The 55,364-nt window shown below is 63.9% G+C and carries 58 protein-coding genes (1 of these 58 cut by a window edge); 30 read left to right on the forward strand and 28 right to left on the reverse strand.

What is annotated here, in order from left to right; genetic code table 11:
* From AB1A62_RS12025 to AB1A62_RS12035, 3 genes are all read right to left on the reverse strand, one after another.
* Positions 1–576 carry the 5' end (the start) of a TRAP transporter large permease gene (locus AB1A62_RS12025; protein ID WP_366661715.1) on the reverse strand. The gene continues 828 nt to the left of window position 1, outside the view, so 576 of the gene's 1,404 nt are visible here — the first part of the coding sequence; its start codon is at positions 574–576; the stop codon falls past the left edge of the window.
* A 5-nt stretch (positions 577–581) separates the two neighbouring features.
* On the reverse strand, positions 582–1,232 hold the full coding sequence (locus AB1A62_RS12030; protein WP_366661716.1) for a TRAP transporter small permease: 651 nt from the start codon (positions 1,230–1,232) through the stop codon (positions 582–584).
* A gap of 82 nt (positions 1,233–1,314) precedes the next feature.
* The gene (locus tag AB1A62_RS12035; protein ID WP_366661717.1) at positions 1,315–2,331 is read right to left on the reverse strand and encodes a C4-dicarboxylate TRAP transporter substrate-binding protein; all 1,017 of its coding nucleotides are present in this window, start codon (positions 2,329–2,331) and stop codon (positions 1,315–1,317) included.
* A 492-nt stretch (positions 2,332–2,823) separates the two neighbouring features.
* Here AB1A62_RS12035 and acs point away from each other — a divergent pair, with 492 nt between their 5' ends.
* The 8 genes from acs to AB1A62_RS12075 all read left to right on the forward strand — a co-directional run bounded on the left by acs (position 2,824) and on the right by AB1A62_RS12075 (position 12,257).
* Positions 2,824–4,785 (forward strand): acetate--CoA ligase, encoded by a 1,962-nt coding sequence (acs, locus tag AB1A62_RS12040; protein ID WP_366661718.1) that lies wholly within the window; start codon positions 2,824–2,826, stop codon positions 4,783–4,785.
* A 7-nt stretch (positions 4,786–4,792) separates the two neighbouring features.
* On the forward strand, positions 4,793–5,476 hold the full coding sequence (locus tag AB1A62_RS12045) for an adenylate kinase (RefSeq protein WP_366661719.1): 684 nt from the start codon (positions 4,793–4,795) through the stop codon (positions 5,474–5,476).
* Between the two features lie 189 nt (positions 5,477–5,665).
* Positions 5,666–5,950: a DUF4212 domain-containing protein gene (locus AB1A62_RS12050; RefSeq protein WP_366661720.1), complete on the forward strand. Its 285-nt coding sequence runs from the start codon at positions 5,666–5,668 to the stop codon at positions 5,948–5,950.
* A gap of 1 nt (position 5,951) precedes the next feature.
* A complete protein-coding gene (locus AB1A62_RS12055; protein WP_366661721.1) occupies positions 5,952–7,736 on the forward strand; it encodes a sodium:solute symporter family protein in 1,785 nt (594 codons plus the stop codon).
* 106 nt (positions 7,737–7,842) lie between these two features.
* Positions 7,843–9,666, forward strand: a complete 1,824-nt coding sequence (locus AB1A62_RS12060; RefSeq protein WP_366661722.1) for a DUF294 nucleotidyltransferase-like domain-containing protein — start codon at positions 7,843–7,845, stop codon at positions 9,664–9,666.
* A gap of 85 nt (positions 9,667–9,751) precedes the next feature.
* Positions 9,752–10,270, forward strand: a complete 519-nt coding sequence (locus tag AB1A62_RS12065) for a hypothetical protein (RefSeq protein ID WP_366661723.1) — start codon at positions 9,752–9,754, stop codon at positions 10,268–10,270.
* A 2-nt stretch (positions 10,271–10,272) separates the two neighbouring features.
* Positions 10,273–11,682 carry a 3'-5' exonuclease gene (locus tag AB1A62_RS12070; protein WP_366661724.1) on the forward strand — a complete coding sequence of 470 codons (1,410 nt, stop codon included), beginning with the start codon at positions 10,273–10,275 and terminating at the stop codon, positions 11,680–11,682.
* A 74-nt stretch (positions 11,683–11,756) separates the two neighbouring features.
* A complete protein-coding gene (locus AB1A62_RS12075; protein WP_366661725.1) occupies positions 11,757–12,257 on the forward strand; it encodes a flavin reductase family protein in 501 nt (166 codons plus the stop codon).
* Here AB1A62_RS12075 and AB1A62_RS12080 read toward each other — a convergent pair.
* The 8 genes from AB1A62_RS12080 to AB1A62_RS12115 form a co-directional block, all read right to left on the reverse strand.
* On the reverse strand, positions 12,217–13,095 hold the full coding sequence (locus tag AB1A62_RS12080; protein ID WP_366661784.1) for a 4Fe-4S binding protein: 879 nt from the start codon (positions 13,093–13,095) through the stop codon (positions 12,217–12,219). The genes AB1A62_RS12075 and AB1A62_RS12080 overlap by 41 nt on opposite strands.
* Positions 13,096–13,388: 293 nt before the next feature.
* On the reverse strand, positions 13,389–14,375 hold the full coding sequence (locus AB1A62_RS12085; protein WP_366661726.1) for an ABC transporter substrate-binding protein: 987 nt from the start codon (positions 14,373–14,375) through the stop codon (positions 13,389–13,391).
* 148 nt (positions 14,376–14,523) lie between these two features.
* Positions 14,524–15,369 carry an ABC transporter permease gene (locus tag AB1A62_RS12090; RefSeq protein ID WP_366661727.1) on the reverse strand — a complete coding sequence of 282 codons (846 nt, stop codon included), beginning with the start codon at positions 15,367–15,369 and terminating at the stop codon, positions 14,524–14,526.
* Positions 15,366–16,283, reverse strand: a complete 918-nt coding sequence (locus AB1A62_RS12095; RefSeq protein WP_366661728.1) for an ABC transporter permease — start codon at positions 16,281–16,283, stop codon at positions 15,366–15,368. The genes AB1A62_RS12090 and AB1A62_RS12095 overlap by 4 nt, the downstream gene beginning before the upstream one ends.
* Positions 16,280–16,537 (reverse strand): hypothetical protein, encoded by a 258-nt coding sequence (locus AB1A62_RS12100; RefSeq protein WP_366661729.1) that lies wholly within the window; start codon positions 16,535–16,537, stop codon positions 16,280–16,282. The genes AB1A62_RS12095 and AB1A62_RS12100 overlap by 4 nt, the downstream gene beginning before the upstream one ends.
* A gap of 92 nt (positions 16,538–16,629) precedes the next feature.
* A complete protein-coding gene (locus AB1A62_RS12105; protein ID WP_366661730.1) occupies positions 16,630–17,469 on the reverse strand; it encodes an ABC transporter ATP-binding protein in 840 nt (279 codons plus the stop codon).
* Positions 17,470–17,529: 60 nt separating this feature from the next.
* A complete protein-coding gene (gene hydA, locus AB1A62_RS12110; RefSeq protein ID WP_366661731.1) occupies positions 17,530–18,984 on the reverse strand; it encodes a dihydropyrimidinase in 1,455 nt (484 codons plus the stop codon).
* Between the two features lie 131 nt (positions 18,985–19,115).
* Positions 19,116–20,366 (reverse strand): Zn-dependent hydrolase, encoded by a 1,251-nt coding sequence (locus tag AB1A62_RS12115; protein WP_366661732.1) that lies wholly within the window; start codon positions 20,364–20,366, stop codon positions 19,116–19,118.
* Positions 20,367–20,631: 265 nt separating this feature from the next.
* Between AB1A62_RS12115 and AB1A62_RS12120 the strand changes: the two genes are divergently transcribed.
* Complete coding sequence (locus AB1A62_RS12120) at positions 20,632–21,246, forward strand: TetR family transcriptional regulator C-terminal domain-containing protein (RefSeq protein WP_366661733.1); 615 nt, start codon at positions 20,632–20,634, stop codon at positions 21,244–21,246.
* 146 nt (positions 21,247–21,392) lie between these two features.
* Here AB1A62_RS12120 and preA read toward each other — a convergent pair whose 3' ends face one another.
* From preA to AB1A62_RS12140, 4 genes are all read right to left on the reverse strand, one after another.
* Positions 21,393–22,697: an NAD-dependent dihydropyrimidine dehydrogenase subunit PreA gene (gene preA, locus AB1A62_RS12125; protein WP_366661734.1), complete on the reverse strand. Its 1,305-nt coding sequence runs from the start codon at positions 22,695–22,697 to the stop codon at positions 21,393–21,395.
* Positions 22,698–22,752: 55 nt separating this feature from the next.
* Positions 22,753–24,087, reverse strand: a complete 1,335-nt coding sequence (locus AB1A62_RS12130) for an NAD(P)-dependent oxidoreductase (protein ID WP_366661735.1) — start codon at positions 24,085–24,087, stop codon at positions 22,753–22,755.
* 290 nt (positions 24,088–24,377) lie between these two features.
* Positions 24,378–24,776, reverse strand: coding sequence for a RidA family protein (locus tag AB1A62_RS12135; RefSeq protein ID WP_366661736.1), 399 nt, complete (start codon positions 24,774–24,776; stop codon positions 24,378–24,380).
* Positions 24,777–24,929: 153 nt separating this feature from the next.
* A complete protein-coding gene (locus tag AB1A62_RS12140) occupies positions 24,930–25,193 on the reverse strand; it encodes a DUF2312 domain-containing protein (protein WP_008553759.1) in 264 nt (87 codons plus the stop codon).
* 206 nt (positions 25,194–25,399) lie between these two features.
* On the opposite strand from AB1A62_RS12140, the gene AB1A62_RS12145 reads away from it, so the two are divergent.
* The gene (locus tag AB1A62_RS12145; protein ID WP_366661737.1) at positions 25,400–25,618 is read left to right on the forward strand and encodes a hypothetical protein; all 219 of its coding nucleotides are present in this window, start codon (positions 25,400–25,402) and stop codon (positions 25,616–25,618) included.
* Between the two features lie 40 nt (positions 25,619–25,658).
* Here AB1A62_RS12145 and AB1A62_RS12150 read toward each other — a convergent pair whose 3' ends face one another.
* Positions 25,659–25,874, reverse strand: coding sequence for a hypothetical protein (locus AB1A62_RS12150; protein WP_174144504.1), 216 nt, complete (start codon positions 25,872–25,874; stop codon positions 25,659–25,661).
* Positions 25,875–26,162: 288 nt separating this feature from the next.
* On the opposite strand from AB1A62_RS12150, the gene AB1A62_RS12155 reads away from it, so the two are divergent.
* Genes AB1A62_RS12155 through AB1A62_RS12170 form a run of 4 tightly spaced genes read left to right on the forward strand, consistent with a single transcriptional unit; the run spans position 26,163 to position 28,349 of the window.
* Positions 26,163–27,026: an MBL fold metallo-hydrolase gene (locus AB1A62_RS12155; RefSeq protein WP_366661738.1), complete on the forward strand. Its 864-nt coding sequence runs from the start codon at positions 26,163–26,165 to the stop codon at positions 27,024–27,026.
* A 23-nt stretch (positions 27,027–27,049) separates the two neighbouring features.
* Entirely contained in the window at positions 27,050–27,478 is a 429-nt protein-coding gene (locus AB1A62_RS12160; RefSeq protein WP_366661739.1) for a YeeE/YedE family protein, read from the forward strand.
* A complete protein-coding gene (locus AB1A62_RS12165; RefSeq protein ID WP_366661740.1) occupies positions 27,478–27,912 on the forward strand; it encodes a DUF6691 family protein in 435 nt (144 codons plus the stop codon). Before AB1A62_RS12160 ends, AB1A62_RS12165 begins: the two co-directional genes overlap by 1 nt.
* 11 nt (positions 27,913–27,923) lie before the next feature.
* Positions 27,924–28,349, forward strand: coding sequence for a TIGR01244 family sulfur transferase (locus tag AB1A62_RS12170; RefSeq protein ID WP_366661741.1), 426 nt, complete (start codon positions 27,924–27,926; stop codon positions 28,347–28,349).
* 267 nt (positions 28,350–28,616) lie between these two features.
* On the opposite strand, the gene AB1A62_RS12175 is transcribed toward AB1A62_RS12170, so the two are convergent.
* The 5 genes from AB1A62_RS12175 to AB1A62_RS12195 all read right to left on the reverse strand — a co-directional run bounded on the left by AB1A62_RS12175 (position 28,617) and on the right by AB1A62_RS12195 (position 34,879).
* Positions 28,617–29,996: a FliM/FliN family flagellar motor switch protein gene (locus tag AB1A62_RS12175; RefSeq protein ID WP_366661742.1), complete on the reverse strand. Its 1,380-nt coding sequence runs from the start codon at positions 29,994–29,996 to the stop codon at positions 28,617–28,619.
* 84 nt (positions 29,997–30,080) lie between these two features.
* Complete coding sequence (locus AB1A62_RS12180; protein WP_366661743.1) at positions 30,081–32,759, reverse strand: ATP-binding protein; 2,679 nt, start codon at positions 32,757–32,759, stop codon at positions 30,081–30,083.
* Positions 32,759–33,100: a hypothetical protein gene (locus AB1A62_RS12185; protein WP_366661744.1), complete on the reverse strand. Its 342-nt coding sequence runs from the start codon at positions 33,098–33,100 to the stop codon at positions 32,759–32,761. Before AB1A62_RS12185 ends, AB1A62_RS12180 begins: the two co-directional genes overlap by 1 nt.
* Before the next feature lie 7 nt (positions 33,101–33,107).
* Positions 33,108–33,488, reverse strand: coding sequence for a response regulator (locus AB1A62_RS12190; RefSeq protein WP_174144490.1), 381 nt, complete (start codon positions 33,486–33,488; stop codon positions 33,108–33,110).
* 92 nt (positions 33,489–33,580) lie between these two features.
* Entirely contained in the window at positions 33,581–34,879 is a 1,299-nt protein-coding gene (locus AB1A62_RS12195; protein ID WP_366661745.1) for a short-chain fatty acyl-CoA regulator family protein, read from the reverse strand.
* Positions 34,880–35,110: 231 nt separating this feature from the next.
* Here AB1A62_RS12195 and AB1A62_RS12200 point away from each other — a divergent pair, with 231 nt between their 5' ends.
* From AB1A62_RS12200 to AB1A62_RS12235, 8 genes are all read left to right on the forward strand, one after another.
* The gene (locus tag AB1A62_RS12200; RefSeq protein ID WP_366661746.1) at positions 35,111–36,457 is read left to right on the forward strand and encodes an ABC transporter substrate-binding protein; all 1,347 of its coding nucleotides are present in this window, start codon (positions 35,111–35,113) and stop codon (positions 36,455–36,457) included.
* 130 nt (positions 36,458–36,587) lie between these two features.
* The gene (locus tag AB1A62_RS12205) at positions 36,588–37,610 is read left to right on the forward strand and encodes a branched-chain amino acid ABC transporter permease (protein WP_366661747.1); all 1,023 of its coding nucleotides are present in this window, start codon (positions 36,588–36,590) and stop codon (positions 37,608–37,610) included.
* 3 nt (positions 37,611–37,613) lie between these two features.
* Positions 37,614–38,819: a branched-chain amino acid ABC transporter permease gene (locus tag AB1A62_RS12210; protein ID WP_366661748.1), complete on the forward strand. Its 1,206-nt coding sequence runs from the start codon at positions 37,614–37,616 to the stop codon at positions 38,817–38,819.
* Positions 38,820–38,831: 12 nt separating this feature from the next.
* A complete protein-coding gene (locus AB1A62_RS12215) occupies positions 38,832–39,587 on the forward strand; it encodes an ABC transporter ATP-binding protein (protein ID WP_366661749.1) in 756 nt (251 codons plus the stop codon).
* A 12-nt stretch (positions 39,588–39,599) separates the two neighbouring features.
* Complete coding sequence (locus AB1A62_RS12220; protein ID WP_366661750.1) at positions 39,600–40,355, forward strand: ABC transporter ATP-binding protein; 756 nt, start codon at positions 39,600–39,602, stop codon at positions 40,353–40,355.
* 272 nt (positions 40,356–40,627) lie between these two features.
* The gene (locus AB1A62_RS12225) at positions 40,628–40,888 is read left to right on the forward strand and encodes a PepSY domain-containing protein (RefSeq protein WP_366661751.1); all 261 of its coding nucleotides are present in this window, start codon (positions 40,628–40,630) and stop codon (positions 40,886–40,888) included.
* A 65-nt stretch (positions 40,889–40,953) separates the two neighbouring features.
* Positions 40,954–41,496 carry a cytochrome b/b6 domain-containing protein gene (locus AB1A62_RS12230; RefSeq protein ID WP_366661752.1) on the forward strand — a complete coding sequence of 181 codons (543 nt, stop codon included), beginning with the start codon at positions 40,954–40,956 and terminating at the stop codon, positions 41,494–41,496.
* Entirely contained in the window at positions 41,493–42,038 is a 546-nt protein-coding gene (locus AB1A62_RS12235; RefSeq protein WP_366661753.1) for a helix-turn-helix transcriptional regulator, read from the forward strand. Before AB1A62_RS12230 ends, AB1A62_RS12235 begins: the two co-directional genes overlap by 4 nt.
* Before the next feature lie 8 nt (positions 42,039–42,046).
* Here AB1A62_RS12235 and AB1A62_RS12240 read toward each other — a convergent pair whose 3' ends face one another.
* A complete protein-coding gene (locus AB1A62_RS12240; protein ID WP_366661754.1) occupies positions 42,047–43,543 on the reverse strand; it encodes an AMP-binding protein in 1,497 nt (498 codons plus the stop codon).
* 87 nt (positions 43,544–43,630) lie between these two features.
* On the opposite strand from AB1A62_RS12240, the gene AB1A62_RS12245 reads away from it, so the two are divergent.
* The 4 genes from AB1A62_RS12245 to aat all read left to right on the forward strand — a co-directional run bounded on the left by AB1A62_RS12245 (position 43,631) and on the right by aat (position 46,898).
* The gene (locus AB1A62_RS12245; protein WP_366661755.1) at positions 43,631–44,167 is read left to right on the forward strand and encodes a PAS and helix-turn-helix domain-containing protein; all 537 of its coding nucleotides are present in this window, start codon (positions 43,631–43,633) and stop codon (positions 44,165–44,167) included.
* 157 nt (positions 44,168–44,324) lie between these two features.
* Positions 44,325–44,831, forward strand: a complete 507-nt coding sequence (accB, locus tag AB1A62_RS12250) for an acetyl-CoA carboxylase biotin carboxyl carrier protein (protein ID WP_366661756.1) — start codon at positions 44,325–44,327, stop codon at positions 44,829–44,831.
* 9 nt (positions 44,832–44,840) lie between these two features.
* Positions 44,841–46,190, forward strand: coding sequence for an acetyl-CoA carboxylase biotin carboxylase subunit (gene accC, locus AB1A62_RS12255; RefSeq protein ID WP_366661757.1), 1,350 nt, complete (start codon positions 44,841–44,843; stop codon positions 46,188–46,190).
* A 75-nt stretch (positions 46,191–46,265) separates the two neighbouring features.
* The gene (gene aat / locus AB1A62_RS12260; RefSeq protein ID WP_366661758.1) at positions 46,266–46,898 is read left to right on the forward strand and encodes a leucyl/phenylalanyl-tRNA--protein transferase; all 633 of its coding nucleotides are present in this window, start codon (positions 46,266–46,268) and stop codon (positions 46,896–46,898) included.
* Here the strand turns inward: aat and AB1A62_RS12265 are convergent.
* The 6 genes from AB1A62_RS12265 to AB1A62_RS12290 all read right to left on the reverse strand — a co-directional run bounded on the left by AB1A62_RS12265 (position 46,862) and on the right by AB1A62_RS12290 (position 50,705).
* The gene (locus AB1A62_RS12265; protein WP_366661759.1) at positions 46,862–47,224 is read right to left on the reverse strand and encodes a DUF2155 domain-containing protein; all 363 of its coding nucleotides are present in this window, start codon (positions 47,222–47,224) and stop codon (positions 46,862–46,864) included. The genes aat and AB1A62_RS12265 overlap by 37 nt on opposite strands.
* Entirely contained in the window at positions 47,221–47,676 is a 456-nt protein-coding gene (gene mlaD, locus AB1A62_RS12270; RefSeq protein WP_366661760.1) for an outer membrane lipid asymmetry maintenance protein MlaD, read from the reverse strand. Before mlaD ends, AB1A62_RS12265 begins: the two co-directional genes overlap by 4 nt.
* A 25-nt stretch (positions 47,677–47,701) precedes the next feature.
* Positions 47,702–48,088: an NADH:ubiquinone oxidoreductase subunit NDUFA12 gene (locus AB1A62_RS12275; protein ID WP_366661761.1), complete on the reverse strand. Its 387-nt coding sequence runs from the start codon at positions 48,086–48,088 to the stop codon at positions 47,702–47,704.
* 134 nt (positions 48,089–48,222) lie between these two features.
* Positions 48,223–48,588: a RidA family protein gene (locus tag AB1A62_RS12280; RefSeq protein WP_366661762.1), complete on the reverse strand. Its 366-nt coding sequence runs from the start codon at positions 48,586–48,588 to the stop codon at positions 48,223–48,225.
* Positions 48,589–48,653: 65 nt separating this feature from the next.
* A complete protein-coding gene (clpX, locus tag AB1A62_RS12285; protein ID WP_222476178.1) occupies positions 48,654–49,922 on the reverse strand; it encodes an ATP-dependent Clp protease ATP-binding subunit ClpX in 1,269 nt (422 codons plus the stop codon).
* Positions 49,923–50,072: 150 nt separating this feature from the next.
* Complete coding sequence (locus AB1A62_RS12290; protein ID WP_366661763.1) at positions 50,073–50,705, reverse strand: ATP-dependent Clp protease proteolytic subunit; 633 nt, start codon at positions 50,703–50,705, stop codon at positions 50,073–50,075.
* A gap of 252 nt (positions 50,706–50,957) precedes the next feature.
* Here AB1A62_RS12290 and AB1A62_RS12295 point away from each other — a divergent pair, with 252 nt between their 5' ends.
* The 4 genes from AB1A62_RS12295 to AB1A62_RS12310 all read left to right on the forward strand — a co-directional run bounded on the left by AB1A62_RS12295 (position 50,958) and on the right by AB1A62_RS12310 (position 55,223).
* Positions 50,958–51,965, forward strand: coding sequence for a GlxA family transcriptional regulator (locus AB1A62_RS12295; RefSeq protein WP_366661764.1), 1,008 nt, complete (start codon positions 50,958–50,960; stop codon positions 51,963–51,965).
* A 247-nt stretch (positions 51,966–52,212) separates the two neighbouring features.
* On the forward strand, positions 52,213–52,551 hold the full coding sequence (locus AB1A62_RS12300; RefSeq protein ID WP_366661765.1) for a metalloregulator ArsR/SmtB family transcription factor: 339 nt from the start codon (positions 52,213–52,215) through the stop codon (positions 52,549–52,551).
* 82 nt (positions 52,552–52,633) lie between these two features.
* Positions 52,634–54,667, forward strand: coding sequence for a PhoX family phosphatase (locus AB1A62_RS12305; RefSeq protein ID WP_366661766.1), 2,034 nt, complete (start codon positions 52,634–52,636; stop codon positions 54,665–54,667).
* Between the two features lie 85 nt (positions 54,668–54,752).
* Positions 54,753–55,223: a DUF302 domain-containing protein gene (locus AB1A62_RS12310; RefSeq protein WP_366661767.1), complete on the forward strand. Its 471-nt coding sequence runs from the start codon at positions 54,753–54,755 to the stop codon at positions 55,221–55,223.
* Positions 55,224–55,364 lie beyond the last annotated feature (141 nt).

The following is a 55,364-nucleotide window of genomic DNA, read 5'->3' on the forward strand; positions in this document are numbered from 1 at the left end:
CGCGAGCAGCAGCTTGCCCACATCCTGCTCAACGATGATCGCGTAAATGACCAGAATGGCGGAGGGCGGGATCAGCGAGGCCAGGGTGCCGCCGGCCGCGACCACCCCTGCGGCGAAGCGCTTGTCATAGCCGATCTCCAGCATCTCCGGGATGGCGATGCGGGCAAAGACAGCTGAGGTGGCCACGGAGGCGCCCGACACCGCGGCAAAACCCGCGGTGGCAAACACGGTGGAGACAGCCAGCCCGCCCGGCAGCCAGGCGATCCAGCGTTTGGCGGCCACAAAAAGCGCCCGTGTGAGCCCTGCATAATACGCGAGATATCCAATCAGGATGAAGGTGGGGATCAGGCTGAGCGCCTGGCTGGAGACCTTGGAATGCGGCACTTGGCCCGCGGTCTTGACCGCGATGGTCAGCGCCTTGCCGAACCGCCCCGGGTCATAGCCGAACTTGGCCCAGAAGATCCAGATGAGGCCCGCAAGACCCGCAAGCCCGGCCGCAAAGGCCACCCGCATCCCTAATACCACCATGGCCAGCAGGCCGCCCGTGACCCACAGGCCGATTTCAATCGGTTCCATCTGCCTTACCCCTGCCCGCTGCCATTTGTGTCATGGCCTTGCATCTGATCCGCTTCAGCCGCCGCCTGTTCTGCCGCGCTCTGGATCAGCGGCACCGCCACCGGCGCCTCCAGCCCCAGCACCAGCGCCCGCCCGTAGCCCCAGACCTGCAGCATCAGCCGCAGGGCCAGCACCGCAAAGGCAACCGGTGCCAGCAGCTTGGCGGGCCAGATCGGCAACCCGATGTCAATGGAGCTGTCGCGGCTCCACAGCGGCGCGGCAAAGTCGAAGGAGCGCAGGAAATGCGACCAGCTGCCCCAGACCAGCGCCAGGATCAGCAAGAGGATCAGCACTACCGAGACCAGCTCAAACAGCCACAGCGCCCGGCCCCTCAGCGCGCCGATGAAGATGTCCATGCGGATATGGCCGCCGCCGCGCTGCACATAGGCGATTCCCATGAAGGCGATCAGCGGCATGATCTGCTCGATCCAGTCGACATAGCCGGGCAGCGGCGCATTCATCGCATTGCGCCCGCCGACCGAGACCACCGCCAGGATCATCAGCGAGAACACCGCAATGCCGCTCAGCAGCGCCAGCAATTGCTCCGCCTTCAGCAATCCCCTGTCCAGCCTGCTGATCAGGCTGCCATCCTCCAGCACCGCCGCGCTGCCTGCCATGCCCTGCCCCCGTCATTTCCGTATCGCCAAAGACAGAAAGGGCCGGTGCAGTCCTGCCCGGCCCCTTCCAGTTCTACCAGCCTCAGCTGCCCGAGCGCACGTCGCTCAGGGTTTTCTGCACCAGGTCATAGAGCTCCTGCGCGGGCAATCCCTGGGCGCTCATGTCCTCGATCCACTTGGCGCGGATCGGGTCGGCGGCCACCTTGCGGAACTCGGCCAGCTGGTCGTCGGAGATCATCACCTTCTCGACGCCCTTCTCTTCCAGCACGCCGTCCCATTTGGTCAGCAGCGCGCCGTAGTTTTCCAGGTAATGGGCAATCGCCTCATCCACCGAGCTGTCCAGCGCCTCGCGCTCGGCATCGCTCAGGGCGTCATAGGCATCGGTGTTGACCACCACCGGGCAGTTCACGGTGCCGGGGTTCAGGTTGGCGGTCCACCAGTCGGCCTTGTTGATGGTGCCGAAGCTGAGATGCGCGTGCTGGGCAAAGGCAACAGTGTCGACAACGCCGGATTCCATCGCATTGTAGGCCTCGGTGGCGGTCACCGAGGTGGGCACCGCGCCCACGGCGGAGAACGCCTGGCCGATGCCGCCGGTGGCGCGCACCCGCATGTCCTTGAACTCGGCCAGCTCGTCGCGCGGCTCGCCGGTGCCGACGATATTGTACTGCGGCATCGGCGAAGTCATCAGCAGCTTGGCGTTCCAGCGCGCCAGATCCGCCTGCACCGCCGGATGGGCATAGACCGCATGGGACACTGCCACCTCCTCTTCCAGCGTGTTCACGCCCAGGAACGGCAGCTCCAGCACAGTAATGGTCGGGTTCTTGTCGCGGTGGTAGCCGGCGCAGAACTGCGCCATCTCAAAGGCGCCGATGGAGATGCCGTCGAGGTTTTCCTTGTTCTTCGACAGCCCGCCATAGCTGATGTTCAGGGTGAACTCGCCGCCGGTTTTCTCGGAAACCAGCTCCGCCAGTTTCTCCACATGTTCGGTAAAGGCCCGGCGCTTGCCCCACAGGGACACGTTCCACTCGGTGGCCGCGGCCTCCCCGGCGATGGCAAAACCCGCAGCAGCCGCCACGGCGGCAGTCAGAAATCTGTTCATGATGTAACTCTCCCGAATTGCGCCCTTGTGACTGCCGGCAAACGAAAAACCGGCCTGGACGCTTGTCAGTCAGGCTAGCGGCAGGGATGCGCCCTGCCAAGCCCCCCGGCTGCAAAGATGACGCAGCGACTCGCGCAGGGCGGCTGGTGCCTTCTCCGCCCCTGGGCACAATATGCCGCAGGCGGCTGGCCGCCCCGCCCTGCGGCAGGACGCCGCCCCCGGGCCAATATCAGGCCGGCAGGCGGCAATTGCGCCGCACTGGAATTTACAGAAAAGCCCTTGAAAACAAGTGCCGGTATGCGTCCGCATGCAAATTTATTTTCAAACCGCGCCGGAGTCTCGAAATTCGTTTACAGATAAATCCTTTGATACCGGCATTTTATTCACAAATTTTCAGACTGCGGTATTATCTGGTCTCAGGAGGAAACGGTTTGACAGCCACGGCACAGCGTTGTCGTTTGTCTTGCCAATGAAATTCTGGGAGGAAACCGAATGAACGCGCTGCACGCAGACGCTGTCTATCCGCCGTCCGACGAAACCGTTGCCCGGGCGCATGTGAATGCCGCCAAGTATCAGGAGATGTACGAGGCCTCGCTGTCCGATCCCGAAGGCTTCTGGGGCGAACAGGGCAAGCGCATCGACTGGATCAAGCCCTTCACCCAGGTGAAGGACGTGAACTACAACTTCGGCAATGTCTCGATCAACTGGTACGCCGACGGCACCCTGAACGTTTCCGCCAACTGCATCGACCGCCACCTGGACACCCGCGGCGACCAGACCGCAATCATCTGGGAGCCGGATGACCCGAACGAAGACGCGCAGCACATCACCTACAAGGAGTTGCACCGCCGCACCTGCCGGATGGCCAACATCCTGGAGTCGATGGGCGTTCGCAAGGGCGACCGGGTTGTCATCTATCTGCCGATGATCCCCGAAGCGGCCTATGCCATGCTGGCCTGCGCCCGCATCGGCGCCATTCACTCGATCGTGTTTGCCGGTTTCTCCCCCGACGCGCTGGCCGCCCGCATCAACGGCTGCGACGCCAAGGTCATCATCACCGCGGACGAGGCGCCGCGCGGCGGCCGCAAGACCCCGCTGAAGTCGAACGCCGACGCTGCCCTGCTGCACACCAAGGACACGGTGAAATGCCTGGTGGTCAAGCGCACCGGCGGCCAGACCACCTGGGTGGACGGGCGCGACTATGACTACAACGAGATGGCGCTGGAGGCGGACGACTACTGCAAGCCGACCGAGATGAACGCCGAGGATCCGCTGTTCATCCTCTACACCTCCGGCTCCACCGGTCAGCCCAAGGGCGTGGTTCACACTTCCGGCGGCTACCTGACCTATGCCGCGATGACCCATGAGGTCACCTTTGATTACCACGACGGCGACATCTACTGGTGCACCGCGGACGTGGGCTGGGTGACCGGCCACAGCTATATCGTCTATGGCCCGCTGGCCAATGGCGCCACCACCCTGATGTTCGAGGGCGTGCCGACCTACCCCGATGCCTCCCGTTTCTGGCAGGTCTGCGAAAAGCACAAGGTGAACCAGTTCTACACCGCCCCCACCGCGCTGCGCGCGCTGATGGGCCAGGGCGACAAATGGGTCGAGAGCTGCGACCTGAGCGCTCTCAAGGTGCTGGGCACCGTGGGTGAACCGATCAACCCGGAAGCCTGGGAGTGGTATCACAACGTGATCGGCAAAGGCACCGTGCCGATCGTCGACACCTGGTGGCAGACCGAGACCGGCGGCCACCTGATGACCCCGCTGCCGGGCGCGCACACGCTCAAACCCGGCGCCGCGATGAAGCCCTTCTTCGGCATCCAGCCGGTGGTTCTGGACCCGCAGTCCGGTGTCGAGATCGACGGCAACGGCGTCGAGGGCGTGCTGTGCATCAAGGACAGCTGGCCGGGCCAGATGCGCACCGTCTGGGGCGACCATGAGCGGTTCGAGAAGACCTATTTCTCCGACTACAAGGGCTACTACTTCACCGGCGACGGCTGCCGCCGCGACGAGGACGGCGACTACTGGATCACCGGCCGCGTCGACGACGTGATCAACGTCTCCGGCCACCGCATGGGCACCGCCGAGGTCGAAAGCGCGCTGGTGGCCCACGCTGCCGTGGCAGAGGCCGCCGTGGTCGGCTACCCGCATGAGATCAAGGGCCAGGGCATCTACTGCTATGTGACCCTTATGAACGACAGGGAGCCGTCGGATGATCTGCTGAAGGAGCTGCGCACCTGGGTCCGCACCGAGATCGGCCCGATTGCCTCCCCCGACGTGATCCAATGGGCGCCTGGCCTGCCGAAGACCCGCTCCGGCAAGATCATGCGCCGCATCCTGCGCAAGATCGCAGAGAACGACTTCGGCTCCCTGGGCGACACCTCGACACTCGCCGATCCGTCGGTGGTCGAGGACCTGATCGAAAACCGTGCCAACAAGGGGTGAATGAACAATGACGACGGACGTAATGACCCGCCCTGCCGTTCTGATCCTGCTTGGCCCGCCCGGCGCCGGCAAGGGCACTCAGGCACGGATGCTGGAAGAGAAATTCGGTTATGTGCAGCTCTCGACCGGCGACCTGCTGCGGGAGGCGGTTGCCGCCGGCACCCCCGCCGGTCTGGCCGCCAAGGCGGTGATGGAGGCAGGCCAGCTGGTCAGCGACGAGATCGTGATCAACATCCTGCGCGACCGTCTGGCAGAGCCGGACTGCGCCAAGGGCGTGATCCTCGACGGCTTTCCCCGCACCGCGGTGCAGGCCGAGGCGCTGGACGGTCTGCTGGCGGAAACAAACCAGAAGATCAACGCCGCGATCAGCCTCGAGGTGGACGACGCCGCGATGGTCGAGAGGATTTCCGGCCGCTACACCTGCGCAGGCTGCGGCGAGGGCTACCACGACAGCTTCAAGCAGCCCGCCGAGGCCGGCAAATGCGACAAATGCGGCGGCACCGAGATGAAGCGCCGCGCCGATGACAATGCGGAAACCGTTGCCAGCCGGCTGGAGGCCTATCACGCGCAGACCGCGCCGCTGATTGCCTACTACGGCGGCAAGGACGTTCTGAAGACCACAGATGCCATGGGCGGTATCGACGACATCGCCCAGGACATGGCGGCCATCGTGACCGAGGCCACCAGCTAACCAACAAGAAACGGGGCCTGCGCTGAACCCGCAGGACCCCGTCCCCCGGACATTGGAATACCCGAAGGCACCGCCTTGGCGGACCAGCGGAGTCATGCCTGCACGCCCGTGAACCCGGCGGCAGGCAAACAGAGGAGGTCTGCCCTGCGCTCCCGCACGGCAGGCATGGAGGAAGAAGGAGGAGCCGCCATGGCGGATCAAACCACAAACGCCGCAAAGGCCGCCGAAGCCGACAAGGGCTATTGGGCGGCCAACGTGCGCATCATTATCGTCAGCCTGATTATCTGGGCTGTTGTTTCATTCGGCTTCGGCATTCTGCTGCGCCCGATGCTCTCGGGCATTCAGGTCGGCGGCAGCGATCTGGGCTTCTGGTTTGCCCAGCAAGGCTCGATCCTGGTGTTCCTGGGGCTGATCTTTTTCTACGCGTTCCGGATGAACAAGCTGGACCGCGAATACGGCGTGGAGGAAGAATAAGATGGACCAGTTTACCATCAACCTGCTGTTTGTGGGCGCGTCCTTTGCGCTCTACATCGGCATCGCGATCTGGGCCCGCGCGGGTTCCACATCTGAATTCTATGCCGCGGGCCGGGGCGTTCACCCTGTCACCAACGGCATGGCCACCGCGGCCGACTGGATGTCGGCGGCCTCCTTCATCTCGATGGCGGGCCTCATTGCCTTCACCGGCTATGACAACTCCACTTTCCTGATGGGCTGGACCGGCGGCTACGTTCTGCTGGCACTGCTGCTGGCCCCCTACCTGCGCAAGTTCGGCAAGTACACCGTGTCCGAGTTCATCGGCGACCGGTTCTATTCCCCGACCGCGCGCGTGGTGGCTGTGATCTGCCTGATCGTCGCCTCGACCACCTATGTGATCGGCCAGATGACCGGCGTCGGCGTTGCCTTCGGCCGCTTCCTGGAGGTCTCCAACACTGCGGGCCTGCTGATCGGCGCCTGTGTGGTCTTCGCCTACGCCGTGTTCGGCGGCATGAAGGGCGTGACCTACACCCAGGTGGCCCAGTACTGCGTGCTGATCACCGCCTACACCATCCCGGCGATCTTCATCTCGCTGCAGCTGACCGGCAACCCGATCCCGGCCCTGGGCCTGTTCGGCGACCACGCCGCCTCCGGCGAGCCGCTGCTGGCCAAGCTGGACGCCATCGTGACCGAGCTGGGCTTTAAGGAGTACACTCTGCACCACGCCGACACCTTCAACATGGTGCTGTTCACCCTGTCGCTGATGATCGGCACCGCGGGCCTGCCCCACGTGATCATGCGCTTCTTCACCGTGCCGCGCGTGGCTGACGCCCGCTGGTCGGCCGGCTGGACCCTGGTGTTCATCGCGCTGCTGTACCTGACCGCTCCGGCTGTTGGCGCCATGGCCCGCCTGAACATCACCGAAATGATGTGGCCGAACGGCGGCATCGAAGGCGGTGCCGTGACCGTGCAGCAGATCGAAAACGATCCGAAGTACGACTGGATGGCCACTTGGCAGAAAACCGGCCTGCTGGCTTGGGAAGACAAGAACGGCGACGGTGCAATCCAGTACTACAACGACCAGTCCGAAGAGCTGCAGGCAACCGCTGCGGCAAACGGCTGGGCCGGCAATGAGCTGACCAAGTTCAACCGCGACATCCTGGTTCTGGCCAACCCGGAAATCGCCAACCTGCCCAGCTGGGTGATCGGTCTGGTGGCGGCTGGCGGCCTGGCGGCTGCATTGTCGACCGCTGCGGGCCTCTTGCTGGCGATCTCGTCCGCCGTGTCGCACGACCTGATCAAGGGCTCGATCAACCCGAACATCTCGGAAAAAGGCGAGCTGCTGTCTGCCCGTATCGCCATGGCCGTGGCCATCGGTGTGGCAACCTACCTGGGGCTGAACCCGCCGGGCTTTGCCGCGCAGACCGTGGCGCTGGCCTTCGGCCTGGCCGCTGCCTCGATCTTCCCGGCGCTGATGATGGGCATCTTCACCAAGGTGAACAACAAGGGCGCCGTGGCCGGCATGCTGGCAGGCCTGATCGTGACCCTGGTCTACATCTTCCTGCACAAGGGCTGGCTGTTCATCCCGGGCACCAACTCCTTCACCGATGCGGACCCGCTCTTGGGCACCATCAAATCCACCTCCTTCGGTGCGATTGGCGCAATGGTGAACTTCGCGGTGGCCTACTTCGTGTCGAAGTCGAGCGAGGCCATCCCGGCCGAGATCGAAGAGCTGGTGGAAAGCGTCCGCATCCCGCGCGGCGCAGGTGCCGCACAGGACCACTGACCTCCCCTGGGCGGGCTGCTCCCAGCGGCCCGCCTCTTCCCTCATGGTCCCGTCCGGTGTTTCACTGGCGGGGCCATTTTTTTCCTGATCCCATGCAGGTACAACCATGCCCCTATCTGACGCCGCCCTGCTCCGCTTCCTGTCCTCGGTTCACCCCTATGACAGCCTCGACCCGGCGCGGCTGCAGGATCTGGCGCCGAAGTTCCGCCAGATCCAGGCCGCCGCCGGCGACCCCGTCTATGCGCTGAACGAGGAGCTGCAGGGCCTCTACCTGGTCCACACCGGCGAGGTGGAAGTGACCGATGAGAACGGCATCCCCGTCTCCATCCTCGGCCCCCGCAATTCCTTTGGCGAGCGCGGGCTGACCCGCGGCGGCCGGGCGGTGACCTCCGCCCGGGCAACGGCAGAGACGCTCCTGCTGCTGCTGCCCAAGGCAGACTTCCACGCCCTGATGGCGAGCCAGCCGAAGGTGGCTAGGTTCTTCGACCGCCGCCGCCCCGGCAGCCGGAACTCCGGCAGCCTTGCGACCACCCGCGTGGCGACCATCATGGCCCGCGATCCGGTCACCTGCTCCAGCGGCCTCACCTGCCAAGGCGCGGCGCAGCTGATGCGGGACCGCCGGATTTCATCCATCTGCGTGACCGACGGGGACACTCTGCACGGCATTCTCACCACCCGCGACCTCACTGGCAAAATCCTCGCCGCGGGCAAACCCATCTCGACCCCGGTCAGCACGGTGATGACCCCGGATCCGCTGACCCTGGCCCCCTCCGCCATCGGCTCTGACGTTCTGCACATGATGATGGAGCACGGCATCGGCCACATCCCGGTGGTCGAGGCAGGCAAGCTCGCGGGCATCGTGACCCAGACCGACCTCACCCGGTTCCAGGCCGTCAGCTCGGGCGAGATGGTCTCTGCCATCGCCCGCGCCGGATCAGCCGAGGAGATGGCCAAGGTAACCGCCGAAATCCCCCGTCTGCTGGTGCAGCTGGTGGCAGGCGGCAACCGGCACGAGGTGGTCACCCGCCTGATCACCGACATCGCCGACACCGCAACCCGGCGCCTGCTGGCGCTGGCCGAGGAACACCTCGGCGCGCCGCCCGTTCCCTACTTGTGGCTCGCCTGCGGCTCGCAAGGGCGGCGCGAGCAGACCGGCGTCTCCGATCAGGACAACTGCCTGATCCTGTCCGATGATCTGGCCCCCGGAGATGAGCCCTATTTCGAGCAGCTCGCCAGGTTTGTCTGCGACGGGCTCAATACCTGCGGCTATGTCTATTGCCCCGGCGACATGATGGCCTCCAACCCGCGCTGGCGGCAGCCACTGCACGTCTGGCACGACTATTTCCGCGGCTGGATCGCCAAGCCCAGCCCCGAGGCGCAGATGCTGGCCTCGGTGATGTTCGACCTGCGCCCGATCGGCGGCGACGCCGTGCTGTTTGCGGACCTGCAGCAGGAAACCCTGAAGGCCGCCAGCGCCAACTCGATCTTCACAGCGCACATGACCGCCAACTCCCTGAAGCACGCGCCGCCGCTGGGCCTCTTGCGCGGGCTGGCCACCATCCGCTCGGGAGAACACCGCAACACGCTGGACATGAAGCACAACGGCGTTGTGCCAGTGGTGGACCTGGGCCGCATCTACGCATTGCAGGGCCAGTTGGCGGAGGTCAACACCCGCGCCCGGCTGGAGGCGGCGGAGGCGGCAGGCGTGCTCAGCCCCTCCGGCGCGCGCGACCTCATGGACGCCTACGACCTGATCGCCCAAACCCGGCTGGAGCATCAGGCGGCACAGATCCGCAGCGCCCAGGCGCCGGACAACTATCTGGCGCCCTCGGATCTGTCGGATTTTGAGAGAAGCCATCTGCGCGACGCCTTTGTTGTGGTAAAAACAATGCAATCGGCGGTTGGCCACGGTAAGGGAATGCTGAGCTGACGGCTGCGCCTGCGGAGAATGCGGGAGCCTGCGGCGCGAGTATTTTGAGAAAGATGAAAAGGCCGGAGGCCTGCGGGGAGAGCATATGTTTCTGGAACTGATTGCGGTGATTTTTGCGGGCATCGCCGCGGCCGGCGTGGTGATGCTGCTGAACCGGACGCTGAAGGGGCGGCTGCCGCGCTGGATGGCGCCGGTGGCGGCGGGCCTGGCGATGATCGGCGTCACCATCGCCTCGGAGTACGGCTGGTACAGCCGCACCAAAGCCGCCCTGCCCGAAGGCCTGATGGTGGCGGAAACCGTCGAAAACCGCAGCCTCTACCGCCCCTGGACCCAGGTTGTTCCTTACGTGGACCGTTTCGCCGCGGTTGATACCGCCACAATGAAAAGCCACCCGGCGCACCCGCAGGTTTTCCTGGCTGATCTCTACTTCTTCGGCCGCTGGGCGCCGGTCAGCAAACAGGCCGCGGTGCTGGACTGCGGCAAGTGGCAGCGGGCGCTGGCCGGAGGCACAGCCGCGTTTTCCGGCGACGGGCTGCCCAAGGGGCTGGACTGGGTGGCAGCGGCGGCCGATGATGCCATTCTGACCACTGCCTGCGGAGGATAGCCATGCACACACGCTTGTCACTGCGGCTGCGGATCTTCCTGTTCTTCTGCCTGCTGGCGCTTGGCGGCACCGCGGTCACTGCCGGCGCGCTCTGGGCCGGCTACAACCGCGCGGGCCAGCCCGAGCTGATGGATGCCTTCATCTTCTCCGGCCTGCTCAGCGCCTTCGCCATTCTTGGCCTCTGCGCCGCGGTCTGGCTGCTGTTCGACGAAAACGTCGCCAAGCCGATCGAGCGGCTGGCCGCCGGCATGCGCGCCCGCACGCATGCCGGTGTCAGCAAGGAGCTGGACACCCACGGCGCCCGCTACCTGGGCGATCTGGCCGCAGCCGCGGAAGGGCTGGCCGGAAAGCTGGGCGCCTCGGCGCTGGACGCGGCAGAGGCGATCGCCCGCGAGACGGAGCAGCTTGAGGCGGAGAAAACCCGGCTGGCGGCGCTGCTGACCGACATTCCGGTTGCCACCGTGATGGCCAGCCCCGCGCATCAGATCGTGCTTTATGACGGCCAGGCCGCCGCGGTGCTGGCGGAAGAAGCGCCGCCGCGGCTGAATGCGCCGCTGTCGGATTACCTGGACCTGACCGGGCTGGAGGCGGCCTACGGCCGTCTGGTGCGCAGCGGCAAGGAGGTTGAGGCGGAAGTCAAAAGCGCCAGCGGCAGCCAGGTGTTCGAACTGCGCCTGAAACCCCTTGGCGGCGCGCCGGGCTATATCATCTTGTTCGAGGGCGCCCATGCCGACCTCGCCCCGGAGGAAGACCGCCCGCTGGTCTATGACTTTGCGCTGCTGGAAACCGAACACGCAGAGCTGAACGGCCGCAAGCTCTCCAGCCTCAGCTATGTGGTGTTCGACACCGAGACCACCGGCCTGCTGCCGCACAAGGACGAGATCGTGCAGATTGGCGCCCTGCGGGTGGTGCGCGGGCGGATCATCGAAAGCGAAGCCTTTGAAACCCTGGTGAACCCGGGCCGCCCCATTCCGGCCGCCTCGACCAAGGTGCACGGCATCACCGATACCATGGTGCGGGGGCGTCCCGGCATTGCCAACGCCGCCCGCGACTTCCACCGCTTTGCCTCCGACGCAGTGATCGTGGCCCATAACGCCCCCTTCGACATGGCGTTTCTGCACCGCCACGCCAAACGCACCGGCGTCACCTGGGACCAGCCGGTGCTGGACACGGTGCTGCTGAGCGCGGTGCTGTTCGGCGCTTCCCAGAGCCACACGCTGGATGCGCTTTGCGACCGGCTGGATGTCACCATCCCGCCTGCCCTGCGCCACACCGCCATGGGGGATGCCCGCGCCACCGCGGAGGTGTTCTGCAGGATGCTGCCGATGCTGGAGGCCCGCGGGCTCACGACTTTCGGCGCGGTGCTGGAACAGACCCGCAAGCATGGCCGCCTCATTGAGGACATGAACTAGGGGCAGAACCGAGGCTAGACAATCGGGGCCATGCGTGGCAGGTCACGGCCCGGAACGAACAAAAGGCGCGCGAAATGGCCGACACCAGCTTTATTCCCGGGCCGGACACCGCCCGGGCCTACCGCGATGCGCTCGGCTGCTTTGGCACCGGGGTGACCGTTGTCACCACCCGGACAGAACGCGGCCCGCTGGCCATTACCGTCAACAGTTTCACCTCGGTCTCGCTGGACCCGCCCTTGATGCTGTGGTGCCCGGCCAAAGCCTCGCTGCGCCACGACGCCTTTGTCGCGGCCGACAATTTCGCGATTCATGTGATGGCAGAGGACCAGCTGGGCCTTTCCAAGCATTTTGCCGCCTTCGGCGAGGATTTCAGCGCCGCGGCCTGGCAGCCCAACGAACTGGGCGCGCCGGCGCTGGAGGGGGTGATTGCCCGTTTCGACTGCCGCCGCTATGCCGCCCATCCTGCGGGCGACCACACCATCGTCATCGGAGAGGTGGCGCGTGTCACCACCCGACCGGGCAAGGGGCTGATCTTCAAGCGCGGCCAGTATGGCGGCTTTCTGGAACAGGGCTGACCGCCGCCTCCGCAAAGGGCAAGCCGTCTTCGGGGGCAGGATGCGGCCCGGCCGGCGCCTCGTCCCCGGCAATCCCGACGGCGGACGGGCCGGCCATGTGCCCGTCTTCCCCGGACAGCTGATGCGGCAGCACCGCATAGGCGGTCAGATCCATGCCGGGCGTCATGCTCAGCGCCCGCTGCGGGCAAACCGAAACGCACAGCCCGCACTGCGTGCATAGCGACTCCACAAAGGTCAGCGCGCCGCCGTTCTCAGTCAGGCTCAGCGCGTCCGAGGGACAGACCCAGACACAGCTGCTGCAGTTGTTGCACAGGGCCTCATCCAGGCTGACAGCCCCGTAAGGCGCCTGTTCCGGCAGGGCGGCATGGCCGGTGCTGGCAGGCAGCAGCGCCGCCGCACTGGCCCGCGCGGTGTCCCGCCGGCTGCCCACCGCCAGCACCTCCGGCGCAACCGCGGGAAACGGCAGCAGCCGCGCCGCCAGACGCCGGTCCACCCCGGCGGCACCGTTGAACAGCAGGATCCGGCCCAAGCCCCCCAAGGCCCGCACCAGGTCCACTTCCAGCCGCTGCGCCTCCTGCCCCTGCGGCGCGGTGCAGGCCTGCAGGTAGACAACGTCGAAACCGCAGGCCAGCGCATGCAGCAGGTCGGCATGGGTGATCTTGTCCAGGCGGCAGACCGCTGCCGGAACCACATCGCTGTGCGCAGTGCAGGACTCTGCCAGCCCCGGCGGCTCGAGCTCATACAGCACCAGGATCTGCGCCCGGCCCGTTTCCAGCTTGCGCCCGTGCGCGGCCTGGCACAGCGCCATCAGCGGCAGGGCACTGCTCCTGCTGGCCACATCCAGCAAGGCGGACCGCCCCTTGACCGCATACCTGGACCGGCATTCGGCGGCCTCCGGCTGAGCGCAAAGGCACAGATGCTGCGGTGCGCAGCCAACAGGCCCTTGCCGTTCAGAGATATGTCCACACACCTCTCCCATAAAGGAAGGTTAACACAAAACTATACAACCTTAGGGAGTTTTTCTCCGCACAGCCTTTTTGTTGCAATTTTAACAGAACCGCAGGCATGCCACGCAAAACCCCGCCGGACCGGATCCGGCGGGGCTGCAAGCCTTTCGGCAGGCGCGTTGCCTTACTTCAGCGCCGCATCGGTGATGGCATGGGTCCAGGCGCCTTCCGGCTGCTTGGTGATCACCGGGTCAGAGCCGCCGCCCATCAGGGTCGACACGGTGCGCTGGTAATCCGCTTCGTCCAGCGCGCCGTTGCTGCCTGCGGTCAGCTTGGCAATCTCGCCCATCATCCGCTTCTGGTGGGTCTCGGTCTGTGCGCCGGAGGCATCGTTGTCCAGCACGATCTCTGCCGCCTCATCCGGGTTCTCCTCGGCGTATTTCCAGCCTTTCATCGACGCCCGAACAAAGCGCTGCATCTTGTCCGCGAAAGCCTCGTCGCCCAAGTTTTCCTCAAGCACGTACAGGCCGTCCTCCAGCGTCGCCACGCCCTGGTCCTCATACTTGAAGGTAACCAGCTCATCCGGGCTGACACCGGCGTCGATAACCTGCCAGTATTCATTGTAGGTCATGGTCGAAATGCAGTCCGCCTGGCGCTGCAGCAGCGGATCGACATTGAAGCCCTGCTTCAGCACCTCGACACCGTTTTCGTCCTTGCCATCGGTGTCGATGCCCAGCTGGCTCATCCAGCTCATGAAGGGGAACTCATTGCCGAAGAACCAGACTCCCAGGGTGCGGTTTTTCAGGTCTTCCGGGCTTTCGATGCCGGCATCCTTCCAGCAGGTCAGCATCATGCCGGAGGATTTGAACGGCTGGGCGATATTGACCAGTGGCAGGCCCTTTTCGCGCGCTGCCAGCGCCGCGGGCATCCATTCCACCGTCACGTCAGCGCCGCCGCCGGCAATCACCTGGGTCGGCGCAATGTCGGGGCCGCCCGGCAGGATGGTGACGTTCAGGTCCTCTTCCTCGTAGAACCCCTTGTCCAGCGCCACGTAGTAGCCTGCGAACTGCGCCTGGGTCACCCATTTCAGCTGCAGCGTCACGTCATCCGCCGCCTGCGCCGCCCCCGAGGTGCCCAGTGCCAGCGCTGCCGCCGTCATCAGATGTTTCATGTCTCGTTCTCCCTATTGATTATGGTGTGAAGCTTGCCCGGGTTTGACCATTCGTTCAAAGTTTTTTCTTTATAAGGCCGGCCTTTGTCGACACCCCGCGCAAGATTTCCGCAAAAACCGCCCCGCAATCAGCGGGACGGTTCAACTTTCAGCCCCGCTGTGACGGGTGCCAGAAGGTAAAGCTCTTCTCGATCAGCGCCACCAGCCCGTAAAAGGCCGATCCCGCCAGCGCCGCCACCACGATTTCCGCCCAGACCATATCCAGCGCCAGCTGGCCGACACTGGTGGAAATGCGGAAGCCCATGCCAACGGTGGGCGAGCCGAAAAACTCCGCGACGATTGCGCCAATGAGCGCCAGGGTGGTGGAGATCTTGAGACCGTTGAACACAAACGGCAGCGCCGCCGGCAGCCGCAGCTTGAAGAAGCTCTGCCAGTAGGTCGCCGCATAGGTCTGCATAAGATCCCGCTGCATGGCCGAGGTCTCGCGCAGGCCTGCCACAGTGTTCACCAGCATCGGGAAGAACACCATGACCACAACCACCGCGGCCTTCGAGTGCCAGTCGAACCCGAACCACATCACCAGGATCGGCGCGGTGCCGACAATCGGCAGCGCCGCGACGAAGTTCCCGACCGGCAGCAGCCCGCGGCGCAGGAAATCGCTGCGGTCCACCAGGATCGCGGTTAGGAACGCCGCGCCGCAGCCGATCACATAGCCGCCAAGCGCGCCTTTCAGGATGGTCTGGGCAAAATCCTCCCACAGGATCGGCAGGCTGGAGGCAAAGCGCGCCGCAATCACCGACGGCGCCGGCAGGATCACCAGCGAGACGGCCAGCCCCCTGACCAGCAGCTCCCAGACCACCAGCACGGTAATGCCGAAGATGGCCGGCACCAGCAGCTGCACCGCGCGGGTTTTCGAGGCCGGGCTGTTTGCCAGCCGGCTGTTCAGCCACCAGCCCAAACACCAGACAAGGATTGCAAGGATCACCAGTATCATGCCCGCACCCCCATCCGGTTCAGCACCAGTTTCTCAACCAGCCCCAACAGCGCCACCAGCGCCGCCGCCAGAATCGCCGCGGCAAACAGCGCCGACCAGATCTGCACGGTCTGCCCGTAATAGCTGCCCGCCAGCAGCCGCGCGCCAAGGCCCGCAACCGCCCCGGTCGGCAGTTCACCCACGATGGCGCCGACCAGCGAGGCGGCAATGCCGATCTTCAGCGACGCAAACAGGTAGGGCATCGAGGACGGCAGCCGCAGCTTCCAGAAACCCTGGTTCGTATTGGCATTATAGGTCTTCAAAAGATCCAGCTGCATCGCATCCGGCGCACGCAGTCCTTTCACCATGCCGACAACCACCGGGAAGAAGCTGAGGTAGGCCGAGATCACCGCCTTGGGGATGATCCCCTGCACCCCGATGGAATAGAGCACCACGATGATCATCGGCGCCAGCGCGATAATCGGGATGGTCTGGCTGACAATCGCCCAGGGCATCACCGACATGTCCATCACCCGGCTATGCACAATCCCCACCGCCAGCAGAATGCCCAGCCCGGTGCCGATGGCAAAGCCCAGCAAAGTGGCGCTCAGCGTCACCTGCCCGTGATAGATCAGGCTGCGCTTGGAGGTGATCTTCTTCTCCACCGTGGTCTCCCACAGCTCCACCGCCACCTGATGCGGCGCGGGCAGACGCGGGCGATCCTGCACCCAGGTGTCGCCGATGGCAAATGTGTTCTGCGCCACCAGACTGAACTCGCTCATGTCCCGGCGTGCCTTGGGTGTGGCCGGGGTAACTTCGGCCCCCGCCCGTTCGGCCGCGTCCAGGACACCCTTGATGTTCATCGGCACGCAGGCTGCGTACCAAAGGGCAATGATGGCGGCGAGGACGGTGAGGACGGCAAGGAGGCTTTTCATGGCTGCGCCTCCTTTCTCAATTCCTTCAGTGTCTTAAAGAACTTATGTGCGAAAATAGCTGTCAGTAACCCGAATACGACCGAACGGACGACTTCGCCGCTCGTGTAATTCGACACTGTCACTAACCCGCCCATAGCCATACCTAGAAACCGGAAACCCAAGATCCAGATCTTTCTTTGACGCGCCCGCTTGGTTTCCTCTCCCGCCCAAGCCTCAGGTTCACCCCCCGTCGCATTTTGATTTTTCTCATCCATCTGCAACTGCCCCCCCTATCCGGCAGCTGCCCGATGCACAGGGGGTGCACAGGCAGTGCACGGATGCCGCCCCCTGGTTTTGCAAGCCGAGATCAGTCATCGCCATGCCCCGCCCTGAGGCCTTCGCGCACCCGGTGGGCGATCTCGATGAACTCCGGACTGTCGCGGATATCCAGCGGCCGCTCCTTGGGGAGCGTGCTGTCGATCACATCATGGATCCGGCCCGGCCGCGGCGACATCACCACGATCTTGGTCGACAGATACACCGCCTCGGGGATCGAGTGGGTGACAAAGCCGATGGTCTTGTTGGTCCGCGCCCACAGCTTCAAGAGCTGCTCATTCAGATGGTCGCGCACGATCTCATCCAGCGCCCCGAAAGGCTCGTCCATCAGCAGAATGTCGGCATCAAACGCCAGCGCCCGCGCGATACTGGCCCGCTGCTGCATACCTCCCGACAGCTGCCAGGGGAACTTGCCGCCAAAGCCCGACAATTCAACAAGTTCCAGGACTTGATTGACGCGCTTTTCCTGCTCCGCCTTGGAGTATCCCATGATCTCCAGCGGCAGCTTGATGTTCTTGGAGATGGTGCGCCAGGGGTACAGCCCCGCCGCCTGGAACACATAGCCGTAGGCGCGGTTGCGCCGCGCCTCATCCGGGGTCATGCCGTTGACGCTCAGGCTGCCGCCGGTTGGTGTTTCCAGCGCCGCGATACAGCGCAGAAAGGTGGTCTTGCCGCAGCCCGACGGGCCGATGAAGGAGACAAAATCGCCCTTGTTGATCTCCAGGCTCACATCCTTCAGCGCGTGCACCGGGCCATCGTTGGTCTGGAAGGTCAGGTCCAGGTTCCTGGCCTCGATCACGCAATCTGCGGGGGCTGGTGCGGAAGCGGCGGCCTCGGGTCGGATTGCCTGGGTGGTCGGTTCCATATTCATATCTTCGCCTTGATTTCACACAGGAAAACGGGCCGCCGTTACCGGCAGCCCGCTCCTGATTTACACGCCTGTTGCCGGGATGCCGGTGCGTTCCACCGGGCGCGGCGCGGTCAGCTCTTTCCAGGTCGACAGCGCCTTGTTCACCGTGGTGTTGGGCTCCCGCGACACGAACTTTCCGTGGCCCTCCTGGCAGCGGATCTCGCCGTCATGCACCGCCACATGGCCGCGGGTCAGGGTAAAGCGCGGCAGGCCCTTCACCTCATGGCCCTCGAACACGTTGTAGTCGATCGAGGACTGCTGGCTGGCGGCGGAAATCGTCTTGCGCTTTTCCGGATCCCAGACCACCAGGTCGGCATCGGCGCCGACCAGAACCGCACCCTTTTTCGGGTAGCAATTCAGGATCTTGGCGATATTTGTTGAGGTCACCGCCACAAACTCGTTCGGGGTCAGGCGGCCGGTTTCCACGCCGTGGGTCCACAGCATCGGCATCCGGTCCTCCAGGCCGCCGGTGCCGTTCGGGATCTTGGTGAAATCCCCGACGCCAGTGCGCTTCTGCTCCGTGGTAAAGGCGCAGTGGTCGGTCGCCACGACAGACAAGGAGCCTGACTGCAAACCGGCCCAAAGGCTATCCTGATGCTGCTTGTTGCGGAACGGCGGCGACATCACCCGCCGGGCGGCGTGGTCCCAGTCCTTGTTGAAATACTCGCTCTCATCCAGGGTCAGATGCTGGATCAGCGGCTCGCCCCAGACCCGCTTGCCCTGCATCCGGGCGCGGCGGATGGCCTCGTGGCTGTCCTCGCAGGAGGTATGCACGACATAAAGCGGCACGCCAGCCATATCGGCGATCATGATCGCGCGGTTGGTCGCCTCGCCCTCCACCTGCGGCGGGCGGGAATAGGCATGCGCCTCCGGTCCGGTGTTGCCCTCCGCCATCAGCTTGGCCTGCAGCTCCGCCACCACATCGCCGTTTTCGGCATGCACAAGCGCGATGCCGCCCAGTTCCGAAAGGCGCTTGAACGACGCATAAAGCTCATCGTCATTCACCATCAGCGCGCCCTTGTAGGCCATGAAGTGCTTGAAGGTGTTGATGCCGCGCTCCTGGATCACGGTCTTGATGTCGTCAAAAACCTGCTCGCCCCACCAGGTCACCGCCATGTGGAAGGAATAATCGCAGTTGGCGCGGGTCGACTTGTTGTCCCAGCGCTTCAGCGCGTCCAGCAGGCTTTCGCCCGGGTTCGGCAGCGCGAAATCCACCACCATGGTGGTGCCGCCGGCCAGCCCGGCGCGGGTGCCGCTCTCAAAATCATCGGAACTGTAGGTGCCCATGAAGGGCATCTCCAGATGGGTGTGCGGGTCGATCCCGCCCGGCATCACATAGCAGCCGGTGGCGTCCAGCTCCTCGTCGCCTTTCAGGTTCGGGCCGATTTGGGTGATGACCCCGTTTTCAATCAGCACATCGGCCTTGTAGGTCAGATCGGCGGTCACGATGGTGCCGCCTCGGATGACTTTACTCATGGTTATAACTCCCTGAATCGGGGCGCATTTTGGCGCCTCCACTTATCTCTTCCGCTGTCTGGCGCAGCTTGTTTCATCTTTCCCGAAGCACTCCGGGGGAGCGGCCCAAGGGGCCGCGGGGGCAGCGCCCCCTATTCAACGATCTCCGCTGTTTCGACCACCGCGTGGAACAGCACATTGGCACCTGCCTCGGCCCATTCCTTGCTGATCTCCTCAGCCTCGTTGTGGCTGAGGCCGTCAACGCAGGGGCACATCACCATCGCAGTCGGCGCCACCCGGTTGATCCAGCAGGCGTCATGGCCGGCGCCGGAGATGATATCGAGATGCGAGTAGCCGAGACGGTCCGCCGCATTGCGCACCGCGCTGACGCAGCCCTCGTCAAAGGCCACCGGGTCAAAGCCGCCCACCTTCTCGAATTCGATCCCGACCCCCATCGCCTCTGCAATCCGGGTGCCCTTCTCGCGCAGCCGGTTCTCCATGTCGGTGATCACGTCCAGATCCGGGCTGCGGAAATCGACGGTAAATACGACTTTGCCCGGGATCACGTTGCGCGAATTCGGATAGACGTCGATATGGCCCGCGGCACCGACAGCGTGGGGCGCGTGGCTCCAGGCGATTGCGTCCACCTCCTCCAGGATCCGCGCCATGGCGAGCCCTGCATTGCGCCGCATCGGCATCGGGGTGGAACCGGTATGGGCGTCCTTGCCTGTGATGGTCACCTGCGTCCAGCTGAGACCCTGGCCGTGGGTCACCACACCGATGTCCTTGCCCTCAGCCTCCAGGATCGGTCCCTGCTCGATGTGCAGCTCAAAGAAGGCATGCATCTTGCGGGCACCGGTTTCCTCCTCGCCGCGCCAGCCGATGCGCTTCAGCTCATCGCCGAATTTCTTGCCCTCTGCATCTTCCCGGTCGTAGGCCCAGTCCTGGGTATGCACGCCGGCGAACACGCCCGACGACAGCATGGCCGGCGCATAGCGGGTGCCTTCCTCGTTGGTGAAGTTGGTGGCCACAATCGGATGCTTGGTCTTTATGTTCATGTCGTTGAGCGAGCGGATCAGCTCCAGCCCAGCCAGCACGCCCAGCACACCGTCATATTTGCCGCCCGTCGGCTGGGTATCGAGGTGAGAGCCGACATAGACCGGCAGCGCGTCCGGGTCGGTGCCTGCACGCATCGCAAACATGTTGCCCATCTGGTCCAGCCCCATGGTGCAGCCTGCCTCCTCGCACCACTTTTGAAACAGCGCACGGCCCTCGCCGTCCTCGTCGGTGAGCGTCTGGCGGTTGTTGCCGCCCGCCACGCCGGGGCCGATCTTGGCCATCTCCATCAGGCTGTCCCACAGCCTGTCACCATCGATTTTCAGATTCTGTCCAAGCGACGTCATCAACAGCTTCCTTCCCTGTGCGCCCGTCTTTGCAGGCTGTCCGGCTTGGCGCCGTGTTAGGTGGCTTTGAGTGCCGGTCTCATCAAAGCTGTGGTCTTTGCGCGCCCGCCTTTGATTTGACCAACTGGTCAAACTCACGCTATCACGGGTTCACCACCAGTCAAGAAATTGCCGCGTGGCTCTTGAAAAAATCGGCTGTTTTGCCGGAAATAGGTGAAATTCCGCGCTTCCGCTGGCGGGTGCGGCAGAAACAGACAGGACGGACATGCCCGCAGACCGCGCGCCCACCCGCATTCAGAAGAAGAATCGCGCCGCCATTCTGGAGGCCGCGCTGGACGTGTTCTCCAGCCATGGCTTCCGCGGCTCCACCGTGGACCAGATCGCCAAGGCGGCCGGGCTCAGCAAGCCGAACCTGCTCTACTACTTCCCGTCCAAGGAAGCGATCTTCAACGAGCTGATGGCCGGGCTGCTGGATACCTGGCTGGACCCGCTGCGGGCTTTGAACCCGGAGGGTGAGCCGCTGGAAGAAATCCTCGCCTATGTGCAGCGCAAGCTGCAGATGAGCCGGGATTTCCCGCGCGAAAGCCGGCTGTATGCCAATGAAATCGTTCAAGGCGCACCGCGGCTGCATGATGTGATCGCTTCGGATCTGTACGTGCTGGTCGAGGAAAAGGCGCAGCTCTTGCAAGGCTGGATGGATGCAGGCCGGATCAACCGCGCCCATCCCAAGCACCTGCTGTTTTCGATCTGGTCGCTGACCCAGCACTACGCCGATTTCGACGCCCAGGTGCGCACGCTGATGGGCGACGAAGACCCGTTCGATGCCGCACCGCTATACCTGGAAACCCTTTACCGGCGGATGCTTACACCAAAAACCTGACGCAGTCTTCCGGTGCGCTCACACTGCGGCACGGACTGCGCCGCCCTGCCTATTTCCAATACCAAGCCGGATGAAAAAAGCCCCGGCCAGACAGCCGGGGCGTAAAGTCAACGGGGAGACAGCGCGCCCGCCCGGGCGCGTTTCAGTTACTCCGCGGCTGTTGCCGACGGATTGTTCGGATGCGTGGTCCAGTTGGCGTATTCGCCCGAGACCACCTCGCCGGTGCGCTCGTCGATCTGGCCAGCCGGCACCTCTTCCATGGTGATGCAGCCCTCCACCGGGCAGACGTTCACACAAAGGTTGCAGGCGACGCATTCGTCGTCCTTGACGGTGAACACCCGGTCCTCGCTCATCGCGATTGCCTGGTGCGAGGTGTCCTCGCAGGCCGCATAGCAGCGGCCGCACTTGATGCAGTCGTCCTGGCTGATCTTCGCCTTAGTGACAAAGTTCAGGTCCAGATACTGCCAGTCGGTCACATTCGGCACCGCCATGCCGATGAAGTCCTGGGTGGAGGTGTAGCCCTTCTCGTCCATCCAGTTGGACAAGCCCGAGATCATCTCCTTCACCACGTTGAAGCCATAGGTCATGGCTGCGGTGCAAACCTGCACGTTGCCCGCGCCCAACGCCATGAACTCCGCCGCGTCGCGCCAGGTGGTGACACCGCCGATGGCAGAGATCGGCAGGCCGCGGGTTTGCGGGTCACGGGCGATTTCCGCCACCATGTTCAGCGCAATCGGCTTCACCGCCGGTCCGCAATAGCCGCCGTGGGTGCCCTTGCCGCCGATGGTCGGCTCCGGCGCCATGCTGTCGAGGTCCACCGAAGTGATCGAGTTGATGGTGTTGATCAGGCTGACCGCATCAGCATTGCCCGCATTTGCCGCGCGGGCCGGGTTGCGGATATCGGTGATATTCGGGGTCAGCTTCACGATAACCGGCTTGGAGTAGTATTTCTTGCACCACTCGGTGACCATCTGGATGTATTCCGGCACCTGCCCCACCGCGGAGCCCATGCCGCGCTCGGCCATGCCGTGCGGGCAGCCGAAGTTCAGCTCGATCCCGTCGGCGCCGGTGGCCTCGACCTGCGGCAGGATATCCTTCCAGGCCTGCTCCTCGCAGGGCACCATGATCGACACGATCACGGCACGGTCCGGGTAGTCCTTCTTGACCCGGGTGATTTCCTCCAGGTTGGTCTGCAGGGGGCGGTCGGTGATCAGCTCGATGTTGTTGAGGCCCAGCAGGCGGCGGTCGGCGCCCCAGATCGCGCCGTAGCGCGGGCCGTTCACGTTCACCACAGGCGGGCCTTCGGCGCCCAGGGTCTTCCAGACCACGCCGCCCCAGCCGGCCTCGAATGCGCGGCGGACATTGTATTCCTTGTCGGTCGGCGGCGCAGAGGCCAGCCAGAACGGGTTGGGGGATTTGATACCCAGAAATTCTGTTGTCAGATCAGCCATTTGATCTCTCCTCTTAAGGCTAGCTTGGGAGCAGTGGAACCGCACCCGAACTGGCTCAGCCCATCAGGCTGGAGTGAATGTCCATTGCAGCGTCGCGGCCCTCGGCCACGGCGGTCACGGTGAGGTCCTCGCCGCCCGAGGCGCAGTCGCCCCCGGCCCAGACCCCGGCCAGGGAGGTGCGTCCGCTGGCGTCCACCTTGATCTTGCGGCCCTCCAGCACCAGCGCATCGGGCTGGCCTTCCAGCGTCTGGCCGATCGCCTTGAACACCTGATCGGCCGCCAACCGCACGGTCTCGCCCGTGCCGGAAACCTTGCCATCGGCGACCTCAGTATACTCCAATTCGATCTCGGCTGCCGACCCATTGCCAAGCACCGCCTTGGGCATGACGTTGAACATCAGTTTGACGCCCTTGGAGGCCGCCAGATCCTGTTCAAAGCGGCTTGCACCCATCTCCTCGCGGCTGCGGCGGTAGGCGATGGTGACATTTTCGGCGCCCAAAAGCTTGGATTGCACCGCGGCATCCACCGCGGTCATGCCGCCGCCGATCACTACCACATTGCGGCCCACCGGCAGCGCGGTCAAATCCTCGGCCTGCCGCAGTTCCGCGATGAACTCCACCGCATCCCGCACACCGTCCTTGTCCTCGCCCGGCGCCCGCAGGGCGTTGACCCCGGCAAGGCCGATGGACAGGAACACCGCGTCATAAGCAGACGTCAGCCCGTCCAGCGACAGCTCCTCGCCCAGCTTCTTGCCGTAATCCATGGTGATGCCGCCGATTTGCAGCAGCCAGTCAACCTCGCGCGCGGCGAAGTCATTGGTGGTCTTGTAGGCGGCAATGCCGAATTCGTTGAGCCCGCCGGCCTTGGACTTGGCGTCATAGACGACCACGTCATGGCCCAGCATCGCCAGCCGGTGCGCAGCAGCCAGGCCCGCGGGGCCGGCGCCAACAACAGCAATCTTCTTGCCGGTGGAAGCGGCTCGGGTGAAGGGATGCACGCCCTTCTCCATCAGCGTGTCGGTGGCATAGCGCTGCAGGCGGCCGATCTCGACCGGCTTGCCTTCGGCGGTTTCGCGCACGCAGACCTCTTCGCACAGCGTTTCCGTCGGGCAGACCCGGGCGCACATGCCGCCCAGGATGTTCTGCTCCAGAATGGTCCTGGCCGCGCTTTCGGGGTGGCCCGCCTGAATCTCCCGGATGAACTGGGGGATGTCGATGCTGGTCGGACAGGCGGTCATGCAGGGCGCGTCATAGCAGAAATAGCAGCGGTCCGCCGCCACGGCCGCCTCGTGCGCGTCATAAGCTGGGTGCAGGTCCGAGAAATTCTCCGCAATGCCGGCAGCGTCAAGACGCGCTGCCTGAATGCCGGATGCCTGATGGCTGGTCGCCATTGGGTGTCTCCCTGATTTTCTGTTGTTCTGATATCAGAGTGCCACAGTCTCGTTTTTTATCAACTGGTAAAATTTTTCCGCAGGGCAAAAAAAATGCCGCTCCCTGAAGGAGCGGCTTGCAAAGGCCTGAAATCAGGCACTTATGCCGGTACGCCTTTCGGCCAATTCCGGCCTTATGCGCAAAAAACAGGGGCTCACCAGCAGCCGGACACCGCTCAGGGCGCGTTTTCCGCCTTCTTGCCGGGCAATCCGGCGCCTTTAAATGAGGTCCCAGCAGTCTTTCTGCAGGGTCAGGACGGCAGAACTGCGGTGGCCTCGATTTCCAATTTGGCCTCATCCTCGACCAGGGCGGACACCACCACCATGGTCATCGCCGGGAAGTGATAGCCCATTACCGCGCGGTAGGCCCTGCCGACCTCCGCCTGATGGGCCAGGTATTCCGCCTTGTCCGTCACATACCAAGTGAGCCGGGTGATATCCTGAGCAGAGCCGCCTGCCGTCTTGACGACCTCCAGAATGTTTCGCAGCGCCTGGCTCATCTGGCCGATGAAGTCCTGCGCCTCGAACACCTGGTCCGCGGTCCAGCCGATCTGGCCGCCAACGAACAGCTGCCTGCCTTCCGCCACCATGCCGTTGGCATAGCCTTTTGCGGGCTTCCACCCTTCGGGATGCACGCTGATGGCCGGCATGGCGGAACTCCTTTGCTGATTACTGCCTAGGCTGACATTAGCGCCGCCGCAGCATTTATTTCAAGCTTAAAATTTCTCGCAGCAGATCCTCAAAAACAAAACCGCGCAGGTGCGGGACCTGCGCGGCTGTTCAGTTCTACTGGAAAACGCGGCTTACATGCCGAGCGCTTCCTTGTACATTTCCAGCACCGCCTCTTCTTCGGCGATGTCGTTTTCGTCACGCTTGCGCAGGGCGATGATCTTGCGCATCACCTTGGTGTCATAGCCGCGGCCCTTGGCTTCGGCCATCACCTCTTTCTGCTGTTCGGCGATGGTTTTCTTTTCTTCGTCCAGCCGCTCGAACCGTTCGATGAACTGGCGCAGTTCGCCAGCGGTCACGCGGTAGTTTTCGCTTTTTTCGTCTTCTGTGATGTCCATCTGCGGCTCCGTCGAACATGCTGTCAGTTGCTGTCGGAGCAAGGGGATAGCGCCCCGTCCGCTGCGCCGCAAGAAGGGAAAGCCGCAGAGGCGATCAAAGCGGCAAAATCCGGCGCCGCTCTGGCGCAAGCGGAGCCCGCGCGCTTGCACGCACAGACCGGATCGGCTAGGCGCATCGCAGCACGAAACCCCGCAGGAGCCTACCTATGTTCGATCTCATCGTCTGGACCGGAGCCGCCGTGTCCGTAGCCGGCCTGCTGGGACTGGTCTGGTGCATCATCAAGGTCGCCCGCGCCCGCCGCCAGCAACTGGACGACGAGGCGCTGCGCGCCGTCGTGCAATCGGTGCTGCCCTACAATCTGGGCGCCCTGCTGCTGTCGGTTCTGGGGCTGATGCTGGTGATGGTGGGCATCTTCCTGGGCTGACGCCCGGGCCGCCCCATAGCGGCCCTGCTCCTGCCCCCGGTCAGACCGGCACGTTGTCGAACATCTCCTCAACCGCTTCTTCGCACAGCGCAGCCTCCAGGCGGCGCAGCCGGCCGGGAACCTCGGCACCGGTTTTGCGCATGTAGTCCAGCAGGCGGATGAACTCCGGCCGCATGGCCAGCCGTTCAGCGCCGCTTTCCTTGCGGATCCGGGTTTCCAGGCTTTCCACGGTGCTGAGCAGATCTTCTCGAGTCATATGCAGTCCTCCCTGTCACGATCAGGTTATGACGGTATTTCACAACAGCTGCATGAATACCTGCGCAGTTTGGGCATGCCGCTGCTTTTTTACGCAGAATTATCGGCCGGCTGATGGTTTTCAGGCAACTTGGCAGCCTGCGAAGGCTACCGCAGTGCAGCATCCCGATACCTTGACTTAAATCAGTTGCAGGTGATGATTCATCTGCCCTTCAGCCCCGCCTTCCGGCGGGCTTGAAACATATTCTCAAATCGTTATATGAATTGCGAACCCAAGGGAGAGCACCTTATGACCCCCGCCGTCAAAGCCTTTTTCGACGAAGCCACCAACACTGTCTCCTACGTGGTGCGCGAACCGGAAGGTTCCGCCTGCGCCATCATTGATTCGGTTTTGGACTACGACCAGGCAGCGGGGCGCACCTGCACCGCATCCGCGGATGCGATCATCGCCTGGATCCGGGACGAAGGCTTGCGCGCTGAATGGATCCTGGAGAGCCATGTGCACGCCGACCACCTGTCCGCAGCGCCGTATCTGCAGGACCAGCTGGGCGGCAAGATCGGCATCGGCGACCAGATCACTGTGGTTCAGGACACCTTCGGCAAGGTGTTCAACGAAGGCACCGAATTCCAGCGCGATGGCAGCCAGTTCGACCGGCTGTTCCGCGAGGGCGACAGCTTCATGATCGGCCAGATGCGCGGCGAGGTGCTGCACACGCCCGGCCACACGCCGGCCTGCCTCACCTATGTGATCGGCGATGCAGCCTTTGTCGGCGACACGCTGTTCATGCCTGACTTCGGCACTGCCCGCTGCGATTTTCCCGGCGGTTCCTCTGCCGATCTCTACAACTCGATCCAGAAGATCCTGTCCCTGCCGGATGATACCCGCATCTTTGTCGGCCACGATTACAAGGCGCCGGGGCGTGATGATTTTGCGTGGGAAACCACCGTGGGCGAACAGAAGGCGCTGAACGTGCATGTCGGCTCCGGCCGCAGCATCGAGGAGTTCGTCAAAATGCGCGACGCCCGCGACGCGACGCTGGGCATGCCCCGGCTGATCCTGCCCTCGCTGCAGGTCAACATGCGCGCGGGCCAGATGCCGGAACCGGACGAACAGGGCGATGTGTTCCTGAAGATCCCGGTCAACAAGCTCTGACCGCAAAGTAACGGAGACCACACATGGAAGCAGATTGGATCTGGGGATTGGGCGGCGGTTTGCTGATCGGGCTGGGCGGCGCGGTCTACCTGCTGGGCAACGGCCGCATCATGGGGGCCAGCGGCATACTCGGCGGGCTGCTGGATGGCAGCGGCCGCAATACCGCGGCAGAACGGACTGCTTTCATTGCCGGGGTGATCGGCATGCCGCTGCTGATCGGGCTGCTGACAGGCGGCACGCCCGACACCCATGTCACCAGCAATGCAGCGGTACTGGTGCTGGCCGGCCTGCTGGTGGGTTTCGGCACCCGGGTTGCCAATGGCTGCACGTCCGGCCACGGGGTCTGCGGCATTTCCCGCCTGTCCCTGCGCGGGATTGCGGCAACAGCGGTCTTCATGCTGGCCGGTTTTCTGACACTGGCGGTTCTGCGCCAGCTTCTGGGGGTAATCTGATGCTGCGGATTATGCTGGCATTGCTTGCAGGCAGCCTGTTCGGGACCGGGCTGATGCTGTCGGGAATGACCGACACCGCCAAGGTGCAGGGGTTCTTGGATATCTTTGGCAACTGGGATCCCACCCTGGCCTTCGTGATGGGCAGCGCGCTGCTGCCGATGGCGCTGGCCTGGCGGCTGGCAGAAGGCCGCAAACCCGCGGCGGGCGGCAGCTTCCCTGCTCCGCCTTCTGCCGAGCTGGACAGGCGGCTTGTCCTTGGGTCGGTGCTGTTCGGCGCCGGCTGGGGGCTGGCGGGCCTCTGCCCCGGCCCGGCGATGGCTTCGCTCAGCTACAATAGCTGGCAAGGCGCCCTGTTCATGGCGGCAATGGCCTGCGGCATGATGGCCGCACCAAGGCTCAGCCGGCATCTGGACCGGGCCGCTGCAAACGCGTAAAGACTCGGGCCATGGATGCACGCGTAATCACCCCCCGCTATTCGGTCTCGCCGCAGATCTCGGCTGAGGACCTGCCCGCCATTGCCGATGCCGGCTACAAGACGGTGATCTGCAACCGCCCGGACGAGGAAGTGCCACCCAGCCACCAGGCTGAGGCGATCCGCGCCGCCGCCGAGGCCGCGGGCCTGCGGTTCGAGGTGCTGCCGCTGACCCATCAGACGATGACACCGGAAAACGTGGCCCTGCAGCGCGAACTGTATGAAGGCTGCGAAGGCCCGGTGCTGGCCTATTGCGCCTCCGGCACCCGCTGTTCGGTGGTCTGGGCGCTGAGCCAGGCCTGCGATATGGCTGCCGACGACATTCTGCAAAAAACCCAGGCTGCGGGCTATCAGCTGGATGGGCTGCGCCCGGCGCTTGAGTCGCTGGCGAGCAGCTGATCACAGCACGCCCTGTGTTGCGCCAGCAGGTTTTTTTGGCCCGTGCCCGCCGGGCAACCCACCAGGAAAAATGTTAAGATACGATAACTTATGCTGCGCCTTTAAGGTGAACCCTGAGGAGGCGCAGAAGTTTTCCGCCAGTGTTCAGGCGCTGCCGTCTGCACCGCGGGCAAGGCAAGGCTGGAAGCCGTCCGGCATCGTTTGCGCCTGACCCGTTGCCGCCGCGGCCCTGGTTTCCAGCCACGGCCGGCCTCATCCTTTGGGATCTCAGCTTTCGGGCAGCGCGCTGTCCAACCCGGCCAGCTGGGAAATTTCATCCGCATCCCCGGCGGCAAAATCGCCAAGGTCACCGGCCGGGAAATCCGGCAGGTCGGGAAGATCCGGCAAATCGGGCAAGCCGCCGTCCAGCCCGTCCATGCTCAGCGCGCCGTCGCCTTCGAGCACAGGCATGCCCACGGCGTCCATTCCGCCGTCGGGAGCACCGTCCAAACTGCCGCCCGGGTCACTGCCGAAGCCTGCGTCAAAGCCGTCTCCGCCAAGCGCGGGCAAACCGTCGCCGCCGCCCGCGTCCAAAACAGCGGCATCCAGGTCCGGCCCTGCGTCCAGCGCGGGCAGACCCATATTATCCATCGGGTCCTGCAGCCCCTGGGCAGCAATTCCCATATCCAGATCGATCGCCGGCGTTGCGTCCGGCAGCGGCGGCATGCCGCCGCTTTCGGAAAACGCTGCGGCCTCCGTACCGCCGTCTGCAGGCCGGCCGTTTCTGGGCGGGTGCAGGCGCACGGCCCGCGAGCCGTTCATCTGGCCAAGACGCCCCTGCGCCACCGGCGTGCCGCCGATGGTCAGCAGGTCCGTTTCATAAAGAAACGCCGAATCCAGCGGTATCGTGTCGCCGATCTGCAGACTGGCGAATCTCTGCACCGGCACCCGCATCCTGCACAGGACCGCCGTCAGCTCTGCCCGGATCGAATCGAGGTTGGCCCCAAGAGACGGGCCATTGGCGCTGCCGCTGCCGTCCTGCAATTCCGCTGCCGTGGGTTCCGGCAGGATCAGCTTCATCACGCCCTGCATGGCGCCACTGGCAAGGTCCAGGGTCAGCTCAATCACCCGGTAGTCATCAGCCTCCATCCCCAGCACCAGGCTGCGCACGTTTTCGACCTGGGCGCCAAAGCGGTAACCGGAAAAAAGGGATTGGTCCGCCTGGCCGTCCAGCATCGCCACAACCTTGGCAAAGCTGCGCTCCAGGAAGTCTGCGGTCATTGCGGCATCGGTGGGCGTGTAGTGGCGCTCGGACGGCGCCTTGCCGATCACCGCCCCGATGGTCTGCTGCTGAATCAGCGCCGTCACCGTGGCGGCGTCCATGCTGGCCGCCCCCAGCCGCCCCTGCGGGCAGTCCAGCACCACCAGCAGATCCTTGTCTGACAGCTGGTCTGCCAGGTCTTCGGACATCCGGTTGGACTGGCGCGCCGCCAGCACCGCCATCGGCAGATTGCACAGGTCCGCGGCCGCGCGCGCGACTGACCGGCGCAACGCCTTCAGGGTCAGGGAACTGGTGAGTCCCCCGGCGCCTTCCTTGGTCGCCGCCAGCTTACGTGCAAGCACATTTTGCCTGCCGCTGCCTGCCTCTGCTGCTTCTGTCTCAGACATAGGCTGTTTAACCTGCCCCTTGCGCGTCCCGTTTCCCCGGTTTTAACCGAAAGGGGGTTAACAACTTCTGTATTCCAAGGCCGTTTACGCCGCCTTTTCGCCCGCGGCAGGCAGGGAAACCCGGAAGGCGCCGCCGCCGCGTCCCGGCAGATAGGACACATCGCCGCCCAGCCGCTGCATGACCTCGCGGCAGATCGCCAAACCAAGACCGGCGCCACCTGCCCGTTCCGGGCTGACCCGCGCAAATTTCTCGAAAATCATCTGCTGGGAATCTGCCGGCACACCGCTGCCATTGTCGGTGAAATCAATGTGCAGCCGCCCGCCGGACGCCGAAGCGGATACCGTCAGTTCCGGTTGCTCTGCATCGCAGTATTTCTGGGCGTTGGCGATCAGGTTGATAAAGACCTGTGCCAGCCGGTCCAGATCAGAGGAAATGCGGAAACCTTCCGCCTCCGGGCTGCGCCGGACCGTCAGCGGCTGCTCCGATCCTGCCAGCGCGGCTGCGACGGCATGATCCAGCACCTCGGACAGGGTGCCCGCTGTGATGTTGAGGCTGACCTGGCCGCTTTCCAGCACGCTGAGGTCCAGCAAATCATTCAGCAGCCGGGTCAGCCGCAGGGTTTCGTCGTGAATGATGCCGGCATAGCGGCGCTGCTCTTGCGTGTCGAGCTGCCCGGCATCGCGCAGGATCTCGGAAAACGCCCGGATCGACGTCATCGGGGTCCGCAACTCATGGCTGACCTGGCTCAGGAAAGCATCCTTCTGCTCGGAAAGTTGAGTGAGTTTCTCATTTGTTTCCCGCAGCTTGCGCGCCGTTGCTGACAACTCCGCCGATTGCGCCTCAAGGCGGCTGGAATATTCCAGCATCTGCGCCGTTTCGTCCGCCACTGCCAGTAGATCGGCTACCGAAACTGAAGATCCGCCAGCGATCTGACCGATCATCGCATGCGCCGCCGCCGCCCCGATGGAGGCGCTGAGCTCCCGTTCCAGCCGCTCCAGAAAGACGGGCGTCGGTTCCGGCAGCGGGCCGCGGCCGCCCTGGCGCATCCGCTCGCGCTGGAAGAACGCCTGCGCCTCTGTGGCGCCCAGGATCCGCTGCGACATGATCATCAGATCCTCGCATTGCGCCACCGATCCGGTCCAGCCGCGCGGCCCCGCCGAATGGTCGAACACATTGACGAATTGGGCGCCTTGCAGCCGCTCCAGCGGGCTGGGGAAGCTCATCAGCGAGACCAGGCAGAACACCAGCGCATTGAGGCTCATCGACCACATCACCGCATGGACCGTGGGGTCCAGGCCTTCGATCCCGAACAGCGCCTCAGGCCGCAGCCAGCTGAGCCCGAACAACCCATAGCGCAGGATGTGCTCCGGCAGCAGCCCGCCGCCCAGGGCCGGCAGCAGCATGGTGTAAAGCCAGATCCCGAAGCCGACAGTTAGCCCCGCCAAGGCGCCGCTGCGGGTGGCGCCGCGCCAGAACAGGCCGCCCACCAGCGCAGGCAGCAGCTGCGCCACCCCGGCAAAGGAAATAAGGCCGATGGCCGCCAGCGCCGCGGCGCCCCCGGAGAGGTGGTAATAGAAATACCCCAGCGCCATAATCGCCGCGATTGACACCCGCCGCGACAGCAGCACCACGTCGCGCACGTCGCCCGAAACCGAGGCCTGCCGGTTTTGCAGCCGCAGCCAGACCGGCATCACGATGTGGTTCGACACCATCGTCGACAGTGCCATCGCCGCCACGATCACCATCGAGGTGGCCGAGGAAAACCCGCCCAGGAAGGACAGCATCGCCAGCCCCTGCTGTCCTTGCTGCAGCGGAACCGTCAGCACGAACATGTCGGGGTTGGAGCCGGCCGGCAGCAGATCCAGGCCGACCACCGCAATCGGCACCACGAACATGGAAATCAGCAGCAGGTACAGCGGAAACGCCCAGGAGGCGATGCGCAGGTGGCGCTCATCCTCGTTCTCCACCACCATCACCTGGAACATCCGCGGCAGGCAGATGAATGCCGCGGCGGCCAGGAAGGTGATCGTGGCCCAGCGGCTGCCATCGACATTCCACTGCCCGATCTGGGAGGCGTCGATGCGCGCCAGCGTTTCGCCGACGCCGCCGGCAATGCCCCAGACAACAAAGATCCCGACCGCCAGCAGCGCGGCCAGTTTGACAATCGCCTCCAGCGCAACCGCGGTTACCACCCCATGGTGGCGCTCATTGGCGTTGAGGTTGCGGGTGCCGAACAGGATGGCAAACACCGCCAGCCCCGCAGCAACCCAGAAAACGATGGAGGTTTCGTTGTATCCCCGCAGCGGATCGGCCTCTGCAAAGATCGCAAAGGACAGGGTAACAGATTGCAATTGCAGGGAAATATACGGGGTAACGCCAATCACCGCCAGAATGGTCACCCCGGCGGCCAGCAGGTTCGACTTGCCATAGCGCGAGGACAGGAGGTCAGCGATGGAGGTGATCCGCTGGCTGCGCCCGATCCGGACCAGCTTGCGCAGCCCCCACCACCAGCAGATCATCACCAGCGACGGGCCGAGGTAAATGGTCACGAACTCCAGCCCCGACCGCGCCGCATAGCCGACGGCGCCGTAAAAGGTCCAGGCGGTGCAATAGATCGACAGCGACAGCGTGTAGATCAGCGGCGAGCGCATCCAGGCGGCACTGCGGCCGCGGCTTGCCATGCGGTCGGCCCAGAAGGCGATGAAGAACAGAAAGGCCACATAGGCCAGGCAGACAAAGGCAAGGACGTTGAGAGAGGCCATCAGCTGTCCTCCGTTCCGTCCGGGTCCTGGCTTGGGCTGCCGGCCCCGTCCGGCCCGCCACCGGTCCAGTGGTCGGCCCACCGCTGCACCGCCAGGCTGAACACGAAACAGGCGGCGATCAGGCCGATCCAGACGGCAAAGACATAGATGATGGCAACCGACATGCTGACCCCGCCGCGCGCCGCCGGATGGGCCGAGGCCTCGGGCCACAAAAGCGGCAGCGCCAGCAGCAGCGCCCCCAGCACCGGCAGCAGCCTGGAAATGTCCATCAGCCGGCGGCGGCGGTAGGTCTGGCGCTCGGTGCGGGTGCCCGCCTGTTCTTCGCCGCTTCCCAGCGCCATGGCGCCGTTATCCCTGCCCGGCCTGGGCGTGCAGGTCGCGCACCGCGGTCAGCACCTCGGCGTTTGAGAACGGTTTGGTCATGAACCGGGTCACACCTGCCTTCTCCGCCATTTCGCGGTCCCGCATCTGGCCGCGGGCTGTCAGCATCAGCACCGGCAGGGACTGCATCCCCTCTACCGTGCGCAGCTCCCGCACGATTTCCAGGCCGCTCTTGCCGGGCAGCATCAGGTCAAGAATCACCAAGTCCGGCCCCGCGTCCCGGATCACCTCAACCGCAGTTGCACCGTCGGTATGCGCGTCCACGCTCCAGCCGTCGCGCATCAGCAGAAACCGGATCGCCTCGGTAATGTTCGGCTCATCTTCAATCAGAACAACATGCCTGCCCATCAGCAGAATTTCCTCCCGGCGCGGCCCTGCGGCCTGGACAGCCCGGACACGCGGTTATTTTTGCGCAGGTTAGCCGCCTGCCCGCCTGAGTGTCAAAACTCTTCCTTCAGGATCGACGGCTCGCGCCGCGCCGGACAGCCCTGGCGTGGGCAGATCCGGCAGCTGGCACCGACCGGCTGGGGATCCTGTGCATCCTTGGCCCCTGGCAGGATCAGCATCACCGCGCGGTACAGAGGATCCTCGCCGAAATCCGGCTGATTCTGCATCCAGGCCGTGGCCATGCAATCAAAGGCCGCGGCATTGCGCCCGTGCTGGACCACGTTGCGCCTGACCGGCATATTCGGCTGCACCAAGGCAGTATAGAGCGGCCACAGCGGGCAGGAGGCGCCAAAGCGCGGCATCGCGAATCCTGTCACGGGCTTGCGGAACAGCAGCGTGCCGGAGGCATCGCAGATCACCAGCCCTGACTCCTGGCCCAGCACCTCCTCCGGCAGCGCCGCCAGACGGCGCAGCACCGCAGGCAGCGCGCAGTTGAACCGGCGGGCCAAGGCAACCGGATCAATCCCGCTGGCGGCGATCTCCTGCTCCAGCGCCCGCAGCGGCATTGCCCGGGCATCGGAGCGGTATTGCTCCAGCGCTGCCACCGCCAGGCTGCGCACCGCCTCACCGGTCAGGTCAGGCGCATCCAGCACCAGATCCTCTGGCGTGGCAGAACCGTCTTCGAGAGCCGGGAAATGAAAGCCGTTGCTCAGGAAAAACGCCTCCGCTTCCTCCTGCGGCATGCCGCGGCGGTCGGCACCTGTGCCCTCCTCATCCAGAAAGCTCACCAGCGCCCGGCTGCTTTCGGACAAACGCAGCGAATCCTCGTTGAGGTTCTTGTGGAAACGGTCGCGCCATTCCGGCTCCAGCTCGCCGGTTTCCGCAAGGATCGACGCAGTGGAGCGGATCGCGGCGGCGGTCGACAGCACCTCATGCACCGAGGCTGCAAGGTTGGGGTCATGGGTCAGCCGGTCCGACAGAGTTTCCACCGTCCGTTCCAAGGTGGCGATGCGGCGGTGGCCCGCCGCCAGAACCTCTGCCCAGCCCGGAAAGCGGCCGGCGAATTCATCGACCCGGTCCAGTTCCGCAATCGGCACACCGCTGTCCGCCGCGGCCTCCCGCAAGGTCGAGATCAGCGCCGCCTCTGCCCCCTCGCTCAGCATCGACGGTTCCACCCCCAGCACCCCGGCAATCCCAACCAGCAGCTTGCCGCCGATTCTGCGGCGGTTATGCTCAATCAGGTTGAGATAGGAGGGTGAGATCCCCGCCTCCCGCGCCAGTTCGGCCTGGCGCATGCCCAGGATCAGCCTGCGTTCGCGGATCCGGCTGCCGGTCAGGGTGTCGCGTGCCATGCTGGCGGGCCTCCCAAAACACTTCCATTTCAACGGCTTTCTGCAACGCAAAATAACTTTGTTTACAGATATCCCAAGAATACTGTTCAGTTCTTTACAGAATTTTCAAGCTGTAAAAGGGTTTTATTGCCTGAGTTTACATGAGCCTCTCATACTGATTTTGCACGCAATGTGCTGGTACCGCGCAGAAGTGAGGAGCTGCAAGGCACCAATCATATCAGGGAGGAATACATGTCTGAATTTGACGTTTCGCGCCGCAGAGTCTTGAAGACCGGCGCAATTGCAGGCGCCGGCGTGGCGCTGCCGACCATCTTTACCGCCTCTTCCGCCGCGGCCTTTACCAATGAGCCGACCGGCGGCACCGTCACCCTGGGCTTCAACGTGCCCCAGACCGGCCCCTACGCTGACGAAGGCGCCGACGAGCTGCGCGCCTATGAGCTGGCGGTCGAGCACCTGAACGGCGGCGGCGACGGCGGCATGATGAACACCTTCAGCTCCAAGGCGCTGCAAGGGAACGGCATCCTGGGCAAGAAGGTCGAGTATGTCACCGGCGACACCCAGACCAAATCCGACGCCGCCCGCGCCTCTGCCAAGTCGATGATCGAGAAGGACGGCGCGGTGATGATCACCGGCGGCTCCTCCTCCGGCGTTGCCATCGCGGTGCAGGGTCTCTGCCAGGAGGCTGGCGTGATCTTCATGGCCGGCCTGACCCACTCCAACGACACCACCGGCAAGGACAAGAAGGCCAATGGCTTCCGCCATTTCTTCAACGGCTACATGTCGGGTGCGGCGCTGGCGCCGGTGCTGAAGAACCTCTATGGCACCGACCGGGTCGCCTATCACCTGACCGCCGACTACACTTGGGGCTGGACCCAGGAGGAATCGATCGCCGCCGCCACCGAGGCGCTGGGATGGCAGACCGTGAACAAGGTCCGCACCCCGCTGGCCGCCACCGACTTCTCCTCCTACATCGCCCCGGTGCTGAACTCCGGCGCCGACGTGCTGGTGCTGAACCACTACGGCGGCAACATGGTCAACTCGCTGACCAACGCGGTGCAGTTCGGCCTGCGCGAAAAAGTGGTGAACGGCAAGAACTTCGAAATCGTCGTGCCGCTCTACTCCCGCCTGATGGCCAAGGGCGCAGGCGAAAACGTGAAGGGCATCCACGGCTCCACCAACTGGCACTGGACGCTGCAGGATGAAGGCTCCAAGGCCTTCGTGAAATCCTTCGGCACCAAATACGGCTTCCCGCCGAGCCAGGCGGCGCACACCTGCTATGTGCAGACCCTGCTGTATGCGGATGCCGTTGAGCGGGCCGGCAGCTTCAACCCCTGCGCCGTCGTGGAAGCCCTGGAAGGCTTCGAGTTCGACGGCATGGGCAACGGCCCGACCCTTTACCGCGCCGAAGATCACCAGTGCTTCAAGGATGTTCTTGTGGTGCGCGGCAAGGAAAACCCGACCTCCGAGTTCGACCTTCTGGAAGTGGTCGAGGTCACCCCGCGGGCACAGGTGGAATACGCACCGGACCACCCGATGTTCGCCGGCGGCAACCTGGGCGCCTGCAACCCGGGCGCATAAGCCAGCCACAGGGCACCGGAATATTGCAAAAATTCCGGGCCGGAGTCCGCACCGGACTCCGGCTGCCCCAACCGGCCCGTCCGCTCCCCCGCCGGACGGGCCCTCCCCAACCTGACGCACGGTGGGACCCATGGACGCCATTCTCCTGCAAATCCTGAACGGGCTTGACAAAGGCTCGGCCTATGCGCTGATCGCGCTGGGTTTGACACTCATCTTCGGCACGCTGGGCGTGGTGAACTTTGCCCATGGGGCGCTGTTCATGATCGGCGCCTTCTGCGCCGTCACCCTGCAGCGCATCCTGAACCTCAGCTTTGAGCTCGTGGACGAAACCCAGACCGACTTCCTGGGCAATCCGCTCAAGGTCAAAACTCCCTATGTGGAGGCTTGGTTCGGCCCCGATATCGGCGGCAGTATCATCGACTGGGCGGTTCCGCTGGCGATTCTCTTTGCCATCCCGATCATGATCGGCGTCGGCTACGTGATGGAGCGCGGCCTGATCAAGCATTTCTACAAGCGCCCGCACGCCGACCAGATCCTGGTGACCTTCGGCCTCGCCATCGTGCTGCAGGAAGTGGTGAAATACTTCTACGGCGCCAACCCGATCCAGACCCCGGCCCCGGACGCGCTGAACGGCGTGGTGAACCTGGGAGCGGCCATCGGCATGGATATCGTTTATCCGGTCTGGCGCGTGGTCTATTTCTTCTTTGCGGTGCTGATCATCGGCGGCATCTTCTCCTTCCTGCAGTTCACCACCTTCGGCATGGTGGTGCGGGCCGGCATGGCCGACCGCGAGACGGTGGGCCTCCTGGGCATCAACATCGACCGCCGCTTCACCATCATGTTCGGCATCGCCGCCGCCGTCGCGGGCCTGGCCGGCGTCATGTACACACCGATCAACTCACCCAATTACCACATGGGCATGGATTTCCTGGTTCTCAGCTTCGTGGTGGTGGTTGTCGGCGGCATGGGCTCCCTGCCCGGCGCGGTGCTGGCGGGTTTTCTGCTGGGTGTGCTCGAAAGCTTTGCCTCGATGAACGAGATCAAATCTCTGATCCCCGGCATCGACCAGATCATCATCTATGTGGTCGCAATCATTATTCTGCTGACCCGTCCGCGGGGCCTGATGGGCCGCAAAGGCGTGATGGAGGACTAAGACATGTTCGGACTGGATAAAAAAGATACTTCTTTGCTGATCATCGTCGCCTGCCTGACGCTGTTCGCCCCCTTCATCCTGAACCCCTTCCCGACCGGCAGCGCCATGGCGCAGTTCAACGCGGGCTATCCGGACCTGATGCAGCGTTTCGTGATCTTCGGGATCTTCGCCATCGGCTTCAACATCCTGTTCGGCCTCACCGGCTACCTGTCGTTCGGCCACGCGGCCTTCCTCGGCGCCGGCTCCTACTCCGCCGTCTGGATGTTCAAGCTCATTGGCATGAACGTGATCCCGGCTATTGTGCTGTCGGTCATCGTCGCGGGCCTGTTCGCCCTGCTCATTGGCTTCATCAGCCTGCGCCGCTCTGGCATCTACTTCTCGATCCTGACGCTGGCCTTCGCGCAGATGTCCTTTAACCTGGCCTATTCGGTGCTGACCCCGATCACCAACGGTGAGACCGGCCTGCAGCTGACGCTGGAAGATCCCCGGATCCTGGGTGTCTCTGCCACCGCGGACGGCTCGATTCCGGTGACCAACCTGTTCGGGCTGGAAATGCGCTCCACCTTCGAACTGGCTGTCGGCCCCTGGGCCTTCCAGTTCAATGCCGGCTACTACCTGTGCGCGCTGATCATGCTGGCTGCCTTCTACCTGGCGATCCGCATCTTCCGCTCGCCTTTCGGCATGATGCTGCGGGCGGTGAAATCGAACCAGCAGCGGATGAACTACACCGGCCTCAACACCCGTCCCTATACCTTGGCGGCCTTTGTGATCTCCGGCATGTATGCAGGTCTCGCAGGCGGGCTGATGGCCTCGATGGACCCGCTGGCAGGCGCTGAGCGGATGCAGTGGACCGCCTCCGGCGAGGTGGTGCTGATGACCATCCTCGGCGGTGCCGGCACGCTGATCGGCCCGGTGCTGGGCGCAGGCTTCATCAAGTACTTCGAGAACATCTTCTCCAAGATCAACGACAACGTGCTGCACACCTGGTTCAGCTTCCTGCCCGACGGGATGGAGGATGCCGTGGTCTTCATCATACACCCCTTCATCGGCAAGGGCTGGCACCTGACCCTGGGCATCCTGTTCATGCTGGTGGTGATCTTCCTGCCCGGCGGCCTGGTTGAGGGCGGCCAGCGGATCAAGGGCTGGCTCAGCCGCCGCAAGGCCAAAGACGGCGGCAAGGCCGCTGGCGAAACCAACCCCGCGGAATAAGGAGACAGAACAATGGGTATCCTTGAAGTCAAAGACGTGGGGAAACGGTTCGGCGGCCTGCAGGCGCTGTCCAACGTGAACCTCAGCGTCAAGGAAAACTCGGTCCATGCGATCATCGGGCCGAACGGCGCGGGCAAGTCCACCCTCTTGAACTGCCTGGTGGGCAAGCTGATCCCCGACACCGGTTCCGTCATGTTCGACGGCCGGTCGGTGCTGGGCCGCGCGCCTTACGAGATCAACCAGATGGGCATTTCACGCGTGTTTCAGACACCCGAGATTTTCGGCGACCTGACGGTGCTGGAAAACATGATGATCCCCTGCTTTGCCAAGCGGGACGGCGCGTTTGAACTAAACGCCCTGTCCGCGGTGCTGCGGCAGAAGGACATCCTGCAGAAGGCCGAGCACATGCTGGAAGAGATGAACATGGCGGACAAGCGGCACATGCACGCCGCCGCTATGTCCCGCGGCGACAAGCGGCGGCTGGAGATCGGCATGTGCCTCAGCCAAGAGCCGCGCCTCTTGCTGCTGGACGAGCCCACCGCTGGCATGGCGCGGGCCGATACCAACAACACCATCGACCTGCTGAAACAGATCAGCGATGAGCGCGACATCACCATCGCCATCATCGAACACGACATGCATGTGGTGTTCAGCCTCGCCAACCGGATCACCGTGCTGGCCCAGGGCACCCCGCTGGTCGAGGACGATCCGCAGAACATCCGCGGCAACCCGAAGGTGCGCGAAGCCTATCTGGGCGAGTCGGCGTAAGGAGGAAACTAGATGAACGTCAAACCCGATTTCTCCAAGAACGCCAATGTGGCCTCCACCGCCCCGGCTTTCCTGTCGGTCTGGGATGTGCACGCCTACTACGGCGAGAGCTACATCGTGCAAGGCATCAACTTCAACGTCCACGAGGGCGAGATCCTGGCACTGCTGGGCCGCAACGGCGCGGGCAAGACCTCGACCCTGCGCTCGATCGCCCGCACCGGCTCGCCGATGGTGACCCGCGGCGAGATCTGGCTGGATCACAAGCCGCTGCACAAGATGACGTCCTATGAAGCCGCTGCCGAGGGCCTGGGCCTGGTGCCCGAAGACCGCCGCATCATCCCCGGCCTAACAGTTGAGGAAAACCTGCAGCTGGCGCAGATCGCCCCGCCCATCGGCTGGTCGCTGGAGCGTCTTTACGACCTGTTCCCGCGCCTCGGCGAACGCCGCAAGCAGGAAGGCGTGACCCTGTCCGGCGGTGAGCAGCAGATGCTTGCAATCGCCCGCGCGCTGGCCCGCGACATCAAGGTGCTCTTGCTGGACGAACCCTACGAGGGCCTGGCGCCTGTGATCGTCGACGAGATCGAAAAGACCCTCATCCACATCAAGGAACAGGGCATGACAACCATCATTGTCGAGCAGAACGCGGTCCGCGCCCTGGAACTGGCGGACCGTGCGGTGATCCTTGATACCGGCGGCATCGTCTTTGACGGCACCGCCGCCGAGGTTCTCGAAAACGAGGAACTGCGCGCCGAATACCTGGCGATCTGAGGCGCGCGCCAAGAATTCATCTCCGTCTTGCCGGCCACCCGCGTGCCGGCAGTGGCAGACTGAGGCCGGCTCCGTTCAGGGCTGGCCTCTTTTTTACGCGGCCGCCAATAGAAAACCCAAACTCCGGGCCGTAAACCCCAGTTATACGCTGCGGTTTTCAGCCCTGTTCCAACCTAGCGCCTATTCAGAACGTCCGCCCTGCCCCCGATGTCGATGCCACGGCCTGCACCAGTACGGTGCGGCCTTTGACACAACACGGAAAGGACCTTGAAATGCGCAACTCTCTGAAACTCCTCGCCCTCGCTCTCACCATTCCTGCGGCCGCGGCTTTTGCCTCTGAACGCACCATCAGCACTGAAACTGAAACCAAGATCCGCGACCTGCTGAACGGCCAGGGCTATGAGGTCACCGAAATTGAAGCTGAGGACGGCATGTTCGAAGCCGAGGCCACCAAGGACGGCAAGGAATACGAGTTTCACCTGAATGATCAGTTTGAAATCGTGAAGAGCGAGGAAGACAGCGAAGACGACTGACCGCCCGCACAGACATGTTTCCCGGATGCAGCTGCCTCCGAATCCGGGATCAACAGGAGGCTGACATGCAAAAAGCATATGTCTGGGACCCGCTGGTGCGGTCGTTTCACTGGCTGCTGGCAGGCGGTTTTATCGCCAACGTGCTGCTGACCGATCCGGACGGTACCCTTCATCACAATATCGGCTACTTCATCGCAGCACTGGTGGGATTGCGGGTGATCTGGGGGCTGACCGGCAGCCGCTATGCCCGCTTCTCCAGCTTCCCGCCCGATCCGGGCGCCGCCGCCGGTCAACTGACCGACATCGCCACAGGAACAGTGCGCCGTCACAAGGGCCACAGCCCCTTGGGCGCCTTGATGATCTACAACCTGCTGCTGACACTGCTGGCGGTCGCCCTGAGCGGCTGGATAGCGGCCTCTCCCGCGTTTCAGGGTATCGGCTGGCCGGAAGACCTGCATGAGGCGCTGGTTTCCTGGGCGGAATTCTCGGTTGTCCTGCATGTGGCTGCGGTACTGTTCGAAAGCCGCCGGACCAAAGTCAATCTGGCGCGCGCGATGGTCACTGGCTACAAGGAACTGCCTGAGAGTGAAGCGGAGCCTGCGCCATGACCCTAAACCGGCAAGACCCGGCCAAACCCTGGATCCTGGTTGCCGTTATCGCCGTGCAGGCCCTCTGCGCGGCGTTTTTTCTAGGCGACATGATTGCGGATCTCTCCGGCATGGAGGCTGCTGAAGCCGAGCAAGGCGAAGGCCCGCACGCCTATGTCGAAGGCCTGGCGGCGGTGGCCCTGCTGGCCGCAATCGTGATCGAGACCCGCATCCTGATGTGGCTGATGCGGCGCAAAGCGCATCTGGAGGAAAGCCTGAATTCAGCCCAAGCCGCGGTACAGGAGGTGATCGACGCCGAGTTTGCCAATTGGGGCCTGACACCCGCAGAGCTGGATGTCGCAACTTTTCTGGTGAAGGGTCTCAGCACCGCAGAAATCGCCGCCATGCGCGGCAGTGCCGAGGGCACCGTCAAGGCACAGCTCAACGCAATCTACCGCAAGTCCGGCACCAGCAACCGGGCCGAACTGATGAGCCTCTTGATCGACACCTTGATGGGGCAGCGTCAGACCGAAGCTGAAGAAAACCCCGCCCGCTCTGCCTGAGCGACCCGTCACAGCATCTTACGCAACTCGGTTTTCAGCACCTTGCCATAGTTGTTCTTGGGCAGGGCTTCGATGCGCAAATACGCCTTGGGCCGCTTGAACCGGGCGATCTCGCTGTTGCACAGCTCGTCCAGCTCTGCATCCGGCGCATCGCCCACGACAAAGGCCACCACTTCCTCGCCCCAGTCCGCATGGGGACGGCCCACCACGGAAACCTCACGCACCTGCGGGTGCATCAGCAGCACCTCCTCCACCTCGCGCGGGTAGACGTTGGAGCCGCCGGTGATGATCAGGTCCTTGGAGCGGTCCTGCAGGGTCAGGTAGCCATCCTCGTCCAGCACCCCCATGTCGCCGGTCATCAGCCAGCCGTTGACCAGCGTCTTGGCCGTGGCTTCCGGGCTTTCCCAATACCCGGGCATCACCGCATCGCCGCGCACCATGATCTCGCCATGGCTCCCGGCAGGCAGGAACTCCCCCTCCGGCGTGCCGATCCGCACCTCCACCACGCTCTGCGACCTGCCGACGCTGGCCAGCCGCTCCTTCCAGCGGGGATGCACGCGGTCCTGCACGTCCTGGCGCGGCAGCGCGGTGATCGCCATCGGGCATTCGCCCTGGCCGTAGACCTGCACAAAGACCGGGCCGAAATGCGCCACCGCCTCAATGATGTCGGCGACGTACATTGGGCCGCCGGCATAGACGACCGTGCGCAGCCCCTCGCCGGTGCGGCCCAGCCGTTTCGCTTCGGCCGTCATCCGCGTGACCATGGTGGGCGCCGCAAACATGTGCACCCGCCCGAAATGCGCGGCCAGATCGAAAATCTCCGCCTCGTCAAACCCGCCGGACACCGGGCAGACATGGCGCGCGCCAGCCAGCACATGCTGGATCGCATAGATCCCCGCGCCGTGGCTCATCGGTGCCGCATACAGCGCGTGGTCCTCTGCGCTCACCTGATCCACGTCAGCGAAATAGGCGATGGCCATGTTCATCAGCATCCGGTGGGTGATCATCACCCCCTTGGGCCGCCCGGTGGTGCCGGAGGTGTAAAACAGCCAGGCCAGATCCCCCGGCAGGCGCGACGCGGGTTCCGCGACCGGAACAGCCTGCAAGGCATCCGCATACTCCGTGCCGGTGATGTCCAAGCAGCGCACTGCGGCCTCAGTCTCCTGAACCGCCTGTGTCAGCCCCGGCGAGGTGAACACCAGCCGGGCGCCGGAGTTCTGCAGGATGAACTCCGCTTCCTTGCCGTGCAGTTTGGCATTGATCGGCACCGCCGCCGCCCCGGCGTACCAGATGCCATAGAGCGCGATCAGGTAGTCCGGGCAGTTCTTCATGAAGATGCCAACCCGGTCGCCGGGCGCGATGCCCTGCGCCCGCAGCCAGCCCGCCACCGAGGCCGCGCGCGCATGGAGCCCGGCGTAGTCCGCAACCAGTTGCTGCCCCAGATACAGCGCCGGCCGCGCCCCCTCCGCTGCAGCCATCCGCTCCAGCCACACTGCTATGTTCATTTGCTCCTCCCGATGCCCGTTTGCCGCCAAAAGGCGCGTCGCGGCAACCCCTTCAATTTCCCGGAATAACCGGGCTAAGAATACCATATGAGCGATCTTGCCTTTGACCATGCCCCCGTGGGGCTCGCCGTGCTGGAACGCCGCGTCATCACGCGGTGCAATCTGCAGTTTGCCGCAACCTTCGGCGGCGCGCCCGCGGACTACACCGGAATGCTGGTGGCGGAACTCTACCCCAGCCAGGAGGATTTCAACCGCATCGGCGCGCTGTTGCAGCAGCCTGAGGCGCAAAGCGGCAGCTACAGCGACGAGCGTATCATGCGCCGCCGCTCCGGCGCCTTGTTCTGGTGCCGGGTGCGCGGGCGGTCGGTCACGCCGCAGGCGCCGTTTCAGACCGGCATCTGGTCCTTTGCCGACATTTCCGACGACCGTCCCGTCGTCTCCCTCACCCCGCGCGAGCGCGAGGTGGCGATCCTCACCTGCAAGGGCCTGTCGGCCAAGGAAATCGGCAAGCAGCTGGACCTGTCCTACCGCACCGTGGAAAGCCACCGCGCGCATCTGCTGCAGAAATTCGGCGCCCGCAAACTGCCGGAACTGGTGGCAAAACTGACCGGAATGCCGCTTTAGGCAGGAATTTCCCGCCGGCAATTGCGAATCCGCGCCATAGACCTCATGTTACGGCGCAGTTCAGGAGTGCTTTCCTTGCGGTAATCCTTGCCCTATAAGCGCCCTAATTTCCTGCCTGCCCTAACCGGCGGGCGTGTCGGAATTGGCTGAGGACAATATGACAAACAAAACTCACGAAGCTGACGTGGCATTCATCAAGGCGCTGGCGGAACTGCTGCGCGAAAACGATCTGACCGAACTGCAGGTCAAACGCGACTACGGCGATGATGACAGCCTGAACGTGCGCGTGTCGCGCCAGACCGCGATGGCGGCCGCCCCGATGCAGGTACAGGTTCCTGCCGCTGCTGCCCCCGCGCCGGTTGCCGCCGCCGCAGCCGCGCCTGCCGCTGCTGCCGCCCCCGCAGCCGCAAACGATGATCCGGCCAGCCACCCCGGCGCCGTGACCTCGCCGATGGTCGGCACCGTCTACCTGCAGCCGGAACCGGGCTCGCCCTCGTTCATTTCCGTTGGCCAGCAGGTCAGCGAAGGCGACACCCTGCTGATCGTCGAAGCCATGAAGACCATGAACCACATTCCGGCGCCCAAAGCAGGCACCGTGAAGCGCATCCTGGTCGAAGACGGCGCCGCCGTTGAATTCGGGTCCCCCCTGGTCATCATCGAATAAGGGTCTGCCATGTTTGACAAGATCCTGATTGCCAACCGCGGCGAGATCGCCCTGCGCGTGATTCGCGCCTGCCGCGAGATGGGCATCAAGTCCGTCGCGGTGCACTCCACCGCAGATGCCGATGCGATGCACGTCCGCATGGCCGATGAGTCGGTCTGCATCGGCCCGCCGTCGGGCGCCCAAAGCTACCTGTCGATCCCGGCCATCATCTCCGCCTGCGAGATCACCGGTGCCCAGGCGATCCACCCGGGCTACGGCTTCCTGTCGGAAAACGCCAACTTCGTGCAGATCATCGAAGACCACGGCCTGACCTTCATCGGCCCCTCGGCGGCGCATATCCGCATCATGGGCGACAAGATCACCGCCAAAGAAACCGCCAAGAACCTCGGCATTCCGGTGGTGCCCGGCTCCGACGGCGGCGTGCCCGACATCGCGGCAGCCAAGAAGGCCGCTGCAGACATGGGCTACCCGGTGATCATCAAGGCCACCGCCGGCGGCGGCGGCCGCGGCATGAAGGTGGCCAAGGACGAGAAAGAGCTGGTCTCGGCCTTCTCCACCGCCCGCTCCGAGGCCAAGGCCGCCTTCGGCAATGACGAAGTCTACATGGAGAAGTACCTCCAGAAGCCGCGTCACATCGAGGTTCAGGTCTTTGGCGACGGCAAGGGCACCGGCATCCACCTGGCCGAGCGCGACTGCTCCCTGCAGCGCCGCCACCAGAAAGTGTTCGAGGAAGCCCCCGGCCCCTGCATCACCCCGGAAGAACGCGCCAAGATCGGCAAGATCTGCGCCGACGCCGTGGGCAAGATGGGCTATTCCGGCGCCGGCACCGTCGAGTTCCTCTACGAGGACGGCGAGTTCTACTTCATCGAGATGAACACCCGCCTGCAGGTGGAGCACCCGGTAACAGAGGCCATCTTCGGCGTCGACCTGGTGCGCGAGCAGATCCGGGTGGCCGAAGGCCTGCCGATGTCGTTCACCCAGGACGATCTGGAGATCAACGGCCACGCCATCGAGGTGCGGATCAACGCCGAGAAACTGCCGAACTTCTCGCCCTGCCCGGGCAAGATCACCCAGTACCACGCCCCCGGCGGCCTGGGTGTCCGGATGGATTCGGCGCTCTATGACGGCTACTCGATCCCGCCCTACTATGACTCGCTGATCGGCAAGCTGATCGTGCACGGCCGCGACCGGACCGAAGCGCTGGCGCGCCTGAACCGCGCCCTGGGCGAACTGATCATTGACGGCATCGACACCACCGTGCCGCTGTTCCACGCGCTGCTGCAGGAACAGGACATTCATACCGGTGACTACGGCATCCACTGGCTGGAACGCTGGCTGGAAGAAAACACACCGGGATAAAATCCTGCGGGGCGCACCATCCGGTTGCGCCCCGTTTTACTTTTCCCTGCCTTTTCCCTTTATACTGGCGGCACCATGAGCCTGACTGCCGATCTTTTGCTGCACGCCTATTCCGCCGGTGTTTTCCCGATGGCCGAACACCGCGACGACCCCGAAGTGTTCTGGGTCGACCCCAAGCGGCGCGGGATCCTGCCGCTGGACGGCTTCCGCATCTCCCGGTCCCTGGCCAAGCGCATCCGCAACGGCGGCTTCGGGATCACCGTGGACCGGGATTTCGCGGGCGTGGTGGATGGCTGTGCGGACCGGGCCGAAACCTGGATCAACAGCGAAATCCGCGACCGCTATCTGGATTTGCATATGATGGGCAACGCCCACTCGCTGGAAGTCTGGCATCAGGGCGAGCTGGCAGGCGGCACCTATGGCGTTACACTGGGCGGCGCGTTCTTTGGCGAAAGCATGTTCTCCCGCCGCCGCGACGCCTCCAAGGTGGCTCTGGCCTACCTGACCGACCGGCTGGTGCAGGCGGGCTTCACCCTGTGCGACACGCAGTTCCTGACCCCGCACCTGGCGTCCCTCGGCGGGGTCGAGGTCACCCGCGCGCGCTACCGCGCGCTGCTGCGCGAGGCCTTGGACAAGGATGCTGATTTCTCAGCGCCGGCCGTCCCCGCGCCTCAGCTGCTTTTGCAGCGGATGACCCAGACGTCGTAACGGTTGTGGTCCAGCGCATTCAACGCCGGGCTGGAGGCAATCATCCAGCCCTGGAAATGCTCCGCCCCGTTCTTGGGGTCCTGCACTGACAGATAGGCAAAGGCGTCACCGGTCGGGTTGTCCGCCGGATAACGGCAGTCCCGCACAGTCACCAGCAGGCCGAACATCTCTGCGCTGCCGCCAATCGCGATCTCCGCGTCCAGGGAATGCCCGTTGACCTTGTCCAACGCCCGCAGCACCGCTGCCGTCCCCTGAGTGGCCTGCTCCTGCGCCGAGGCGGGCAGCGCCAGCAAGGCGGCCGTCAGTGCTGCCGCCAGCCGCTTCACGATTCTTCCTCGCCGCCGCCGGCCACGAACTTCACCAGCAGCGAAATCAGGCTGACCGCGCCCTGGGTGTCTTCGATCTCATCGCCGGCCTCAAAGGCAAAGGGCGAACCGCCCGGCATGATCTCGACGAAGTTGCCGCCGAGCAGACCCTCGGAAGAAATTATCACCGCGCTGTCGTCGGGAATCTCGATTCCTTCCTTGACCGAAAACACGGTATCGGCACGGAAGGTTTCCGGGTTCAGCCCCACGCCTGTGACGGTACCGATCTTGACGCCGGCCAGCCGCACGTCGGTGCCGACGCTGACGCCTTCCAGCGAGCGGAAAGAAGCATTCAGATCATAGGTGGAGCCGGCACGCGACAGGCCGGCCGCCTGCCCCGCATAAACGGCAAAGCCGATGGCCGCCGCCAGCACGATGCCGCCGGCAAAAACTTCAGTAGGATTATGGGACATGAAATCAGCCTTTTGGCAGATGGGTTTACTCGGGCACCCAGGCCTCGTAATCGCGGCGCTCTTTCGGCTCGCCGCCCGCGCGGATCGACCCCGCCGGCGCATAGGCCATCATGGTGCCGGTCAGGTTTTCCTGATGCGGCTTCTCCCAGGCCTTGTGCTTCAGCGGCTTCTCGCTCGGCACCTCGTCAAAGGTGCGGTGCAGCCAGCCGTGCCAGTCCGGGCTCACGCGGGAGGCTTCCGCCTCGCCGTTGAACATCACCCAGCGCTTGCTGTCATCCGCGTTGCGGTAGAAGACATTCCCCTGATCATCCTCGCCCACCTTGATCCCCTTGCGGGCGGTGAAAATCGCGGTGTTCAGGGTGGAGCCGTTCCACCAGGTCACAGCGCGCAGAAGAGTGTTCAGGATTCCCATGGGTGCCTCCGGATTTTTCCGACTTCGATATGGCCCAATTTCCCGCCAAGGTCCAGTGGCTTGCACCCAGGACGGCCTGTGACTCGGCGGGATTTGGCAGATTTGCCTCAGCGGCTGATGTGCCGCCCGCCGGATCAGCTATCAGCCGGCGCCAGTGCGGTCAGTTCAATCTCGATCCGGAATTTGGGATCGATCAGATTGCACTCCACCATGGTGGCCGCCGGCGGGTTGGCGCCGAAGGTTTCGGCTAGAACCGGCCAGCAGGGTTCGAATTCGGCGGCGTCCGGCAGGTAGTAGTTCACCCGCACCGCATCGGCAAAGCTGGCGCCCGCCTTCTCCAGCGCCGCACCGATGGTCTCCAGCGCCGATTTGCACTGGGCGACCACGTCGTCACCCTGGCCGACGGTGCCCGCCACATGCACGAACCCGCCCGCAACCACGGCGCGGCAATAGCCGATCTTTGCCTCGAACTCTCCACCCGAAGAAATCCGCTTGATCATGTTTCTCTCCTCAACATGAAAGCGGCGCGGAAAATCCGCGCCGCATGATACTGGCTTTTGGCCGTTCAGCCTGCTGACGCCGGCTCCTTCTCGGCGTCCGCGTGGATCATCAGCGGCTGCGCGTCAGAGGTCACCGCCTCCTCATTGACGACCACCTTGGTCACGCTGTCCATTCCCGGCAGGTCGAACATGGTATCCAGCAGGATATCCTCCATGATCGAGCGCAGGCCGCGGGCGCCGGTCTTGCGTTCGATCGCCTTCTTGGCAATCGCGCTCAGCGCCTCCTCGGTGAAGTCCAGCTCGGTGTCTTCCAGCTCGAACAGGCGCTGGTACTGCTTGACCAGGGCGTTCTTCGGCATGGTCAGGATGGTGACCAGCGCGTCCTCATCCAGATCTTCCAGCGTCGCCAGAACCGGCAGACGGCCGACGAATTCCGGGATCAGTCCGAACTTCAGCAGGTCTTCCGGCTCCAGGTCCTTGAAGATCTCGCCGACGCCGCGCTCGTCGTTGTCGCGCACATCGGCGCCAAAGCCCATCGCTGAGCCCTTGCCACGCTGCGCGATGATCTTGTCGAGGCCGGCAAAGGCGCCGCCGCAGATGAACAGGATATTGGTGGTGTCCACCTGCAGGAATTCCTGCTGCGGATGCTTGCGCCCGCCCTGCGGCGGCACGCTCGCCACGGTGCCTTCCATCAGCTTCAGCAGTGCCTGCTGCACGCCCTCGCCCGAAACGTCGCGGGTGATCGAGGGGTTTTCCGACTTGCGGGTGATCTTGTCGACCTCGTCGATATAGACGATGCCGCGTTGCGCGCGTTCGACGTTGTACTCGGACGCCTGCAAGAGCTTCAGAATGATGTTCTCGACATCCTCGCCCACGTAACCGGCCTCAGTGAGGGTGGTCGCGTCGGCCATGGTGAAGGGCACATCCAGGATCCGCGCCAGCGTCTGCGCCAGCAGCGTCTTGCCGCAGCCGGTGGGGCCGATCAGCAGGATGTTGGATTTCGCCAGTTCGATGTCTGAGCCAGCCTTCTGGGCGTGGTTCAGACGCTTGTAGTGGTTATGCACCGCAACCGACAGCACCCGCTTGGCGGTTGCCTGGCCGATCACATAGTCATCCAGCACCTGGCAGATGTCCTTGGGCGTCGGCACGCCGTCGGTGGCCTTCAGCCCGGAGGCCTTGGTCTCTTCACGGATGATATCCATGCACAGTTCAACGCATTCATCGCAAATGAATACGGTGGGGCCTGCGATCAGCTTGCGCACTTCATGCTGGCTCTTGCCGCAGAAACTGCAATAGAGGGTGTTCTTGCTGTCGCCGCCTGAATTCGTCGCCATGGTCTACCTTTCAGTCCGCCCGGTCCGCTGCGCCCGCGCCGCGGGGCAATTCATCTTTTGGTCAGCTTAAGCCAGTGCTTAGGCCGCCACAATGTGAAAGTGCGCCCCATCTGAAACGCCGGGGCACACGGCTGTTCACAAGCGCAGGCGTCAGGCCTGCTCGTCGTCGCCCTTGGCGCGGTTCTCGACGATCTCGTCGATCAGGCCGAAGTCCTTGGCCTCTTCCGGCGACATGAAGTTGTCGCGCTCCAGTGCGTTGACGATGTTGTCATAGTCCTGGCCGGTGTGCTTGACGTAAATCTCGTTCAGGCGCTTCTTCAGCTTCAGGGTTTCCTCGGCGTGGATCATGATGTCGGTCGCCTGGCCCTGGAAGCCGCCGGAGGGCTGGTGCACCATCACGCGGCTGTTCGGCAGCGAGAAGCGCATGCCCTTTTCACCCGCGGTTAGCAGCAGCGAGCCCATCGAGGCCGCCTGGCCGATCACCAGGGTCGAGACCTTGGGCTTGATGTACTGCATGGTGTCATAGATCGACAGGCCGGAGGTCACCACGCCGCCGGGGCTGTTGATGTACATCGAGATTTCCTTGGACGGGTTTTCCGCCTCAAGATGCAGCAGCTGGGCCACGATCAGCGAGCTCATTCCGTCGTGAACGGGGCCGTTCACAAAGATGATCCGCTCCTTCAGAAGGCGGGAAAAGATGTCATAGGCCCGCTCGCCCCGGCTGGTCTGCTCAACCACCATCGGGACCAGGGTGTTCATGTATGTTTCTCTGGGATCAATCATTTCGACCTGCCTGCGTTGTTTATGTCCGGCACCATACCCGACAGTGTGTTACCTGAGTCTTAGTATCGCCCCTTTTGACCTGCAAGAGGCGGCAGGCATTTTCGCGATGACGCAAACCTGTATCCGGTGTCGCAATCCGCTGGAACGCTGTCGCTATTCTCGGGCTGAAGGCCGCACCAGCGCCTTAGGAAGCGAAATCAAGTCCGAATTCCGCCCGGTGATGTTTCCCGGGCGCCGCGCTGGGGTCCCGTCATGTCCGACGACAGCTTCGTTCAGAAAGGCGCCGCCGCCAATCTCGCCATCCCGTTCGAGGGCGAGCCGCAGGATTTCTATTTCCTGCTGCTGCCCAAGGCGACGATGCTGCCGGTGGCTGCCGCCATCGAGCCTCTGCGCATCGCCAACCAGGTAACCGGCACCCGGCTCTACCGCTGGTACATCATGACAGAGGACGGGCAGCCGGTGCGCTGCTCCAACGGCATGGTGGTGACCCCGGACACCCAATTGCAGCCGCTGCCCTCGGATTCGCTGGGTTTTGTCTGCGCCGGGGTGGAACCGCATGCCGCCGCCAGCGAAATCACCCTGAACTGGCTGCGCCGCGAAAGCCGCTTTGGCCGTTCCATCGGCGGCATCTGCACCGGCGCCTTTGCCTTGGCCCAGGCCGGCCTCATCAAGAACCACAAGTTCACCCTGCACTGGGAAAACCAGCCGGGCTTCCTGGAGAGCTATCCGAACCTGGAGCCCTCTCCCAACATCTTTGAAATTTCCGGGCCCCTGATGACCTGCGGCGGCGGCAATGCCGCAACCGACATGATGCTGCATCTGATCGAGGAGCGCCACGGCAAGCAGCTGGCGATCATCGTCGCCGACATGTGCCTGCACGTTCGCTCCGGCGGTCAGGCGGCGCCGCAGAAATCGAACTATGCGGTGGCCATCGGCAGCCGCAACCAGCGCCTGCTGAATGCGCTGCAGCTGATGCAGGAATCGATTGAGGAGCCACTGTCGATCGGCGACCTCTGCGACCGGCTCGACATCTCCCGCCGCCAGCTGGAGCGGCTGTTCTCGCGCTACCTGAACCAAAGCCCGATGCACGTCTATTTCGACATGCGCCTCAGCCATGCCTTCGCGCTGATGAACGAAACCTCGATGAGCGTCACTGAGATCGCGCTGGCCTCCGGCTTCAACTCGGCCACCCATTTCTCGCGCCAGTTCAAGCGCAAGTTCGGCGCCAGCCCGCATTTCTTCCGCAAGGGCTGGAGCTGACGGCCTGCCGTCAGCGGCGGGGCGCAACCTGAAAATGCCCCGCAGCACGTTCTGGCCTATCAGGGCCTGAACGCAAAGAGCACCCGCCCCAACGGTCGTAAACGAACTTTTGCTTTGGCCGTTCCGCTCAGTTCTGCTAAGCGCTCATACATATTATGTTGATAATACGCACGGATTACGCAAAATCACTGCCTGCGCGGATTTCAAAGAAGGAGTAAGGCGCCCCGGTGCCGCCTGGAGACGTAAGATGCCACTACCCGAATTCTCAGCTGACATGGATCCTGAAGAGAAGGACAAGATGGTCGCCAACGCGACCAAGGCCTCCAACTTCCTCAAGGCCATCAGCCATCAGGGGAGGCTCATGATCCTGTGCCATCTGGTCTCAGGCGAGAAATCCGTGACGGAACTGGAAGAACTGCTGTCAGCCCGCCAGGCCGCCGTCTCCCAGCAGCTGTCGCGCCTGCGCCTGGAAGGGCTGGTCATCCCGCGCCGCGACGGCAAGGCGATCTACTACCGCCTGGCGGATGACAAGCCCCGCCGGGTGCTGGAAGTGGTTTACGAGCTTTTCTGCAACGACGGCGATTGACGTCCCGGAACTGCGGAAAACTCGGCCTTCCGGAAAAACGGCCTTATCCGCATCCAGGCTGCGGGCCTATGAGAGAGCAGCAATGAACCGCAGGCAGATCATTAACGCAGCGCAGACCAGCAACAAGGCAGAAGCCTTTGAAGCCGCTGACGATTTTCCGGCTAATCCGAACCTTCACCGCACCATCGGCGACGTGATCGCCGCCCGCTATGACCGCCGCGAGGTGCTGACGGGATTGCTTGGCACCTCCGCCACCGCTGCCTTGTTCGGCGCCCCCGCCCTCGCCGCGCCGCGCCCGGCAAATGCGGCGGTCTCCGGTTCCCAAAGCCGCTATGTCTTTGACGAGCTGGCCTGGGGAATTGACGAAACCCACCATGTCGCCGCGGGCTATGACACGGACATCCTGCTGCGCTGGGGCGACCCAATCACTGCAGATGCGCCGGAGTTCGACGTGATGAACCAGAGCGCCGAAGCCCAGCTGCAGCAATTCGGCTACAACAACGACTATGTCGGCTTCCTGCCGCTGAACGCCGAAGGCACCCGCGGCCTGCTGTGCGTGAACCACGAATACACCAACGAAGAGGTGATGTTCCCCGGCCTCGGCCGCCAGGACAAAGCGGAATTCGCCGGCATGACCAGGGAGCTGGCCGAGATCGAAATGGCTGCCCACGGTGGCTCGGTGGTGGAGATCACCCGCGGCACAGATGGCAAATGGATGGTGGTGCAGGATGGCGCGATGAACCGCCGCATCTCGCCTCTGAACACCGTGATGGCGATCGGCGGCCCTGCCGCAGGCCATCCGCGGATGCAGACGGGCGCCGATCCAACCGGGCGCGAGGTCATCGGCACCCTGAACAACTGCGCCGGCGGCATGACCCCCTGGGGCACTTGGCTGATGGCAGAGGAAAACTTCCACGGCTACTTCTGGACCGACCAGCTGGACGCCGAGGGCGAGCCGGATCTCTCAGCCCAGCCGGAGGCCGCGCAGATGGCCCGCTACAACGTGCCTGCCATGTGGTACGCTTGGGGCAGATACCACGACCGCTTTGATATCACCAAAGACCCGAATGAAGTGAACCGCTTCGGCTGGGTTGTTGAGGTTGATCCGCTTGATCCGCTGTCCACCCCAGTGAAGCACACCGCCCTCGGCCGCTTTGCGCATGAGGGGGCAGAAACCACCGTGTCCCCGGACGGCCGCCTCGTGATCTACATGGGCGACGATTCCCGGTTCGAATATCTCTACAAATACGTCTCCGAGGGCGTGGTGTCTCAGGACCGTGCTGCCAACTCCCGCCTGCTGAGCGACGGCACCCTATACGCCGCCCGCTTTGACCCGGACGGTTCGCTGCGCTGGCTGCCGCTGGTGCATGGCTACGGTCCGCTGACGGCTGAGAATGGCTTTGCCAGCCAGGCAGACGTGCTGATTAACGCCCGCCTCGCCGCGGACGCGCTGGGGGCCACGCCAATGGACCGCCCCGAAGACGTCTCGCCCCGCGGCGACGGCACCGCCTATGTGATGCTCACCAATAACTCCAAACGCAAACCTGGCCAGACCGATGCCGCCAACCCGCGCCCGGAGTCCGATTTCGGCCATATCATCGAGATTATGGAAGACGGCGGCGACCACGCCGCAACCCGCGGCAGATGGTCTATCCTGGTGCAATGCGGAAACCCCGAAATTGCCGCCGTGGGCGCCCAGTGGAACCCGGAGACCTCGGAAAACGGCTGGTTCGGCTCCCCGGACAACTGTGCCATTGACGCCGAGGGCCGCCTCTGGGTCGCCACCGACCAGGGCCGCAAGTGGGACAAAACAGGTAAGTCGGACGGGCTCTACGGGCTGGAGACCGAAGGCAGCCTTCGCGGCCACTCGAAGCTCTTCTTCCGCTGCCCGGTCGGGGCAGAGCTCTGCGGCCCCTATTTCACCCCGGACACTGAAACGCTGTTCTTGGCGGTACAGCACCCAGGGACCGACGGCACCAGAAGCCTCAAAGGGTTCGAACGCGAATCCACCTTCGAGGATCCGGCCACCCGCTGGCCGGACTTCGATCCCGCCATGCCGCCGCGCCCCTCGGTGGTCGTTGTGACCAAAAAGGGCGGCGGCAGGATTGCAACCTGATCCCCGCGCGCTTGCTGTACGCAATTGTGAGCATCTAGACCGCTCCGCTGCTATTAGTATTGGCACTGACGCAACGGAGAGCCCCATGTTTTTCAAACGCCTGACTGCCGCCCTGGTCCTCACCGCCGCAACTGCCTCCGCTGGCAGCATCACCCCGCGCGAGGGCTGGGCCGTGCATGAGACCTCCAAACCCTTCGAGCAGCTGATTGCAGATGTCAAAGCCGCAGCCAAAACCCAAGGCCTGGGCGTCGTCACCCAGGCAGGCCCCACCGGCGCTGCCGCCGCCCGAGGCATCACCATCCCCGGCAACCGCGTTATCGGACTCTTCAACAACGACTTCGCAGTCAAGATCCTCGCCCTGTCGACCGCAGCGATGATCGAAGCCCCGGTGCGCATGTATGTGACTGAGGAGGCAGACGGCACCGCCACGCTGTCCTACAAGCTGCCCACTCACGTCTTTGCCCCTTACTCGGATGAGGGCGGCGCCGGCCTGGCGGCTCTGGCCGGCCAGCTTGACCGCCGCTTCGCGCTGATTGCAGAACAGGCACAGAAATAACCATCCGCGCCCTTCGGGTTTCAAATACCCAAACCCCCGTTTGCGCCAATAACCGCCGCAGCATTTCTCACACTGGCGTGAGAGGGCTTGCGCACACACGCAACCTCGGCATTCTGGCGGCAAATCAACGGACTGGACGGA

The sequence above is a fragment of the Leisingera sp. JC11 genome, assembly GCF_040704725.1.
Classification (GTDB): Bacteria; Pseudomonadota; Alphaproteobacteria; order Rhodobacterales; family Rhodobacteraceae; genus Leisingera.

Coding starts and splice junctions, on each gene's coding strand:
- AB1A62_RS12030 (WP_366661716.1), bottom strand. CDS start 1,232: ATGGCAGGCAGCGCGGCGGTGCTGGAGGATGGCAGCCTGATCAGCAGG.
- AB1A62_RS12035 (WP_366661717.1), bottom strand. CDS start 2,331: ATGAACAGATTTCTGACTGCCGCCGTGGCGGCTGCTGCGGGTTTTGCC.
- acs (WP_366661718.1), top strand. CDS start 2,824: ATGAACGCGCTGCACGCAGACGCTGTCTATCCGCCGTCCGACGAAACC.
- AB1A62_RS12045 (WP_366661719.1), top strand. CDS start 4,793: ATGACGACGGACGTAATGACCCGCCCTGCCGTTCTGATCCTGCTTGGC.
- AB1A62_RS12050 (WP_366661720.1), top strand. CDS start 5,666: ATGGCGGATCAAACCACAAACGCCGCAAAGGCCGCCGAAGCCGACAAG.
- AB1A62_RS12055 (WP_366661721.1), top strand. CDS start 5,952: ATGGACCAGTTTACCATCAACCTGCTGTTTGTGGGCGCGTCCTTTGCG.
- AB1A62_RS12060 (WP_366661722.1), top strand. CDS start 7,843: ATGCCCCTATCTGACGCCGCCCTGCTCCGCTTCCTGTCCTCGGTTCAC.
- AB1A62_RS12065 (WP_366661723.1), top strand. CDS start 9,752: ATGTTTCTGGAACTGATTGCGGTGATTTTTGCGGGCATCGCCGCGGCC.
- AB1A62_RS12070 (WP_366661724.1), top strand. CDS start 10,273: ATGCACACACGCTTGTCACTGCGGCTGCGGATCTTCCTGTTCTTCTGC.
- AB1A62_RS12075 (WP_366661725.1), top strand. CDS start 11,757: ATGGCCGACACCAGCTTTATTCCCGGGCCGGACACCGCCCGGGCCTAC.
- AB1A62_RS12085 (WP_366661726.1), bottom strand. CDS start 14,375: ATGAAACATCTGATGACGGCGGCAGCGCTGGCACTGGGCACCTCGGGG.
- AB1A62_RS12090 (WP_366661727.1), bottom strand. CDS start 15,369: ATGATACTGGTGATCCTTGCAATCCTTGTCTGGTGTTTGGGCTGGTGG.
- AB1A62_RS12095 (WP_366661728.1), bottom strand. CDS start 16,283: ATGAAAAGCCTCCTTGCCGTCCTCACCGTCCTCGCCGCCATCATTGCC.
- AB1A62_RS12100 (WP_366661729.1), bottom strand. CDS start 16,537: ATGGATGAGAAAAATCAAAATGCGACGGGGGGTGAACCTGAGGCTTGG.
- AB1A62_RS12105 (WP_366661730.1), bottom strand. CDS start 17,469: ATGAATATGGAACCGACCACCCAGGCAATCCGACCCGAGGCCGCCGCT.
- hydA (WP_366661731.1), bottom strand. CDS start 18,984: ATGAGTAAAGTCATCCGAGGCGGCACCATCGTGACCGCCGATCTGACC.
- AB1A62_RS12115 (WP_366661732.1), bottom strand. CDS start 20,366: ATGACGTCGCTTGGACAGAATCTGAAAATCGATGGTGACAGGCTGTGG.
- AB1A62_RS12120 (WP_366661733.1), top strand. CDS start 20,632: ATGCCCGCAGACCGCGCGCCCACCCGCATTCAGAAGAAGAATCGCGCC.
- preA (WP_366661734.1), bottom strand. CDS start 22,697: ATGGCTGATCTGACAACAGAATTTCTGGGTATCAAATCCCCCAACCCG.
- AB1A62_RS12130 (WP_366661735.1), bottom strand. CDS start 24,087: ATGGCGACCAGCCATCAGGCATCCGGCATTCAGGCAGCGCGTCTTGAC.
- AB1A62_RS12135 (WP_366661736.1), bottom strand. CDS start 24,776: ATGCCGGCCATCAGCGTGCATCCCGAAGGGTGGAAGCCCGCAAAAGGC.
- AB1A62_RS12140 (WP_008553759.1), bottom strand. CDS start 25,193: ATGGACATCACAGAAGACGAAAAAAGCGAAAACTACCGCGTGACCGCT.
- AB1A62_RS12145 (WP_366661737.1), top strand. CDS start 25,400: ATGTTCGATCTCATCGTCTGGACCGGAGCCGCCGTGTCCGTAGCCGGC.
- AB1A62_RS12150 (WP_174144504.1), bottom strand. CDS start 25,874: ATGACTCGAGAAGATCTGCTCAGCACCGTGGAAAGCCTGGAAACCCGG.
- AB1A62_RS12155 (WP_366661738.1), top strand. CDS start 26,163: ATGACCCCCGCCGTCAAAGCCTTTTTCGACGAAGCCACCAACACTGTC.
- AB1A62_RS12160 (WP_366661739.1), top strand. CDS start 27,050: ATGGAAGCAGATTGGATCTGGGGATTGGGCGGCGGTTTGCTGATCGGG.
- AB1A62_RS12165 (WP_366661740.1), top strand. CDS start 27,478: ATGCTGCGGATTATGCTGGCATTGCTTGCAGGCAGCCTGTTCGGGACC.
- AB1A62_RS12170 (WP_366661741.1), top strand. CDS start 27,924: ATGGATGCACGCGTAATCACCCCCCGCTATTCGGTCTCGCCGCAGATC.
- AB1A62_RS12175 (WP_366661742.1), bottom strand. CDS start 29,996: ATGTCTGAGACAGAAGCAGCAGAGGCAGGCAGCGGCAGGCAAAATGTG.
- AB1A62_RS12180 (WP_366661743.1), bottom strand. CDS start 32,759: ATGGCCTCTCTCAACGTCCTTGCCTTTGTCTGCCTGGCCTATGTGGCC.
- AB1A62_RS12185 (WP_366661744.1), bottom strand. CDS start 33,100: ATGGCGCTGGGAAGCGGCGAAGAACAGGCGGGCACCCGCACCGAGCGC.
- AB1A62_RS12190 (WP_174144490.1), bottom strand. CDS start 33,488: ATGGGCAGGCATGTTGTTCTGATTGAAGATGAGCCGAACATTACCGAG.
- AB1A62_RS12195 (WP_366661745.1), bottom strand. CDS start 34,879: ATGGCACGCGACACCCTGACCGGCAGCCGGATCCGCGAACGCAGGCTG.
- AB1A62_RS12200 (WP_366661746.1), top strand. CDS start 35,111: ATGTCTGAATTTGACGTTTCGCGCCGCAGAGTCTTGAAGACCGGCGCA.
- AB1A62_RS12205 (WP_366661747.1), top strand. CDS start 36,588: ATGGACGCCATTCTCCTGCAAATCCTGAACGGGCTTGACAAAGGCTCG.
- AB1A62_RS12210 (WP_366661748.1), top strand. CDS start 37,614: ATGTTCGGACTGGATAAAAAAGATACTTCTTTGCTGATCATCGTCGCC.
- AB1A62_RS12215 (WP_366661749.1), top strand. CDS start 38,832: ATGGGTATCCTTGAAGTCAAAGACGTGGGGAAACGGTTCGGCGGCCTG.
- AB1A62_RS12220 (WP_366661750.1), top strand. CDS start 39,600: ATGAACGTCAAACCCGATTTCTCCAAGAACGCCAATGTGGCCTCCACC.
- AB1A62_RS12225 (WP_366661751.1), top strand. CDS start 40,628: ATGCGCAACTCTCTGAAACTCCTCGCCCTCGCTCTCACCATTCCTGCG.
- AB1A62_RS12230 (WP_366661752.1), top strand. CDS start 40,954: ATGCAAAAAGCATATGTCTGGGACCCGCTGGTGCGGTCGTTTCACTGG.
- AB1A62_RS12235 (WP_366661753.1), top strand. CDS start 41,493: ATGACCCTAAACCGGCAAGACCCGGCCAAACCCTGGATCCTGGTTGCC.
- AB1A62_RS12240 (WP_366661754.1), bottom strand. CDS start 43,543: ATGAACATAGCAGTGTGGCTGGAGCGGATGGCTGCAGCGGAGGGGGCG.
- AB1A62_RS12245 (WP_366661755.1), top strand. CDS start 43,631: ATGAGCGATCTTGCCTTTGACCATGCCCCCGTGGGGCTCGCCGTGCTG.
- accB (WP_366661756.1), top strand. CDS start 44,325: ATGACAAACAAAACTCACGAAGCTGACGTGGCATTCATCAAGGCGCTG.
- accC (WP_366661757.1), top strand. CDS start 44,841: ATGTTTGACAAGATCCTGATTGCCAACCGCGGCGAGATCGCCCTGCGC.
- aat (WP_366661758.1), top strand. CDS start 46,266: ATGAGCCTGACTGCCGATCTTTTGCTGCACGCCTATTCCGCCGGTGTT.
- mlaD (WP_366661760.1), bottom strand. CDS start 47,676: ATGTCCCATAATCCTACTGAAGTTTTTGCCGGCGGCATCGTGCTGGCG.
- AB1A62_RS12275 (WP_366661761.1), bottom strand. CDS start 48,088: ATGGGAATCCTGAACACTCTTCTGCGCGCTGTGACCTGGTGGAACGGC.
- AB1A62_RS12280 (WP_366661762.1), bottom strand. CDS start 48,588: ATGATCAAGCGGATTTCTTCGGGTGGAGAGTTCGAGGCAAAGATCGGC.
- clpX (WP_222476178.1), bottom strand. CDS start 49,922: ATGGCGACGAATTCAGGCGGCGACAGCAAGAACACCCTCTATTGCAGT.
- AB1A62_RS12290 (WP_366661763.1), bottom strand. CDS start 50,705: ATGATTGATCCCAGAGAAACATACATGAACACCCTGGTCCCGATGGTG.
- AB1A62_RS12295 (WP_366661764.1), top strand. CDS start 50,958: ATGTCCGACGACAGCTTCGTTCAGAAAGGCGCCGCCGCCAATCTCGCC.
- AB1A62_RS12300 (WP_366661765.1), top strand. CDS start 52,213: ATGCCACTACCCGAATTCTCAGCTGACATGGATCCTGAAGAGAAGGAC.
- AB1A62_RS12305 (WP_366661766.1), top strand. CDS start 52,634: ATGAACCGCAGGCAGATCATTAACGCAGCGCAGACCAGCAACAAGGCA.
- AB1A62_RS12310 (WP_366661767.1), top strand. CDS start 54,753: ATGTTTTTCAAACGCCTGACTGCCGCCCTGGTCCTCACCGCCGCAACT.